Origin of the sequence: Herminiimonas contaminans (assembly GCF_015645465.1) — a bacterium.
Taxonomy (GTDB): Bacteria; Pseudomonadota; Gammaproteobacteria; order Burkholderiales; family Burkholderiaceae_D; genus Oxalicibacterium; species Oxalicibacterium contaminans.
In genome coordinates this window covers 1-56924 of sequence record NZ_JADOEL010000012.1, presented here as the reverse complement: position 1 = coordinate 56924, position 56924 = coordinate 1, and the positions used below count along the sequence as shown (strand labels likewise).

Sequence of the window (56924 nt, the reverse complement as noted above, 5' to 3'; positions counted from 1 at the left end):
GGCGGTTCGTGGAATGCCAGCATCGTCGCCGAGTATGTGACATGGGGCAAGACGACACTGATCGCTGACGGCCTCGGCAGTTACATCAAACAGATGACGGATGCCGGTGATTTTCATCGCATCGCGCTTGGCATAGGCGTGATGTGCATATTTGTAATGTTGTTGAACCGATTTTTCTGGCGCAAGCTGTACCTGCTGGCAGAAGACCGCAGTCGTTGAGGAGGCATGATGAGCCAGAATGTATTGATCAATTTGAAGGGCGTCGATAAATCCTTCCAGACCGCAGACGGCACGCCTTCGAGTGTGCTGGAGCAGGTGGATTTCACGCTGGCCGAAGGTGAGATCGTCGCCTTGCTGGGTAAGTCCGGCTCCGGTAAATCGACGCTGTTGCGCATCATGGCTGGTTTGATTCCGGCCGATAGTGGTAGCGCTACCTATCGTGGCCAGACTATTTATGGCCCGGTCGCAGGGATCGCGATGGTCTTCCAGTCGTTTGCCTTGTTTCCGTGGCTGACAGTGCAGCAAAACGTGGAGCTCGGACTGGAGGCGCAAGGTGTGCCACCGGAGGAGCGTGAAAAACGCGCCGATGCAATGCTGGACCTGATCGGACTCGCTGGTTTTGGCGGCGCGTTGCCGCGTGAATTATCGGGTGGCATGAAGCAGCGCGTCGGTATCGCGCGTGGCCTGGTGACCGGGCCGGATGTGCTGTTGATGGATGAGGCGTTCTCGGCGCTCGACGTGTTGACGGGCGAAACCTTGCGCGATGACATCCTTGAGATGTGGGAAGAAAAGCGTATCCCGACCAAGGGCATATTGATCGTTTCGCACAATATCGAAGAAGCGGTGATGATGTCGGATCGCATCCTGGTGCTGTCGAGCAGCCCAGGACGGATACGCAGCGAGATCAAAATCAGTTTGCCGCGTCCGCGTAATCCGGATTCGGCTGAAGTGCGTGCACTGATCGATGAAGTCTATGCACTGATGACCATGCGTACCCCGCAGGAAGCGACGACCGGTGTGGCCGTGCAGGCGCACCTCAGCTATCGCTTGCCGGAAACCGACGTTGCGCATATCGAAGGCGTACTCGATTTGCTGGCGGCACCGCCGTTCAACGGTCGCGCCGACTTGCCGGAGCTGACCGAAGAAGCGAAGCTGCCGGATGAAGAATTGTTCCCGACATATGAAGCGCTCGGCTTGCTGGGCCTGGCGCAGGTAGAGAAGGGTGACATTACGCTGACCGCCCTCGGTCATGGCTATGCACAGGCAGCACATATCCGGCGCAAGGAAATCTTTGGCCAGCAGTTGCTGACGCATGTGCCGCTGGCAACCCATATCCGTCAAAGCCTGGAGCGCGAACCGAATGGCTCGCTGTCGGAGAAACGTTTCCTCGATACGCTGGAAGAATTCCTCAAGGAAGAAGAAGCCAAGCGTGTGCTGGAAGTGGTGGTGGAGTGGGGACGTTATGGTGAAGTCTATGAATATGACTATCACACCGGTCAGCTCAAATTACCGGAAAACGAAGCGGAGTAATACGCCAGGCCATGTTTACCGTCCTGCGCTGACACCTGAAAACGCAGCGCCAGCAAAAAAATCGCAACGGCTGCACAATACTGTTTTAATTAGTACTAATTTGAAACAGCAGAACAGGATATAGCCATGGCCGATTCCAAGCGCGTCCCAACCTTTTTCATTCCCCACGGCGGTGGTCCATGCTTTTTCATGGACTGGCCGGGTGATCCGCATATGTGGGACAAGATGGCGGACTTCCTGCGCAATATGCATAAGGAAGTCGGCAGCAAACCCAAAGCCATCCTGATCATTTCCGGGCACTGGATGGAGGATGAGTTTACCGTGATGAGCACGGCACAGCCGTCGCTGATTTACGATTACTACGGTTTTCCTCCGCATACCTATGAGCTGAACTATCCGGCGCCGGGCGCGCCTGATGTGGCGCAGCGCGTCGTCGAATTGCTGACGGCTGCAAATATCCCGGTGCATACCGATAATCAGCGCGGCTATGATCACGGCGTGTTTATTCCGTTCAAGCTGATCTATCCGGATGCGGATATCCCGGTGCTGCAATTGTCGATGAAGAAAACACTGGACCCGGCCGAGCACCTCAAGGCAGGTGCCGCCTTGCAGCAGCTACGCGATGAAGGCGTGCTGATCGTCGGCAGTGGCATGAGTTTCCACAATATGCGCGGCTTCAGCCCGGCGTTCACCGAACCATCGAAACGCTTTGATACCTGGCTCAGCGATAGCATCGCTGCACCCAGCGCACAGGAACGTGATGCCTTGCTGACAGAGTGGGAAAAAGCGCCGGATGCAAAACTGACGCAGCCACATCCGGATCACTTGCTACCGTTGATGGTCGCAGCAGGTGCCGCCGGTGACGATACCGGACGCAAGATTTTTGAAGACAAGGTAATGAATGTAGTCGTGTCCGGCTATGTATTCGGCGGACAGACAGCCTGACGAGTGTCAGGCCTGGCTGGTTTGCTGACGGCTGGCGTCTTAAGCGTGGGCTGGGGCCGCTGCTTTGAAGTTGCCCTGGCCGAGATCGATGGACATCAGCGCCTGGATTTCAGGGCTTTTGGATTGATCTGCAGGTTCTTTGCTGTAGGTTGCTGCAAAAGCAGCTTCTGCGGCGCTACGGTCCATGCCGGTTTTTACCAATGCCTTGATCCAGCGCTCACGCCAATAGTTCGAACTCATGCTTGCTTCCCTTATTTAAATAATGTCCCAAATGTACTTCTTGCCGGGCTCCGACAACAATATCGCCCGCATTCTAGCAAAAGATGGGGAAACTGCTAACCGCGCCGGTCAATAAAATCGCGCGCGATCATCATGCCGCCTTGTAAACACTGCGCTGGCGTCATAAAACAGTGCTCGGTGGCGACATCCAGCTCACGAAAGCCGATGGAAAGCTGTTCGGTGACGACGATGCGCGGCGCGTACATGCAGACGGTGGCATCTTCATAACGGGAGGCACCGGAGATTTCAACCAGGATCTTCCAGCCTTTGTAGACTTCGCGGCGCGATTCCATGATCGTCTGGTCGGCGGGTGCCAAATACTGTGTAGTGCTCATCATGCAGCCTGAATACGGTAATGAGGTTTGATTATAGCTAGCTATGTCCAAACGTATATAGCGAATCCGGCCAAATGCGAATTATTTTCATCAGTTTTGCAAAAGTAGCGGATGCCGGGCGTCGTTAAAAACGGGTTCCTTCCCGTATTCCTACAGCAAGTAGCTGCATTGTCTGATGGCTAACTTGGGCAGATTTTTTTACGATGGCGCCGCTGTCGCAGTTTTCGTCCTGAGCTGTCACTCCATATTTTGTTGGGTGCCGGCAAGATTGAAAATTTGCTGCGACGGGCAGGGAATCTTTCCGCTGCCTTTGCTGTCAGTGACAGGTAATTAACTTTTCTATTTACCTGTCTTAACACTCTGTCTTGAGGTCTTCGATGAAAATGATGCAAAAAATTGCCAGTACTGCCGTGATTGCTGTTGTGGTGCTTACCGTTGCAGGTTGTAGTGGTATGTCGCGCCGCGACCGGAATATGGTGACCGGTGCCAGTATCGGTGCCGTCGGCGGTGCGATCCTGACAGGTGGCAGCACGCTGGGTACCGTTGGTGGTGCTGCGGTTGGCGGCGTGATCGGTAATGAAATCGGTCGCAGATAACTAGCAGACCAGATACTGAGTATCCGGCTTACAGCCGTATACATTCCAAAATGGCCCGCTGTGATGCGGGCCATTGCTATATGCGCCCGGTAAACAGCTGTTGAAATGACAAATGCAAGACAAATGTATTTCTAACAAGATAACAATTGGTTTCAACTTAAATGGCCAATGCCTGCTAAAGTTGCGACGCTAAGACTTAATAGGGGATCGCGTTGCGGTTTTTCTCGTACATTTCATCACAGTTTGTTGCCTGGTCCGAACGACCAACCAATATCAAGCTCCGTCAAGCAGCCATCGCTGCCTTCATCGCTTCCATCTTCGTTGCCATCCTGGGTGTCGCTTACACGCTGCTCTTTATCGTGCCGAACCTGCCATCCATTGATGCGCTGACTGATTACAAACCCAAGATTCCACTGCGTGTGTACACCGCAGATAACGTCCTCATCGGCGAATACGGCGAAGAGCGCCGTGACTTCGTATCGGTCGCGAATATTCCGGCCAGCATGAAGAATGCGATCATCGCGATTGAAGACAATAACTTCTATGAGCATGGCGGCGTCGATGTGCTGGGTGTGGTGCGTGCCGGTCTGGCTAATCTGGTGCGTAGCCGTTCGCAGGGTGCGTCGACCATCACCATGCAGGTGGCACGTACCTTCCTGCTGACGCGCAAGAAAACTTACAGTCGTAAACTGCAGGAAGTCATCCTCGCTTACCGGATAGAAAAGAACCTGAGCAAAGACCAGATTCTTGAGCTGTATATGAATCAGATCTACCTGGGTGAACGTGCCTACGGCTTCGGCAGTGCGGCGCGGATTTATTTCGGCAAGCCGATCAAGGATCTGACGATAGCCGAGTCGGCGATGCTGGCGGGTATCCCGAAAGCGCCCGCCAGCGCGAATCCGGTCGTCAATCCGAAGCGTGCGACCGAGCGCCAGCAGTACATCCTCAAGCGCATGCATGAGTTGAAGTTCATCACGGATGAGCAGTACAAGCAGGCCGCGGCAGAGAAACTGAACGTGCTGCCGAACGGCAATCGTTTCCGCACCCACGCAGAACACGCGGCTGAAACCGTGCGCCAGTTCATGTACGCACAATATAAAGACGAGATTTATACCAGCGGTTTCACCGTCTACACCACGCTGACCAAGGCGGATCAGGACGCAGCTTATGATGCAGTGCGCCGTGGCGTGCTGGACTATGATCGTCGTCATGGCTATCGCGGACCGGAAGGCTCTATCGATCTGCCCAAGGATGAAGAAGACAGACAGCAAGCCATCGATGACGTGCTGGCCAAATACCCGGATAGCGACGATCTGCGCGCCGCCGTGGTGACAGAGGCGAATTCCAAACTGATACGCGCCGAGTTGTTGTCGGGTGAAACGGTAGAGATCACCGGCGAAGGCTTGCGCTTTGCTGCTGCTTATCTGTCCGACAAGGCGACCGCACAGAAGAAGCTGGTGCCGGGCTCCGTCATCCGCGTGGTACAGGATGCGAAGAAAAAATGGATGATCTCGCAGTTGCCTGAAGTGGCGGCGGCCTTTGTCGCAGTCAATGGCCAGGATGGTTCCATCCGTGCGCTGGTTGGTGGTTTCGACTTCGCATTGAATCAGTTCGATCACGTCACGCAAGCCTGGCGTCAGCCGGGTTCGACCATCAAGCCTTTCATTTACTCGGCAGCGCTGGAAAAAGGCTTCTCGCCAGGCACGCTGATTAATGATGCGCCGCTGGCAGAAGACAGCGACGGCGAGCAGGGTAGCAAAGCCTGGAATCCGGGTAATGACAATGGCAAATACGACGGTCCAGTGACCATGCGTACCGGCTTGAAGCGTTCGAAGAACCTGGTTTCGATCCGCATCCTGCGCAAGATCACGCCTGCATACGCGATTGAGCATCTCGGCCATTTTGGCTTCGAAGCAGACAAGCAACCGGCCAACCTGACATTGACGCTGGGTACCGGTTCGGTCACGCCGCTGCAAATGGCAGGCGCGTATTCAGTATTTGCCAACGGTGGTTTCAAGGTTGCACCGTATCTGATCGAGAAAGTGGTCGATGCGCGCGGCAAGGTCTTGCTGGAAGCGCAGCATCCGCAGGCCGGTGATGAAACCGCACGCGCCATCGATCCGCGCAATGCCTTTATTACCGATTCCATGATGCGTGACGTCGTGCGTTCCGGTACCGGCTATCTGGCCAGCCAGCGCCTGGGTCGTAGTGACCTGGCAGGTAAAACAGGTACTACCGATAATGCGATGGATGGCTGGTTTGCCGGTTATGGTCGCGATATCGTCGCGGTCGCATGGATGGGTTACGACAAGCCACGCTCACTCGGTACGCGTGAGTTCGGCGGCACGCTGGCCTTGCCGATCTGGATCGACTATATGCGTACCGCCTTGCGCGGCAAACCGGAAATGGCCAAGATCGCGCCGCCGGGTGTCACGCAGGTGGACGGCGACTGGATGTACGATGAGTACGCGAATGGCGATTCAGTCAAATCGCTGGATGTGGATGAACAGAAGAGTTTCTGGGAGCGTATGTTCAATACCGATCCGAACACGACGCCACAGCTGCAAACACCGGCAGCACCAGCGCCAGGCTCACCTGAAGAGCGGGAGAAGAAACGCCTCGACGATTTGTATCGTGGCTAATCTGACCTGACACTCAAATCAAAACAGCCACTGCAGTTTTGCAGTGGCTGTTTTTCTTTCTGAATTTACTTTAAATAATCGGCGTAAACCAGCGCTTGCAAGTCCTTGATCTTGCAGTGCTTCAATGTGTGTTTTACGGCAGGAACGGTACGGACAACAGGCGCAAACCGATCGAGATCCAGCGTTCTTCGCTGCCGCTGCCAAAGCGATTGCCGTAAGTGGTGTCGATCTGCACATGGTCAGGCACCAGCCAGTGACGCACACCAAGCTGATAGAAAGGACGGCCTGCGCTTTGATCGAAGGTTTCTGCGATCAGCCAGGTACGTTCCGACAGCTGGGTTTCTGAACCCAGGCCCCAGGTGGCGCGATTGCGGTTGTTGGGCTTGTCATGCAGCCAGCCGACGTTGGTATGCAGCACGAAGCGATCATCGGCAAACGAGAAACTGGCTGGTACATAAGCGTAGGGCGAGCTGAGCAGATGGCGCAGGGTATCCGAGCGCGGCTGCATGGAGTTGCCGAAGGCCAGGCCTATGCCCCAGCCGTTTTTCTCCAGCGTCTTGAACAGGGTCTTGCCCTGCATGACGTAGCCGTGGTTTTGCGTATGGCCGTATTCATTGATGGCGGTAGCGCCCAGGCTGACTTCGAGGTTGCCGGTGAAGTTGCAGGCCGGGATGGCCCAGTATTCGGTGCTGTTCTTGTTGCCCTTGACCCAGCTTTCGACCTGGCAGGCTTTGGCATCTACGATGCGCGCATCGTCGGTAATCATCGGCCGTGCCGCGTGGAGGTTCAGGCTGGTCGCTGCGGCCGTGATGACCAGTGCGCTACGCAGCAGCGGGAGAGTGTGGGGGGGTAAAACGCATGCTCAGTCTTTCTTGATTCTTTTACCCTCGGGTAAATAAGGAGGTGCCCGCGCTAATGCGAGGTGGCAAGTGCAACCCGTCGTCGTCCCAGGTTCTTCGCCTTGTACATGGCACCGTCAGCGCGATGCAGCAAGCCTTCGCTGGTGGTGCCGGATTCCGGATACGTCGCGACGCCTATACTGGCAGAGATATGTGACGTGAGCGTGTCGTCCAGCACATAAGGTGCAGAAATGGCTTCCACCATCTTTTCAGCAACAAAACGGGCATTGTCCATGGTGGCGCCAACCATCACCATCGCGAATTCATCGCCACCCAGTCGCGCCACTACGTCGGAATGACGGCTGTTTGTTTTCAGCCGTGTGGCGACGGCGCGCAGCAATTTATCACCCGCTTCATGGCCGTACTTGTCATTGACTGCCTTGAAGCCGTCGAGGTCGATATAGAGTATCGACAGCACCGTCTTGTTGCGTTCGCATAGCGCCAGTTGCTGGCTGACGATTTCATGGAATAGCGCGCGATTCGCCAAACCTGTGAGGACGTCGTGATTCGCCTGGTGCTGCGCCTGATGCAGCATTTCCGAAGCACGTGCCAGCGAAGTGCCGACTTCATCCGCTTCGCGCAGATGCAGCGGCGGCACGTTGACCAGCTTGCCCGCACCCAGCGCCAGCGCCGGGCCGGTCAGGCCATGGATGGAATCGGCGATGCGGCCGCCGATCAGCCAGGCTGCGGCGACGCTGCAAGCCAGCAGGATGATGGTGGCGAGGATGAGCAGGAACAGGGTATTGCGCAGCTCATGCATGATGTCCTGGGTCGGGATGCCGATTGCCAGCGCCCAGTTCGACAATTTGGAACGGCTGAAAACGGTTTGTACCGCGGTGCCGTCATAGGTCACGCTTTCAAACATGTCTTCATCAGTGCTGCGCATGCGGCGCACGATTTCAGGCACCCCTTTTTTGCCTATCAGCTCCGGCTTGTTGCCAGTGCGGGCAACGATGGTGCCGGTGCTGTCAAAGATGGCGGCGATCCAGCCGTCCGGTACGTGCTGCTGTTGAAGCAGCTTATCCATGCGTGCGGGCAAGACCCCGGCACTCAGGCTATAGCGTATATCGCGCTTGCCAGGCACAGGCACGGTAATGGCAAACAGGTTTTGTTTGGACACGGTACCAAAAAACAGGTCGGAAATTACCGGCTGCTCATCCTTGAATAACTCTTCCAGGCGGATGATTTCAGTATGCGGTGGCAGCGCGGAACCGTAAGGCTGATGCGTGTTCAGATACTGGTTGCCCTGACTGTCTGACAGCACGATGTTGATGCCGTCCTGGTCGCGCTGGTTTTTCAGGACTTCCTGCGCCTGGTTATAGAAGGCGCGTAAATCGTTATTCGCGAGGTAGGGTGAGGTCGCCAGGGTAATCAGCGAAGATTCGATACTGGCGAAATCGCGGTCAACAACTGAAATCATTGCGCGGGCAGTGCTCAGTGAATTGAGCAGCAACTGATCGCGGGCGCGCTGGTAATCGTGGGTGATGAGGAGGACGGCCATCAGGGCCGCAGGCACCACGCATGCCATGACGAGTAAAACCAGCTTGGAGCGGATAGTTGGCGCGAGCTTGGTTTTCATTCTCTACGGCGGCTAAGTGGCGGTAAAAGAAGCGGGGAAGGCGGAATTTTATCTCAAGTCGTCTCGCGCTCCGCGAATTTATTGCCAAAAGAGAATTTGCAGCTCATTAATTTTGTTAAAGCGCAACGAAGCGCAGATAATAAGCGCTTTAAGACGCAGATAATATTTCCATGTGGAAATTAAAACAGAGTTCGTATGAAAACAAGAATAGAAATTAGCGGCTGCTTTCCGGTTTTGAATTCACTGAATGAGCAGCAATTTATCAATGCGATAGAGCCGCGTTTCATCGATATCCGCAATCCGGTAAGCGGATTGCAAATCGATTTGTTTGGCAAAGTCAGCGGGCTGGAGATACTGCGGGAGCAGGGCCTGGTGATCGCCGAGATAGAAATTCCGGATGATTATCTGACGCGACATAAGCTGCAGCAGGATCAGCTGGAGCAGGTATTGGTGGCGCGTGTCAGCAAGTTAAGGCATCCGGCGACCGGGGCTATGGCACCGGTAGAGGCGCGTCTGGCGGCAAAATGAACTGGTTAAATAAGCTAATATTTTAAATTCAAATACTTATTTAAGTATTTGAATTTAAATTAAATAAAATTATTTAACAATTTCCTGCTGGATTCATTTTTCGCGACGTTTCGGGATCGCATGTCCGACATAGCGCTGGAAGGTTTCGATCTGCATGAAGCTATCCGCCATCAGGTCCACCAGTGCCCTTAGCTTTCTTCCCATATAACGTTGCTGCTGATAAACGCAGTACACCGGCACTTTGTCCGCATGCCAGTCCGGCAGCAGCGGGATTAAAATGCCTGCGTCGATTTCCGGGCGGGTAAAAAAATCCGGCAGCAAAACAATACCGTATCCATCTATCGCAAAGGTTTTGGTGACCCAATAATCGTTGGTCGTCACTATGGTCCGGGGCTGGCTATGGAAGGATGCATCTTGCGAACGCAAATGCCAACCACCTGCGCGCGGCGAAGTCGTGAGTACGATACGCGGGTGTTGCTCCAGGTCTTCCGGGCGTGTAGGCGTGCCGTTGCGACGTAAATATTCCGGGCTGGCATACAGCCGGTAAGTGAGGTTCCCCAGTAACTTGGCGACCAGGTTTGGCTGGTTCGGCGGTTGCGAGCAAACATAGCAATCCACATTGTCCGGGATGCTGGTGATTTCCTCACCGACCAGATCCAGATGGCAGGTTACCCCCGGATAGCTATCCAGGTATAAGCCGAGGACGCGGGAAACAAAGCTGGTACTCAGGTGGTTATTGGTCAGCAGATAGAGATCGCCGCGTAATCCTTCGGACAGGTTTTGTACATCCGTCTGGGCGGTGGCCAGACCGGCGTTCAAGTCCGCAATAATCCTTTCGCAATGCGCATAAAAAGCAGTGCCTGCTTCCGTCGGTGCGATGCGACGCGTCGAGCGCAGGAATAATTGCACCCCCAGTATTTCTTCCAGTTTGGCGATCTGGCGGCTGATGGTGGTCTTGGGTATGCCGCCTTCATTTTCAGCGCGCCCCAGGCTGCCGTTGCGCATCAGGAGCACGAAAGACTCAATCAGTTTGATGTCAATCATAGTGTTCCCGGTATTGCAAAAACCACTGTGCCACAAATGAAATAGACATTCCCATGAATCCCCTTATGCAGCGCTTCGAGAAAAACTATAGTGCCCCACATCTGCAAGATTGTTCTGGCACCAAAGGCATTGAAATCATAACAGAGCCGGTGTGAAGTCCAGAGGTCCAAGCTTGCAATAAAAGGGATCAAAAGATGCGGCTTGATCTGCACTGAGCCCGCGATTGAACGATAGTTCACGGAGGAGACGATGCATATTACCAAGGACCCGGTCGTACTGAACGACTGGTTTGTGGTTGCGGCGGCGCGCACCCTGCAGCCTGACGGAATCATCTACACGCGCTTGCTCGGACAAGACCTCAAGGTGTGGCGTGATGCTGCCGGTAAGCCGCATGCGGCACCACATGGCAGTGCAGCCCCGGCCGATGCTGGTGAGTATCGGGTAAAGGAGCGCTACGACAGTATCTGGGTTTCGCTGGGCGAGCCGCAAAGCGACTTGTTCGATGTTCCGGAGTTTAGCCAGCCCGGGCGTCGCATCATCAACTGCGGTGCAATCGGGGTGCACACTTCCGGTTTGCGCATCGTCGAAAACTTCCTGGATATGGCGCATTTTCCCTTTGTCCACACCGACTGGCTGGGCAAGGAGCCGTACACCGAAGTCAAGGATTACAAGGTGGATGTACGTGCCGACACCGGGGAAATCTGGGCCACCGAGTGCAAATTCTGGCAACCCAAGGCGGCACCTACTGCCAGCGGCGGCATGGAAGTCGAATACACCTACCGCGTCATGCAGCCATTTACCACCATGCTCTACAAGAGTTGCCCGACCAGGCCGGGTGAGTTCGACATCATCTTCTTGCTAATCCAGCCACTGGACGAAGACCGCTGCCTGGCGCATGCGATCTTTGCCTATTTCGATACCGAGAGTGATGACGCCGAACTGATTTCATTCATGCATCTCATCTTCGGGCAGGACAAACCCATCCTGGAAAACCAGCTACCCAAACTGATCCCGCTCGATCCGCGTTCGGAAATCCCGACCCGGGCCGATGCCATGTCGATTGCCTATAGACGCTGGTTGCGTGAGAAAGGAATGCAGTACGGCGTGCAAAAGGCGGCCTGAAGACCGCGCACGATACACATACGTCAGAGCCATTGTCCAGGCATCGTTCCATAGAAGAAACGGGCCTGGCCAGGTATAAAACTTACAAAATTGGAGACATATCATGTTGAGAGATACCCGCCGTGATTTCCTGAAACAGCTTTCGGCCCTCGGTTTGACCACCGCAATAGGTGGGCGCGCCATGGATGCTTTTGCTGATGAGGTATTGAAGGTTGCCGTTGCCTATGTGTCACCGATAGGTGATGTCGGCTGGACCAAGCAGCATGACCTGGCAAGGCAGGCGATGGAAGCCGCATTCCCCGGCAAGATCAAGGTAGTCAAGGTGGAAGGCGTGTCGCAGGCGCAGGATGCGGAGCGGGTATTTCGTGACCTGGCTAACCAGGGTAACAAACTGGTCATCGGCACCAGCTTTTCGCATATGACGCCGATGATGAAAGTTGCGCAGTCGATGCCGAAAACGACATTCGAATTATGTTCCGGTATCAAGACACTGAAAAACATGGGGGCTTTCGAAGCACGCTATTACGAAGGCACCTACCTGGCCGGCATCGTGGCCGGCAAAATGAGCAAGAGCAATGTGTTGGGTTTCATCGGTGGTTTCCCGGTGCCAGATATATTGGGACCGGCGAATGCTTTCCTGCTCGGTGCGCGCAGCGTCAATCCGAAAGCGACTTGCAAGGTGATCTGGCTGTCATCCTGGTATGACCCGGCGAAAGAGCGGGATGCTGCAAATGCGTTGATTTCCGAAGGGGCGGACGTCGTGATGTCGATGACGGATACGCCGACCACGGTACAGGTGGGCGAAGAAAAAGGCGTATGGACAGTAGGCTATGCCAGCGATATGTCCAAATACGGCCCGAAAAAGCACCTGACTTCCTTTGTCGTCGACTGGAGCAGTGAATACATCAATGCCGCGCGCACCGTCATGGACGGCACCTGGAAATCCAGCCATCGCTGGGATGGGCTGAAAACCGGCGTGGTGAAAATGAGTCCTTACAAGCCGGCAATCCCGAAGGATGTGCTGGCTTATGTGGCGCAGCAGGAGCAAGCCATTATCGCCGGCAAGCTGCACCCGTTCGCCGGACCGCTCAGGGACCAAAGCGGCAAGGAGCGGGTGGCCGCCGGGTCCGCCTTGCCTGACGACCAGCTCAAGGGCATCAATTGGTTCGTCGAAGGCATGCAAGGCAATTTGCCGAGAAGCTAGCGACCTTTTTCATTCCCTTTTATTTAACTAGTTGCAACAGACCGCCGCCGCGAGGCCGGGTGGCGGGTCTCGCTGAAAGCGCAGAAAGCAGCATATGACTACTCTTACTGTCCGCGTTGACAAAATTACGCAAGAGGCTTGCGATATCAAGTCGTTCGAATTGCGCAGCGTATCCGGTGAAGCTTTGCCTGCCTTTACGCCGGGCTCCCACATTGATGTGCATATGGGGGAGGGGCTGATACGCCAGTATTCGCTATGCAACGGGCCGGACGACATCGACCGCTACCTGATTGCCGTGAAGAAGGAAGTGACTTCCCGTGGTGGTTCACAAACCATGCATGAAGGCATCAGCGTAGGCGACCTGATCAAGATCAGCGCACCGCGCAATAATTTCCCGCTAGAGCAATCACAGGGGCCTTATCTGCTGCTGGCGGGCGGGATAGGTGTGACGCCGGTCCTGTCGATGGCGCGACACCTGCTGGCGCAGGGAGTTGAGTTCGAGCTGCAATACTTTACGCGTTCGATTGCGCATACCGCTTTCCATAAACTCCTGTCCGGTCCGGAATTCCAGGGCCGCGTCAAATTCCATTATGCGTTGGAGCCCGAGGGATTGCGTGCCTACTTGCGCAAATTGTTATGGAATTACCCGGAAAACGGCGCGCTCTATCTATGTGGTCCACGTGTATTCATGGACCTGGTGGAAACCACGGCCGCCGCGACCTGGCCACCGCAAGCGGTACATCTCGAATACTTCAGCGCCGATCCCTTGTCGCTGGCCGGTGAGCAAGAGTCATTCGAAGTCAGGCTGGCGCGCACAGGCGGCACCTATGCGATTCCCGCGGGCATGCCGATTACCGAAGCATTGGCGGCGCATGGCATCCACATCGATACCTCATGCGAACAGGGTGTCTGCGGTACTTGCCTGACCGGCGTGCTGGAGGGGACGCCGGATCACCGTGATGTCTATCTGTCCGATGCCGAGAAAAAATCCTGCGACAAGATCATGCCTTGCGTATCAAGGGCAAAGAGTCCCTTGCTGGTACTCGATTTGTAAAGAAAACAAGGCACTACCAAGCAATTTGCATCCAACACATAAAACAACAGGAGAACTGAATATGACTCTCAACGCAAATACAGCAAACAACTGGTCAGTGGTCGCGGCTTCGGTCGAAGTAGCGGCCGGCGAAATCGTGCAGGCTTTTTTGCACGGCCAGGAATTGGCGCTCTGGCGCAATGCTGCAGGGGAGATACAGGTATGGGCCAATCGTTGTCCGCATCGCGGCACCCGCTTTACGATGGGACGCATCGTCGATGACCAGCTGTCCTGTGGCTACCATGGCTGGCGCTTTGGCAGCGGCGGTCAATGTACCTACATCCCGGCACATCCCAAATTGCCGCCACCGAAAACCGTATGTGCGAAAACTTTCCAGGCGGTGGAACGCTACGGGATGATCTGGACCAGCCTGGGTGCGCCGGAAGCGGAAGTGCCACAGCTGCAAGCGCTGGCCGATCCGGAACAGCAGTCCTTGTTTTGCCGCAGCTTTGTCGTGTACCAGCCTGCCGACAAGGTAGTGCAAGCGCTGCAGCAAACTTCCGCTCATCACTATGAGTCACCGCAGGCGAATGTATTGACCGGCAGGGATGAAGCCGGTGCCGCATTGACCCTGCTGATCCAACCTATGGCGGCAGGCAAATCCACGGTTTATCTGTGGGCCAGCGCCAAACATGCGGCTGGTGATGCCAAGGGCATACGTCAGCGCCATAACGCCTGGTTCAAGCAGCAGCGGCAGCAACTGGAAGCCGGTGCCTGACTTCCGGCCATCACATACCCATCAATCATCCTGGAGAAGCAAATGTCTGTCCAATTGGATCCCGTCGTATTGAATGACTGGTTTGTCGTATCGGCCGTGAGCAAGATCTTGCCCGGCGAACGTTTCCTGACGCAGTTGCTGAGTGTGCCTATCGCCGTCTGGCGTGCGGCTGATGGTAGCTGGCATGCGGCCCGACAAGGCGCTGACGATGTCACCGGAAATGAGTACAAAATCTGTGAGCGCTATGGTTTTGTCTGGGTCTCCCTCGGCAATCCGACCAAGGAAGTTTACGCACTGCCCGAATTCACCCAAGCCGGACGTCGCTTCATCGACTGCGGCACTTTTGGCGTCAAGACTTCGGGCCTGAGGATCATTGAAAACTTCCTCGATATGGGGCATTTCCCTTTTGTGCATACCGACATCCTGGGCAAGGAGCCGCATACGGAGGTCAAGGAATACAAGGTGGAAATGCACCCCGAAACCGAGGAACTGTGGGCGACCGATTGTCAATTCTGGCAACCCAAGGCGGCCGCATCGGCGACCGACGGCCTGGATGTCGACTACACCTATCGCGTGATGCAACCGTTCACTGCGGCCTTGTACAAGACTTGCCCGACACGCGATGGCGATATGGATGTCATCGGCGTCTATGTACAACCGGTCAATGAAGATGAATGCCGGGCCACGCTGTGGCTGCTGATATTTGACGACATCCATACCGATAGCGAGGTAATCGGTTTCCAGCAAACGATATTCGGCCAGGACCGTCCGATCCTGGAGAACCAGGTGCCCAAGCTGATCCCGCTTGATCCAAAAACGGAGATACCGACCCGCGCGGATGCTTCATCCATCGCTTATCGCCGCTGGTTGCGCCAGATCGGCTTGCAATATGGCGTGCTGAAGGCCGCATAAAACCTGTTGCCTTTGGTATTCAAGCATACCCCTGAACTGATAGAAGGAATTTGCATGATCAAGCTCTACAACTATGAACTGTCCGGTAACTGCTACAAGCTGCGACTGTTGATGAACATACTCAATGTGCCATACGAAACGGTCGCGATCGACTTTTACCCGGGACGGGAACACAAATCCAAACGCTTCCTGGAAATCAATCCATTCGGCCAACTGCCGGTACTGGAAGATGGTGAATTGCGGCTGCGCGATGCGCAGGCCATCCTGGTCTACCTCGCTGCGAAATACGACGCGGAGCGCACATGGTATCCAAACGATCCCGCCGCGATGGGCAAGATCGCGATGTGGCTATCGGTCGCCGATGACATTACGCGTACCGCTTCCGCTGCGCGTTTGCACGATGCACTGGGCTATGTGATGGATATCGACAAGACACGTGCGGATGCGCATGCCTTATTCCGGATCATTGATGAGCATCTGGCCGATATGGAAGTGATAGGCCAGCAGTGGCTGGCGCTGGACCGGCCGACCATTGCCGACATTGCCTGCTTCCCCTATATCGCGATGTCACACGAGGGCGACATCATGCGCGATGATTATCCGGCGATCCGCCGCTGGATAGAGCGGATCAGGCGCTTGCCGGGTTTTGTCGGCATGTCGGGCATCTTTGCGCCGACCATCTGAGGCTGGACGCTATAAGGGAAAAGTAATAAAACCTATACGCGCAGGCAGATACCTTGACAGCTTGTCGGCGCGAATATGTGTCATTGATATGAAAGGTGAGAACGGATTTACATCGTTGTAGGGCAGCTGAAGAATGAGTTGTTTTTATATAAGAAGAAAAGATATTTTTAATATAAAACGAGACAAATGATAAATCGCCTGGAACTTCATAGTATTAGCAAGCGCTATCCTTCGGTGGTTGCGAATGATGGCATCAACTTAAGCGTCAAACCCGGTGAGATCCACGCCGTGCTGGGAGAAAACGGCGCAGGCAAATCCACCTTGATGAAAATCATCTACGGCTCGGTCAAACCCGATGCCGGCAAGGTGCTGTGGAATGGCAAGGAAGTGCATATCGCGAATCCGGCGATGGCGCGCGAGCTGGGTATCGCAATGGTGTTTCAGCACTTTTCGCTGTTCGATACGCTGACCGTGGTGGAAAACATCGCGCTTGGTTTGCCAAGTGATACCAGGCTGGATGAGCTGGCCAGGCGTATTTCAGATACGGCCGAACAATATGGCCTTGAGCTGGAGCCACAGCGCCATGTCCATACGCTATCAGTGGGCGAGTGCCAGCGGGTTGAAATCGTACGGGCCCTGCTGGCAAAACCGCAATTGCTAATCCTTGATGAGCCAACTTCGGTATTGACGCCGCAAGCGGTCGAAAAGCTGTTTGCAACCTTGCGCAAACTGGCAGCGGAAGGCTGCAGCATCCTCTACATTAGCCACAAGCTCGATGAAATCCGTGCCTTATGCGACACCTGTACGGTCGTGCGCGCCGGTAAAAATACCGGCATCTGCGACCCACGCGAAGAGAGCGCGGCCAGCCTGTCGCGCTTGATGATAGGTTGCGAACCGCCGCCGATCAAGCATGTGCTGCGCGCGCCGGGCCAGACCTTGCTGGCGGTAAAAAACCTGTCGTTGAAGAAGAACCATCCGTTTGCGACCGAGCTGGCGGATATCAATTTTGAATTGCGGGCAGGGGAGATACTCGGCATTGCCGGCGTCTCCGGCAACGGACAGCAGGAACTGCTGGCCGCCTTGTCCGGCGAAGATCCACGTGCCGAAGCGCAGATGATCTTGCTGCAGGGCGAGCGGGTCGGGCATTTCAATCCGGCTCAGCGGCGGGAACGTGGTTTGGGCTTCGTGCCGGAAGAGCGGCTGGGACGCGGCGCGGTGCCGGACATGTCGCTGGCCGACAATATCCTGCTGTCACACCAGACCGGTGCGACCATCAGCAGCGGTTTCATCCGCAAGCATGCGATAGTCAAAATGGCGACCGATGTCATCGAGCGCTTCGTCGTGAAGGCCGGTGGGCCGCATGCGGCCGCACGCAGCCTGTCCGGCGGTAATTTGCAAAAGTACATCGTCGGTCGCGAAGTCATGCGCAATCCCAAGGTGTTGATCGTGGCGCAACCTACCTGGGGCGTCGATGTCGGTGCAGCCGCACAGATCCGTGCCGAACTGGTCGCGCTGCGTGACGCCGGTTGCGCCTTGCTGGTCATCTCCGAAGAACTGGACGAGCTGTTTGAAATTTCAGATCGTTTGATGGTCATCGCCAAAGGGCGGCTTTCACCTTCCATCGCTAGCTCCGCTGCGACCATAGACCTGATCGGTCAGTGGATGAGCGGCATGTGGGGGGATACCGTGGTCACGCCACTTAAGGAGGTGGTCTATGCTTAAGCTAGAGGCGCGTGCCCGGCCGTCCAGGCTCATATCGTGGATGTCGCCGGTATTGGCAGTGCTGCTGACCGCACTGTGTGGCGCCATCCTGTTTGCGCTGTTGGGCAAGGACCCGTTGGCTGGATTGGCAGTATTTTTCCTGGAACCGCTGAAGGATTTGCATGGCTGGTCCGAAGTCGGCGTGAAGGTTGCGCCGCTATTGATGATTTCGGCCGGACTGGCGATTTGCTTTCGCGCCAATGTCTTCAATATCGGTGCGGAAGGACAGCTGGTCTTCGGTGCGATTGCCGGTGGCGCGGTTGGCCTGTATTTCGACAAGGGCAGCGGTGGTGGTCCCCTCATGATCACAGTCGTGCTGATAGCAGGCATGCTGGGCGGCATGGCGTGGGCGGCGATCACGGCTTTCCTGCGCGACCGTTTCAACGCCAACGAGATTTTGGTGTCGCTCATGCTGGTGTATGTCGCGCAACTGTTGCTGAGTTACTTGGTGCAGGGTGTCTTCAAGGATCCGGACGGGTTCAATTTTCCGCAATCGCGGATGTTTTCCGAAGGATTCGTGCTGCCTATTGTCATGGAGGGAACGCGCCTGCATCTCGGCATCGTGCTGGCCTTGATTGCTGCTCTGGCGGCCTGGCTATTCCTGTCGAAAAGCTATGCCGGTTTTCGCCTGCAAACCGGCGGCATGGCACCACGGGCCGCGCTGTACGCTGGTTTTTCTTCGCGCAAGGCGCTGTGGACTTCATTGATGATTTGCGGTGCTCTGTCCGGCCTGGCCGGTGTGTGTGAAGTGCTGGGGCCTATCGGACAATTGACGCCTTCGGTTTCGCCCGGCTATGGCTTTGCCGCCATTATCGTGGCTTATGTCGGCCGCCTGAATCCGATCGGTGTCATCTTTTCCAGCTTCATCATGGCGCTGTTTTATATCGGTGGCGAGCTGTCGCAATCCCGTCTCGGCATCCCGAATGCCATCACCGGCGTGTTCCAGGGGATTCTGCTATTTTCCTTGCTGGCCTGCGATGTCCTGATCAATTACAAACTGCGCTGGGATAACTCCAGCCTGCATGCGCGACTCGCGGGGAGCAAATAATGGAAACCCTGGCATTACTGATAGCGGCATCGATTAATGCCGGCACCCCTTTGCTGTTGGCGGCGCTGGGTTTGCTGATCAACGAGAAATCCGGTGTCGTGAATCTCGGCACCGAGGGCATGATGCTGGTCGCCGCGATTGTCGGTTTCGCTACGACCGTGCATACCGGTAGCATGACGGTGGGCCTGATGGCGGGAGCAGGGTCAGGGATATTACTGGCAGCCTTGTTCGCCTGGTTGACGGTATGGCTGGGAGCGAACCAGGTGGCGACCGGTTTGGCGCTGTCCCTGTTTGGTACCGGTGTGTCGGCCTATATCGGCATCAATTACGTCAGCAAGACCTTGCAAAACAGCAAGTTCAGCATTCCTTTTCTGCAGGATATTCCGTTTGTCGGGACAGCCTTATTCAAGCAGCATCCCATGGTGTATTTCTCGATGTTGCTATGCGCAGCGATTGTGTGGTTCCTGTATCGCAGTCGTGCCGGGCTGATATTGCGCGCAGTGGGAGAGTCGCCATCGTCGGCGCATTCACTCGGATATAACGTGCGCCTGATACGCTCGGCCGCAGTTTTGTTCGGTGGTGCATGTTGTGGCCTGGCTGGCGCCTTTCTGTCGCTGGTGTATACCTCGCAATGGCTCGAAGGAATGGTGGCAGGGCGGGGCTGGATTGCACTGGCGCTGGTGACGTTTGCCAGTTGGCGTCCGACTCGCATATTGGCCGGGGCCTATCTGTTCAGTAGCGTGACTATCCTGACTTTCTATATGCAGAGCAAAGGTGTGCCGGTTGCTTCACAGCTACTGTCGATGCTGCCTTACATCGCAACCATCGTTGTGCTGGTGTTGATTTCCCGTAATGCGAACTGGATCAAACTCAATATGCCAGCGTCGCTTGGAAAAAATTTCAACCCGAGTAGTTAATGTCGGCAGTGGGTCCATCATCATAGCGACCTGATTGCTCGCGCCGTTAAGCAATCAGGATGCATTTTGATGTAAACAGGTCAGGTTCAAAAATACTGTTCCAAGCATTTGATTTTCTTGACATGGTTTTACTTAGCAAACGCGCGGCTGTTCCTCCGCCTGCCTTGTTTGCTTAATGACGCGAGGATGCGGCGCTGGTTGGTCGGCGACAGGTGTTCGACGAATACCATGCCCTGCAAGTGATCCATTTCATGCTGGATGCACATTGCTTTCAAGCCTTCGGCCTGCACGTCTATGGTCTTGCCATTCAAGTCCAGTGCGCGCACATGCACCCACCTTGCACGTCGCACACTTTCATACACATCCGGTACCGACAAACAGCCTTCCTCGAATTCAGCCTTGCCACCCATTTTGATGATGACGGGGTTGATCAGCACCTGCGGGCGGTTTCCTTTTTCTGATACATCCAGCACGATGATTTGCAGATGCACATCGACCTGGGTTGCGGCCAAGCCTATGCCGTCGAGTGCATACATGGTTTGCGTCATGTCTGCGACCAGGCGACGGATATCCGGCGTGATCTGCTGCACCGGTTCTGCAACCGTATGCAGGCGAGGATCTGGGTATTGCAGTACGGATAATCTGGTCATAATTTACTTCAGCTAATCGAGATTCAGATATTGTTGCAAGTATCTGAATTTATTCAACTTTTGTTTCCTGCTTCGTTTTGGCAGCATCCGGATTATCAGGTTCCCAACGTCCGGCAATGTTCTTCAGCAGAATGTTCACGGCTGCCAATTGACGGTTCTGTGTACTGAGCAAACTGTTTTCGCTGGTCAACGCAGTGTTCTGCGCGATCACTACATTCAGGTAGCTGACGGTACCAGCACGATATTGATCCAGCGTAATTTCCAGCGTTCTTTGCGCGGCTTCCAGGCTTTCGCGCTGCAGCTGCGCTTCTTGCTGCAGTTGTGCGGCGAGGATGAGATTGTCTTCTACTTCCTGCAGGGCTGTCAGCACTGTTTGGCGGTAAGTCGAAGTAGCCTGGTCCGCGGCGCTTTGTGCCTGCGCGCTGGCCAGTTGTCTTTGGCCGCCGTCGAAGATAGCTTGCGCTACTGATGCACCCAGCGACCAGAACAGATTCGGCGCACTGATCAGGTTATTCAGCGAACTGTTTTGATAACCGCCACCCGCTGATAGCACCAGAGATGGAAAGTAGGCGGCGTGGGCCACGCCGATTTGCGCGTAGGCTGCGGCGACCCGTCTTTGCGCCGCGGCAATGTCAGGCCGACGTTCGAGCAGGGTGGCTGGCAGCAGTTGCGGTACCAGCGGTGCCTGCGGCAAGGCGGTATTGCGCTCCAGCGCCAGTGCGGAGGGCGGCACGCCCAGCAATACGGCGATTGCATGCTCCAGTATCTGCCGTTGCGCGACAGCTTCAGCCAATTGCGCCTGTGCCGCTTTGAGCTGGGTTTGCGCCTGCAATACATCTACGCGTGCTGCCACACCACCGCCATAACGGAACTGTGTCAGGTCGAGCGAGCGTTGGTAAGCGGCGACGCTGCGTTCGAGTACCACCATTTGCGCATCGGCGGTGCGCAGCGAGAAATAGGTTTGCGCCAACGTGGCCTGGGCTGATAAGCGCGCTGCAGCGAGGTCGTCTACGCTGGCTTGCAGGCTGGCTTGTGCGCCAGTCGTTGCTTGTGCCAGGCGACCCCACAGGTCTATCTCCCAGCTTGCATTGCCGGATAGCGAAACGTTGTTGTTGGGATCCCGCACTGCAGTCGAGCGATTGGTGCTGGTCGCACTGCTGCTGCGCGTGCCGTCCAGCCCGACCGACAAGGTGGGCAGGCGGGCGCTATAGCTGGCGGCAACGGCGGCGCGCGCTGCAGCGACCTGGGCTACCAGCGACTTCAGGTTTTCATTGCCGACGACGAGGCGGCCCTCCAGATCGTTCAGGATCGGATCATTGAACAGCGTCCACCAGTCGTCCGGGACGGTCGCGGCGTTAGCCGCTGTGCCTTCCTGCCACAAGCCAGCTTCCTTGAACTGGGTCGGCGCGGCGGCCGGTGGCGGTGGGGTCGGCGTACTGGCGCAAGCTGCCAGCAGCAGGGTAGGCGCAAGGATCAATAAATAAGGGCGCATAAAATTCCTCTAAAACTCAGGCCGTAGCCAATTGTGGAGCCGGGCTGGGCTTATGTTTGTCACGGCGCAGCTTGTCCATCAAGACAAAGACCACAGGTGTGGTGTACAGCGTCAGCAATTGGCTCAGGATCAGGCCGCCGACAATGGCGATACCCAGCGGCTGGCGCAACTCTGCGCCGTCGCCGCTGCCCAGCGCCAATGGCAAGGCACCAAAGATGGCGGCAAAGGTCGTCATCAGGATAGGGCGCACGCGTAACAGCGCTGCACGATAAATCGCCGGGCCGGCACTGATGCTGCCGTGGCGCTGCCGGGTAATCGCAAAGTCGATCATCATGATGGCGTTCTTCTTGACGATACCTATCAGCAGGATCACACCGATCAGCGCGATGATGGAGAACTCGGTATTGAACATTTTCAAAGCCAGCAGCGCACCGACACCAGCCGATGGCAAGGTAGACAGGATGGTGATCGGGTGGATCAGGCTTTCATACAATATACCCAGCACCAGATAAATCACGATAATCGCCGCGCCTATCAGCAAGGGTTGTGAAGACAACGATTGCTGGAACGCATTCGCGGTGCCCTGGAAGCCGCCGCGTACCGACACCGGCACACCCAGCTTGCTGATCGCAGTATTGATGGCGACCGTTGCATCCGACAAGGACACACCCAGCGGCAAGTTGAAGCTGATGGTCGAAGCGGGGGTGCCGCTTTGGTGGCTGACCGCCAGCGGCGTGTTGGTGGTTTCGACCCGCGTGAAAGCAGACAGCGGCACTTGCGCGCCGCTACTGCTGGTAACGTACAGGCGCTTCAGGGTTTCCGGCCCTTGCAGGAATTCAGGGGCCAGTTCCATCACGACCCGGTATTGATTCAGCGGGTTGTAGATGACGCCGACCTGCCGTTGGCCGAAGGCGTTATTGAGCGTGCTGTCTATGGTAGCAACACTGATGCCTAGGCGTGCCGCTGCCTCGCGGTCTATTATCAGCGAGGTTTGCATGCCTTTGTCCTGCTGATCGGAATTGACGTCTGTCAGCTCAGGGATTTGCGCCAGCGCATTGCGGATCAATGGATCCCAGGTGCGCAAGTCTTCTATTGTGTCGGCTTGCAGTGTGTACTGGTACTGCGCGTTCGACTGGCGGCCACCGATACGGATATCCTGCACCGGCACCATAAAGAGGTTGGCACCCGGTTCATGCGCCAGTTGCTTGCGCAGGCGGGCAATCACGACATCGGCCGGAACTTTGCGTTCGGCCAGTGGTTTGAGCGTGATGTAAAACATCGCCGAGTTGCTTTGACCACCGCCGGTATTGCCGCTGACGTTGGCAACTGCAGGATCGGAGCGGATGATGTCGGAGAAGGTATCCAGCCGCTTTTGCATCATCTGGAAGGAGCTGCCCTGGTCGGCTTGCACACCACCTATCAACACGCCGGTGTCCTGTTGCGGGAAGAAGGTCTTGGGAATGGCCACGTAGAGATGGACATTCAGCGCGACCACTGCGAGCAAGGCAATGATGGCCAGCGGTTGGTGGCGCAAAGTCCAGATCAGGGTATGACGATAGCCGCGCATGACGGCGCGATTGAAGCGAGCAAACAGGATGGCGATGCGTCCCGGCTTGCCGGTTTCACGCTTAGGCTGCAGCAGGGTAGCGGCCATCATAGGCGTAGTCGTCAACGACACCACCATGGATACCAGGATGGCCGCCGTCAGCACCACGGCAAATTCGCGAAACAGACGACCGACCACGCCACCCATCATCAGCAGGGGGATGAAGACGGCGATCAGCGACAGGCTGATCGAGACCACGGTAAAGCCGATCTCACGTGCGCCTTTGAGTGCCGCTTCACGCGGACTCAGGCCTTGTTCCAGATAGCGCGTGATGTTTTCCAGTACGACAATCGCATCATCGACCACGAAGCCGGTCGCCACCGTGAGTGCCATAGCCGATAGATTATCCAGGCTATAACCACACAGATACATGACGCCGAAGGTGCCCGCCAGTGAAACCGGTACTGCGACCGCAGGGATCAGCGTAGCGCGCCAGTTACGCAGGAACAGCAATACGACCAGGATCACCAGTCCCACCGCGATGCCCATAGAACGTTCAACTTCACGCAATGAGGCCTTGATGGTCGGCGTGCGGTCGGTGATGACGTTCATCTGTATTGCCTGCGGGATGGATGCCTGCAGGTGCGGCAGGATCTCGCGCACGTTTTCTACGGTTTTGATGATGTTGGCGCCCGGTTCCTTGAGCAGGAACAGCACGATCGCAGGCTTGCCGTTGGCCAGGCCATAGTTGCGCACATCCTGTACCGAATCGACGACTTCGGCTACATCACGCAGGCGTACTGCTGCGCCGTTGCGATAGTTGATGACGACCGGTGCGTATTCGGCAGCGGTGCGGGCCTGGTCATTCGCACCTATCTGCCAGTACAGATCATCCAGCTCGACTGAACCCTTGGGACGGTTGGCATTGGTATTGGTGATAGCGGTGCGTACGTTGTCGAGCGAGATGCCGATGTTGGCAAGCTTGTCCGGGTTCAACTGCACGCGCACCGCGGGCAAGGCGCCACCACCGACGTTGACCTGGCCGACGCCATCGACCTGCGACAAACGTTGCGCCAGCACGGTGGAGGCAGCGTCATACATTTGGCCGCGTGTCAGCGTATCCGAGGTCAGCGCAATGATCATGATAGGCGCGGCGGCCGGATTGACCTTGCGGTAGGTCGGGTTGCTCGGCATTCCGGTCGGCAATAGCGTACGGGCCGCATTGATTGCCGCCTGCACGTCGCGTGCCGCACCGTCGATATCGCGATCGAGGTCGAATTGCAGCACGACGTTGGTCGAACCTAATGAAGAGCGCGAGGTGATTTCATTGACGCCGGCGATGCTGCCGAGTGCACGTTCCAGTGGCGTGGCGACGGTGGCCGCCATGGTATCCGGGCTGGCGCCAGGCAGCGATGCACTGACCGAGATGGTCGGAAAGTCCACCTGCGGCAGCGGCGCGATAGGCAGCAGGTTGAAACCCAGCACACCAGCCAGCGCGATACCTATCGTGATCAGCGTGGTCGCAACTGGCCGCGCAATAAATGGCGCAGAGATGTTCACGTTGCGCTTCCACCCTGGGCGCGGGCAGCGGCACGGCGTTCCTGCCACTCTTTCAGGCGTTGTGCCTGTTTGGCAAAGCCGAGGTAAATCACCGGAGTGGTGAACAAGGTCAGCAACTGACTGACGATCAGGCCACCGACCATGGTGACGCCGAGCGGATGACGCAGCTCATGTCCGGCACCGGTACCCAGCATCAACGGCAAGGCACCCAGCAAAGCGGCCATGGTGGTCATCAGGATAGGACGGAAGCGCAGCAGGCAGGCTTTGTAAATCGCTTCGCGTGGTGCCAGGTGTTCTTCCCGTTCCGCATACAGCGCAAAGTCGATCATCATGATCGCGTTCTTCTTCACGATACCGATCAGCAGCACGATACCGATGATGCCGACGATGCCCAGATCGAGTCCGGCGACCAGCAGTGCCAACAAGGCACCGAGACCAGCCGAAGGCAGGGTGGAGAGGATGGTGACTGGATGGATGTAGCTTTCATACAGCACGCCAAGCACGATATACATGGTGACGACCGCCGCCAGGATCAGCAGCAAAGTACTGCTGAGCGAAGCGCGGAAGGCTTCGGCCGCGCCCTGGAAACTGGTTTCCACGCTAGGCGGCAGGTTCAGCTTGGCTTCTTCGGCCTTGATCGCATCGACCGCCTTGCCGAGTGAGGCACCCGGTGCGAGGTTGAATGAGATTGTCGCCGACGGGAATTGCGCCACATGGTTGATCGCCAGCGCAGTAGGACGCTCGATGATTTGTGCGACCGAAGTTAGCGGTACCTGTCCGGTGGCCGGGAAGACCAGTGTCGAGCTGGTGCCACCAGTACCGTTGGTGGTGTTGGTATTGTTGTTGGTCACCGGCACATACAAACCTTCCAGTGACACCGGGCCGCGTCTGCGTCCGGCTTCTGCTTCCAGCACCACGCGGTACTGGCTGGATTGCGTATAGATGGTAGAGATCAGTCGCTGGCCAAAGGCGTTATACAGCGCATTATCAATGGCGGCGACGGTGACGCCGAGACGACCGGCAGTTTCGCGGTCTATCTGGACATAGGTTTGCAAGCCCTGGTTTTGCAGATCGCTGGCGACGTCTACCAGTTCCGGTATCTCTTTCAGGCGTGCCAGCAGCAATTCATTCGACTTCGCGAGGTCAGTCGAATCCGGCGAGCTGAGCAGGAATTGATACTGGGTTTTGGAGACGCGGTCTTCGATGGTCAAATCCTGCACCGGTTGCATATATGCAGTGATGCCGGGCAGGCGCGAGGTAGCTTCGTTCAGGCGACGGATGATCTCGCTGGCGGAAGCGTCACGTTCGGCAAACGGCTTCAGCGTGATTTGCATGCGCCCGGTACTGAGGGTCGGGTTCGCACCGTCGACGCCGATGAAGGATGCAAGATGATCGACATCCTTATCCTTGAGGATGATGTCGGCCAGTGCCTGTTGACGCCGTGACATCGCTTCAAAGGAGCTGGTTTGCGTCGCTTCGGTAATGACCTGGATCAGCCCGGTATCCTGTACCGGGAAAAAGCCTTTAGGCACGATGACGTAGAGCAGTGCGGTCAGCGCCAGCGTCAGGCCGAATACGCCCAGCGTCGCACGTGGCCGGTCCAGCACCCACACCAGTGCACGACCGTAAGCGGCAACCATGCGGTTGAACTGCTCTTCGCTCCATTTGCCGAGGCGGGTTGGTTTGTTTTCGTGCTCAGGACGCAGCAGACGGGCGCTCATCATAGGCGTCAGCGTCAGCGATACGAAGGCTGAGATCAGGATGGCGACTGCCATGGTGATCGCGAATTCATGGAACAAACGACCGACTACATCACCCATGAACAGCAGCGGGATCAAGACCGCGATCAGCGATACGGTCAGCGAAATAATGGTGAAGCCGATCTGCTTGGAGCCCTTGAGCGCGGCTTCCATTGGTGAGTCACCTTCTTCGACGAAGCGCGCAATGTTCTCGATCATGACAATCGCATCATCGACCACGAAGCCGGTTGAGATGGTCAGCGCCATCAGCGTCAGGTTATTGATGGAGAATCCGGCCAGGTATATCACACCAAAGGTGCCGACCAGCGACAAAGGTACGGCGACGCTAGGAATGATGGTGGCGGAGGCGCTGCGCAGGAACAGGAAGATCACCATCACCACCAGCGCAATCGCCAGCAGCAATTCAAATTGCGTGTCATCGACCGAGGCACGGATGGTGGTCGTACGATCAGCGATCACCTGTACATCGACCGAACCCGGTAATGAGGCTTGCAGCTTGGGCAGCAAGGCTTTGACCCGGTCCACGGTCTGGATCACGTTCGCACCTGGTTGACGCTGCACGTTCAGGATCACGCCTGGCGTGCGATCGACCCAGGCCGCGAGGCGTAGGTTTTCGGCATCATCAACGATTTGCGCGACATCGCTCAGGCGTAAGGGATTACCGTTTTTCCACGCGATGATGAGGTTTTGATATTCGGCGGCGGATTTCAGCTGGTCGTTGGCATCAATGGTGGATGCGCGTTGCGCACCGTCGAAGCTGCCTTTGGCCTGATTGACGTTGGCTGCCACGATGGCAGTACGGATGTCATCCAGTGACAGGCCGAGCGAAGCCAAAGCTTGCGGATTGCCTTGGATGCGTACTGCAGGGCGCTGGCCGCCCGCAATGCTGACCAGGCCGACCCCGTCAACTTGCGATAATTTCGGCGCAAGGCGGTTTTCCACCAGGTCATGCACTTTGATAATCGGTAATGTCGGCGAGGTAATCGCGATCGTCAGCACCGGTGCATCGGCCGGATTCACCTTGCTATAGATAGGCGGCATAGGTAGATCGCCCGGCAGCAGATTGCTACCGGCATTGATCGCGGCCTGTACTTCCTGTTCGGCGACGTCCAGCGACAGCCCCAGCGAGAAGCGCAGGGTGATGACCGAAGCGCCACCCGAGCTGGTCGAGGTCATTTGATTCAGGCCCGGCATTTGGCCGAACTGGCGTTCCAGCGGCGCAGTCACCGTGGTTGAGATGACGTCCGGGCTGGCGCCCGGGTACAGCGTGGTGACCTGGATGGTCGGGTAATCAACTTCCGGCAAGGCAGACAGCGGTAGCAGGCGATACGCCAGCAAGCCTGCCAGCAGGATGGCGAGCATCAAGAGCGAAGTGGCAACCGGACGCTCAATAAAGATGCGTGATGGATTCATGGTGCAGGCTTTTTAAAACAACTTCAGTTGGACGGAGCGGCTGGTTTGTCCTGCTTATCTTTCTTGCCGCCACCGTTTTGCTGGAACCATGCGCGACGTTCTTCCGGGCTCATATTCTTCAGTTTCTCTGCCATTTCCGGCGGGATATTGCGCCGCTTGCTGTCCGCTGGTGGTGGGCTCGCACCGGCACGTTGTTTCGGATCGGCGGCGATGACCTCGACTTTGCCGCCTTCGCGCAGGCGGTCGGTACCGTCGATTACGACTTTTTCACCAGCTTCCAGCTTGGCTTCGACGGCCATCCAGCCACTGTCGATCGCGCCGGGTTTGACGACACGGGTGCTGACGGTGCTGTCAGCATTGACGACGTATACATAGAAGCCTTGCGCACCGCGCAGGACGGCTGCTTGCGGCACGGCCAGCACATCTTTCAAGGTATTGAGCTGCATCACGACGCTGACCGCCTGGTTAGGGAAGAGCGCATCGTCCAGGTTGGGGAACATCGCTTTCACCTTGATTGTGTCGGTGGTCACATCTATCGTGTTGTCGACTGTAGACAGCTGGCCGGTCGCCAGCTTGGTTTTGCCAGTGCGATCCCAGGCTTCCACGGCCATGCTTTCATTCGCACGCAGGCGAGTGGTGATGGCAGGGACGTTGGCCGATGGCACCGAGAACACCAGTGCGATAGGGCGGGTTTGCGTAATGATGACGACACCGTTGGTGTCTGAAGGCTGTACCACATTGCCGAGATCAGCCTGCTTGAGACCGACGCGACCAGCGATAGGTGCGGTGACGCGGGTGTAGGACAGCTGCAGTTTGGCGCTGTCTACCGTGCCCTGGTCGGATTTGACGGTGCCTTCAAGCTGGCGTACCAGTGCTTCCTGGGTATCGAGTTGCTGTTTAGGGATGGCGTCTTTGGACAGCAAATCCTTGTAACGGGCGAGGTCGATGCGGGCATTGTCGAGTTGCGCCTTGTCGCGCGCCAATACGCCTTCAGCCTGGCCCAGCGTGGCCTGGAACGCACGCGGATCGATTTGTGCGAGCAATTGACCGGCCTGGACTTGCTGGCCTTCCTTGAAATTGATTTGCTGCAGTACGCCGCTGACTTGCACCCGCACGATGGCGGTATTGGCGGCATTGATGCTGCCGATGGCGTTCACGGTGACGCGTATATCCTGCCGCCGCGCTTCCGCCACTGATACCGGTTGCACCATATTCGGTCCGCCGAAACGGCCGCCACCACCGCCTTGCGCCGCCTTGTTTTCGCTGGACGGGCTTTTCCACCACCAGAAGCCGAGTCCGGCGGCTATCAGTATGACGAGTATCCAGATCAGGGTGCGGCGGGTTTTGCCAGGGCGCGTACGGTTAGGGCGGGGTGCTGCTGGGGGAGTGTTGCTGTCGGTATGGTCGGTCATTTGCGGCGAGTGATATCTGCGCGATTTGGGAGATTGATTATATGGCGCATTTGCATAAAAAGCCTGAGCGTTTCATTACTTTACAAAAGCGCGTAAAAGCCAGGGAATAACTTTACATTTGCATGCTTAAAATATGCTGAAACCATAGGAATCTCCGGACAGCCAGGCTGTCTGATAGCCGAACGGTAGTGATGAGGGCTGGAAATGAATAATTCCGTGTTTGTAGAGATTCAGTTTTTCATGCTGATAGCCTGCACCTTCGTGCTCCCGATCGGCATATACAGTTACATGATGTGGAAGCGCTCGATCTCGCGCAAAGTCGTGCTGCTGTTTGGCGTGCTCCTGATTGCGGTGTCAGGCGGGAATATTTTCCTCCTGCACTTGCTGCGGATACTGGCGCGGGATACGCCATCCTTGCTGGATGACAGCATCTTTGCTTCGGAAATGTCGGTGGCTTTGTACTTGATCCCGGCGATCTTTGCCGGTATAGGCGTGAATATCATTTCACATATATTGATCAGCCATCTGGCGGAGGCCGAGAAAAAATTCGATAAGGAACATAAAGAACGCCGGTAAAAAACTGCGAGTACCGGCGTCCGAGTTGTTAGTTAATCAGATCAGGCCTTGTGCGCCTGACGTGAATCATCCGGCGCTTCGGCTCTCTCATTCAAGCCGTAATCGCGCAGCACATGCGCCACCCGCAAACGGTAATCAGCAAAGATATGGTCGCGGCCAGCGGCTTGCGCCTTGCGGTGCACCTCCAGGTTGCGCCAGTTTTGTACCGCCGCTTCATCGCGCCAGTAGGACAGCGACAGGACTTTATCGGGATTGGTCAGGCTCTGGAAGCGTTCGACAGATATAAACCCATCCATTTTTTCCAGGTGCGGACGCAGTGCCGCTGCGGTATCCAGGTAGTTCTGCTTCAACTCCGGATGTGGAATGACTTCAAATATGATGGCTATCATTGTGATGCCTTTGGGGTAGACAAGACGCCCATACAATTCTCCTCTTATGTTTGTCAGTTGAACTGACATATGGGTGCTATCTTAGCTGAAAATCCGCATCTCTTGTGGTGCAGGAATAAATATATGTCGATCTGAACAAACGCATGGAGATGGAGTCAGAAGTTGACACCTGTAGTAGGTGTTCAAGGAGACTACCATGCAAAAGATTTGTCCTTGCCTGTGGTTCAACGGACAGGCAGAAGCAGCAGTCGCTTTCTATACATCAACATTCAAAAACACCGAGGTACTGGAAACCACCTATTACCTGGATCACATGCCGATGCCGAAAGGCAAGGTGATGACGATACGCTTTGTACTGGATGGACAGGAATTCCTCGCCCTGAACGGCGGCGCCGATTTCAGTTTTACACCTGCAACTTCTTTCATCGTCTACTGCGAAGACCAGCAGGAAGTCGATGATATGTGGGAGAAACTGCTGGTCGGTGGACAGGAGAGTCAATGCGGCTGGCTCAGCGATCGTTACGGTTTGTCGTGGCAAATCGTGCCCAGGCCATTGATCGAGATGCTGCAAGGTGGTGATTCCGCCGGCGCGCAACGTGCGGTGGCGGCGATGCTGCAAATGAAAAAGCTAGATATCGCGACGCTGGAACGCGCATACAAAAATGCCTGAGCGGGAAAACCGGCTCAGGCATTTTTTTCAGATCAGCGTATTCAGGCTTCGCCGCCATACAACTGTGCTGCGGTGACGCCAACATCGAGTCGCGTCAACGGCAATGGTTGCGGCTGTAAAGTTACGCCCAGTTTTTGATACACGGCTTCGCTGGACAGGCCATACGGTGCAGCGTCGTTGTTATCGAACGCGTAGTAGACCTCGTCGACACCAGTCAACAACATCGCTGCCAGACACATAGGGCAGGGATGGCCGCTGGCGTAAATCACACTGCCTTTCAAGTTCGGGCGTCCCAGCTTCTGGCTGGCGACACGGATCGCTTCCATTTCTGCATGCGTGGTCGGGTCGTTGCTATGGACAATGTTGTTGACGCCTATCGCTATCGATTCACCGCCGACGGCCAGCACCGCGCCGAAAGGACGGCCGCCGCGTGTCTTGTTGTCTTTCGCCAGATTGACCGCCTGACGTAGGAATTTCTCGTGATTGGATGACATAAGCAAGCTCCTTTTGTGATTGTTTTGTGATTTTTGAATTTCAATAATCAGCGTGCTCCGGCAGCGCGTAACTGCGCCACCATCGCTGTGTAGTTGCGTCGCTGTGCATGCTGTAGTGGTGTGACGCCGTCTTTGTCCGCAAGATTCACATTCGCGCCGGCGGCGATCAGCAGATGCACGATTTCCTGGTGCCGTGTACCACCATCAGAAAGAATGATCGCTTCCAGTAAAGCGGTCCAGCCGAGGCGATTAATGTGGTCTACCTTCACGCCCGCATCGATCAGGGTGCGCACGACCGCAACATGGCCGCGCTCGGCAGCTGGAATCAAGGCGGTGCCGCCATAACGATTGGTGCTGCCGAGGTCGGCACCATGTGCCAGTGTCATCTTCAGTATTTCCAGCCGACCCTGGGCACCGGCCAGCAGGTAAGGGCTGTCTTGCCGTGCATCCTTGGCATTCACGTCAGCTCCAGCCGCGATCAGTTCACGCGCGATGGCAATCCGGTTGTGGTCAGTCGCCATTAACAAAGGCGTACGGCCCAATTCATCACGTGTTTCCAGCTGATTACGGTTGGTGCTTTGCTGCAGGATGGACTGAACGGCAGTTAAATCATTGTTGGCAACGGCATTGAGCAAAGGCGTTGCATGGACAGGAAGCAAGAGCATGAGGCAGGAAAAAACGATGAGCGAGCAGAGGCGTTTCAACATGGAACGTTTCAACTTGGCAAGTGGGGCAATCTGTATGTGCTTCATTCTAGGCAGACGCTTGTGGATTTAAAAATTAAATGTTTGAATAATGCTCAGTGTATTTACCCATACCTAAGGTATTACATTAAGTATTCAGCCACGCAGACGAACAGCATGGCTGAAAGCATACCTAATACTAGCCTTGAATATGTCAGCCTCGAAAATACTGGACCCGATACTTTTACGCAGTTTCGTCGCGGTTGCCGACACCGGCAGTTTCACACGCGCGGCAGATAGCGTACATCTGACGCAATCGACAGTGAGTCAGCAAATCCGGCGTCTCGAAATCCAGTTCGGTTGTGATTTGCTTAATCGTAACGGGCGCTACGTCGCCACTACGCCCGAAGGCGAACGCCTGCTCGGTTACGCACGACGCATCATGCAATTGATGGATGAGGCGGTCGAGCAGGTCACGCAAAGCGTGGAGCAAGGCGAAATCCAGCTTGGTGTGCCGGAGGATTTCGCTGCACATGCGCTGACGCCGATACTTGCCACATTCGCAGAAAACTATCCGGGCATACGCCTCGAAATTACCAGCGGTTTGAGTCATGAGTTGTGGCGCTTATTCCAGCAAGGCAAGCTGGACATGGCGCTGGTGAAACAGCGCAAGGATAGCGCGCCCGGTATTGCGAGCTGGCCCGAGCCACTGTGCTGGGTCGATAGTCGTGAGCATCCTGCCGCCGGACGCAATCCGGTACCACTGGTGGCTTTTCCTATTGGTGGCTTGTATCGTAATGAAATGACGCACGCGCTGGATGCGACCGGGCAGCGCTGGCGCATCGGTTTCGTGAGTACCAGCCTGGCCAGTGTCAGTGCAGCAGTCCAGGATGGACTAGGAATCAGCCTGTTGCCACGGCGCATGGCGGCGCAGCACAAGGTGCTGGAGGAGGTCGACGGTTTTGCTGCCGTGCCAGATCTGGAGGTAACCTTACATATGCAAAGTGATGCCTCTACGCATACTAAAACGCTGGCAGCGGAACTAGTCGCCGCCTGTGACGTCATTATGAAGGTGTAGAAGTATTGCTAATAAAAATTGGCATTTGCTGCGGCTGCGTGTACAACGGAGTTAGCCAGCAGTGATCCAGCAGCAGGAATGTGTAATCCAGGTATTTTTGTTGATCGCAATATCCACATTAAAAGAGGAGCTCACGCATGAAAACCCTTCCAGTCCTTACACTATTGACAGCTGCCATCGTTGCTACCGGTTGTGCCAGCTATGGTTCTGGCCCGACTGCAGAAGCCGTGATGCAGCCAACTGCAGGCAATACCACCAACGGCGTCGTCTCATTCAAGCAAAGCGGTGACAAGGTTCTGGTCAGCGCACGCATCACCGGTTTGTCGCCTGGCCTGCATGGTTTCCACATCCATGAAAAAGGTGATTGCAGTGCGCCGGATGGCATGAGCACCGGCGGCCACTTCAATCCTGATGGCAAGAAGCACGGCGCACCCGGCCATTCTGAACACCACGGTGGCGACTTCGGCAACCTGTCGGCCGACTCCAACGGCAATGCTACACTCAACCTCACCACCAGCCAGATCACACTTGATCCGAATGCGGCGAATAGCATCATAGGCAAAGGCCTGATCGTGCATGCCGACCCGGATGATTTCGTGACACAGCCAACTGGCAACTCGGGCAAGCGCCTGTCATGCGGCGTGATCAGATTAAAATAACAGACCTGCAGTAAACAACAAACACAACAAAAACAGAGTCCTTGCGTCATTCGTTTGACGCAAGGCTATTCTCTTGGGACGGGTATATGTTGCGCAAATACACAAAGATAATTTTGATAGGCTGTGCCTTACTTGGTGCAGCAGGCGTGGCCACGGCAGAAGACAGCATACCGGTCTATGCGATCGCGCTGCGCGGCGCCGAGCCTGTGATCCTGAAAGGACGCTTGCAGGGGCCGGAAAAATCGACCAAGGATTTTATCGTGGGCGTCAAGCAAGGAGAAACACTCACGGTCAGCATGAAGGCCAGCAAAGCCAACTCGACGTATTTCAATATCCTGCCGCCGCATGACGCGACCGCCTTATTTGTCGGAGAAATGCAGGGTGCGAATGAATGGCGCCAGCGGCTGGATGTGTCGGGCAATTACACGATACGGATTTACATCAATCGTGCTGCTGCGCGCAAGGGTGTCAAATCCGACTACACCCTGAAGATCTCAGCTTCGTAAAGTGCCGCTCAGGCACCGGAAGCGAGCCGCTCCTTGTCATGAGCGGCTCGTGGCTTAACTTCACCCAAATTCTGTTTCAACGTGATTACACCTTATCAGGCATGATGGGTCTCTGATTATTACTCTCGTCGTTGCTCTTGCTGCACGGATGAATTTATATGGATAAACATATCGCGCCAGTCGCGCTGGAAAAGGCCTACAGATTGATCAACCACGGGCCGACCGTGCTGGTGTCGGCCAGTCATGCAGGTGTAAACAATGTGATGGCGGCAGCATGGTGTTGCGCGCTGGACTTTGCGCCGCCTAAGTTGACTGTCGTGATCGACAAGGCGACACGGACACGCGCGCTGGTGGAAAACAGCGGTCACTTTGTGATCCAGGTGCCGACCGTGGCACAGCTGCAGTTGACACACGATGTAGGCAGCAAGAGCCTGCTGCAGGAACCGAACAAACTGGAGCGTGCTGGCGTGGAGTTGTTTCAGATCGATGGCTATGAGACGCCATTTGTCGCAGGGTGCTCGGCCTGGCTGGCATGCCGCCTGATCCCGGAAGCACACAATCAAAATACCTATGATCTGTTCATCGGCGAAGTCGTCGGTGCCTGGTCAGATACCCGCGTGTTCAGGGATGGGCATTGGCATTTTGAAGATGCGAGCCCGGAACTGGGTAGCCTGCACTACATAGCGGGCGGTAATTTCTACGCGATAGGTAAAGCACTGCAAGCTGATACCGACAAGTAAACCGGAGATGGCAGGGATGCTGAGGCATTCCTTGCGGATCAGTTAGTGCTGCTGATCGCGTCGCGCCTTTTCATTCCTGCGCCATTCCCACGGTGCTACCGGATGCGCATCAGCCCATAAACCAGCGTGTTTGGCGCGTGCCTCAAATTCAGCGAATTCATATTGTCCACGCTCCTGCGGGCTTTGTTCATGCGCGTAAGCCTTGTACCACCAGCCGAGGCCGACGGTAATTAGTGCGAGACCACTATCCAGCGTCTTGGCGCCATTTGGCGCAGAGCCGGGCGCTACCATCACTTTGCATATGTGACGCTTGTACTGGTCGCGCGCATTGCACACCAGATTCGCTTGCTTGCCAAAGGTCAGGTCGCTCAAAGCCTTGCGTGCACGATTGCCATACGCTTGCTTGCGTTCCGGCGCATCTATGCCGCCCAGTCGCACGATCATTTTCTGGTATGAGCCCGGCTTGCCGCAGCGTGCTTTCAATGTGTCGCCATCGGTCACGCCGACTACCAGACAGTTTTTATAGGTGCGTTCATGCAGTGGCTTGGCGCGCGGTGCGGCTGATGCCGAAGCAGTGATCAGGAGCAGGCAAGACAGCACAAGGGTGGAGCGGAATAGGGTCTTCAAATTCATTTATTGCGAGCGGTTGAACTTTTAAGCAGTAACGATGATCTGCAATTCTGCATGATCTGCGATGCAGCCGGAGAGGCAGGACTATAGCAGCCAAATCGTGGTGCAAAGCCTGAAAAGCCAAGGAAGAGTAAAATTCCATCGGTCTGTTACAGAAAGCTTACTCGCCGGAAAGACAGTCTCAGGAGGGCCTCGTACCTCCGTATTGAATCTTCACCATATCAGCACTGCCGGGGACACACACTGTCCTTAGGTTTGTACATGTAGCAAGTACCGTTGCCTTACATGAAAGCGGATGTTAATCAATGAATCAAGGGATTCGATAATGTTTAAAAAAAACCACCTCGCCATATTTGGCTTTCTTTTTACCCTCGTAGTCACGCCTCTGCACGCTGCAGAAATTAAAAAAGTAGATGTCATGTTGATCGGTGGCGGCATCATGAGCGCCACACTCGGGATCTGGCTCAATGAACTGGAACCCGGCTGGAGCATGGAAATGGTCGAGCGTCTTGATGGCGTCGCCAAGGAAAGCTCAAATGGCTGGAACAACGCCGGTACTGGTCACTCGGCACTCGCCGAACTGAACTACACACCGGAAACCAAGGATGGCAAGATTGAGATTGTGAAAGCGATCGAAATCAATGAAGCCTTCCAGATCTCCCGTCAATTCTGGGCCTGGCAAGTCAAGAACGGCGTCCTGAAGAATCCGCGCTCCTTCATTAACTCGACCCCACATATGAGCTTCGTCTGGGGCGACGAGAATATCAAATACCTGAAGAAACGCTACGACGCATTGCAGGCCAGCCCTTTGTTCCGCGGCATGCAGTATTCGGAAGATCCAGAGCAAATCAAGAAATGGGTACCGCTGATGATGGAAGGCCGTCCTGCCAACCAGAAGATCGCAGCTACCTGGACGCCTATCGGTACCGACGTCAACTTTGGTGAGATCACCCGCCAGTTCGTCGCCAACCTGCAAAGCAAGCCTAACTTCTCCCTCAAGCTGTCCAGCGAAGTACAAGACATCAAGCGTAATGCGGATGGCACCTGGCGCATAGGCTACAAGAACGTCAAGGATGGCACTAAAACTGAAACCGATGCCAAGTTCGTCTTCATCGGTGCCGGTGGCGGCGCCTTGCACTTGCTGCAAAAGTCCGGCATACCAGAAGCCAATGAATATGCAGGCTTCCCGGTGGGCGGCTCCTTCCTGGTAACGGAGAATCCGGCAATTGCCGAACGTCATCTGGCAAAAGCGTATGGCAAGGCTTCGGTCGGTGCGCCACCGATGTCGGTGCCGCATCTGGATACCCGCGTGCTGGATGGCAAGCGCGTGATCCTGTTTGGACCATTTGCCACTTTCTCCACCAAGTTCCTGAAGGAAGGTTCTTACTTTGATTTGCTGACCAGCACGACCACACACAATGTCTGGCCTATGGTCAAAGTCGGCGTTGCCGAGTATCCGCTGGTGGAATACCTGGCCGGTCAGTTGATGCTGTCAGATGATGATCGCCTGAAAGCATTGCAGGAATACTTCCCGAATGCGAAGAAAGAAGACTGGCGCTTGTGGCAGGCTGGTCAACGCGTGCAAATCATCAAGCGTGATGCAGACAAGGGCGGCGTATTGAAGCTCGGCACCGAAGTGGTGGCATCGAAAGATGGCAGCATAGCGGGCTTGCTCGGCGCATCGCCAGGTGCATCGACTGCGGCACCTATCATGCTGGATGTGCTGAAGAAAGTGTTCAAGGACAAAGTTGCATCACCAGCGTGGCAAGGCAAAATCCGCCAGATCGTGCCGAGTTACGGCACCAAGCTGAACGACTCGCCGGATAAGGTTTATCAGGAATGGGTAAGCACTGGCCAGGTGTTGCAACTGACACCGCCGCCAGCAATCGATCGTACGGTCGTGCCGCAGGCAGCTCCTGCGCCTGCACCTAAACGTGAAACGGCAGACCTGGCACTTTGATGCATAGGTAAAAAACGGTACTGGGGCGAAATGTGTGCAAGCATGTTTCGCCCTTATTGTTTGCGGATTGGATTTACATTATTGGTTGGTATGGAAGGAGCCAGGAAATGAATTGGGCCACGCAGTACGCGAAGCAGTACACCACCTTTGAAGATGAGCGCACACGTCCGGTACGGGACTTGCTGAATGCAATCCCGCTGGCGCAGGTGCGCACGGCAGTCGATATAGGCTGCGGTCCGGGCAACTCGACCGAAGCGCTGATCGCGCGTTTCCCTGAGGCGCAAGTGTCGGCGCTGGATAGTTCGGAAGATATGCTGGACACGGCACGCAAGCGTCTGCCTGGCGTCCGGTTTGAACTTATGGGCGCGCAAGACTGGCACCCGACAGCAAAGGTTGATCTGATCTTCGCTAACGCGTCATTGCAATGGGTACCGGATCACGCGACGCTGTATCCGCGACTGGTCAGCAATCTGGAAGCGGGTGGTGTCCTGGCGGTGCAAACACCGGATAACCTGGGTGAGCCCGCACATCAACTCATGCGTAAGGTCGCAGATAACGGCCCGTGGGCCGAACGGCTGGTCGATGTCAGGCGTACCCCACGCAATAATGCGAACTGGTACCTCGAATTGTTGCGGCCACTATGCAAAAGCGTGGATGTCTGGCGCACCACCTACTATCACGCCTTGCCGGGCGGCGCGGCCGATGTGGTCGCATGGTTCAAGGGCAGTGGGCTCCGGCCTTACCTGGCACCGCTGACGGAAGAGGAGCAACAAGACTATCTGGCGCGTTATGAAGACGCGGTGCGCGTAGCGTATCCTGCCTTGTCAGATGGCACAGTATTACTGCCTTTCCCACGGCTATTCATCGTTGCAACCCGCTAAAAATAATAAGGGAGATTCCGACATGCACACCATCGCAAGTATTGCCACCGCATTGGTGGGTATTCTGCACATCTATATCCTGTATCTCGAAATGTTTTTATGGGATACGCCCAAGGGCAGGAAGGCGTTTGGTCTGACCGTTGAATTCTCCGCGGCATCGAAAGTGCTGGCTGCGAATCAGGGCTTGTATAACGGTTTTCTCGCCGCAGGCTTGTTGTGGAGTGTATGGCTGGGTGCTGCAGGCGACCACATCAAGATATTCTTCCTGCTCTGCGTACTGGTGGCAGGTGTCTACGGCGGACTGACTGCGGCGCGCAAGATACTGTATGCGCAAGCCTTGCCTGGCCTGATAGGGCTGCTACTGGTTTTGCTGGCGATGGGTAAAGGCTGACCTGGATCAGGCAGGTGCTAATGCGCGTGTGAAGTACAAGGCGGCTTCCCCGGCCTGTACCTGATGTGGATCGTAAAGATCGACATTGATGCCGCTCAGGCGGAAGCCTGCTTTCAGATAAAAATTGATGGCGGGGACGTTGGTATTCTGCGTCTCCAGCTGCAAACACCGTGCCGAAGTAGTGCGGGCAAACTTGTCTATCAATTCGAGCAGGCTGCGGCCTATGCCTTGCTGCTTGTATGCAGGAGCGACAAAGATTCCGGTAATCAGCACGCTGCGATTCCACTCCTGATATGCGGCGGTCGCAAAGCCGGCCACTTTGCCGGAGCTGTCTTCAGCAATCCAGGCGACGTCGGCATCCCGCGCGTCATCTGCGATGTCCTCCATCGGATAGCTTTTATGGAAAGGCTCTGCGCGCTCGACCTGGTGCAAAGAAAAGCCCAGCCCGTTCTGCCTGGTTTCATATGTGTACAAGCTGCTGTAGGACGCGTCCAGCGATGCGATCTTTTCTGCATCCTGTGGCCACTGGATAGGCCTTAAGGAGATGCCATCAGCTTGATGTGAAGACGAAGTGCCGTGCATGTAAGTGCTTCGCTCTCACTTAGCTTGGTGCAGGCGTTTGACGAAGACCGTCATTTCCTTGACCGCCTGCAGGTCGCCTTGTTCCTGTGCGACTTTTAAGCCGCTATTCCAGGCCTGTTCAGCCTCGTCCAGGCGTTCCAGCTTCCGCAAGGCAACACCCAGTAGTTTCCATGCCGCAGAGTAGGCAGGATTTTGCAGTGTCGCTTGCTGTAAATGAAGAACAGCGCTGGCAGCATCATCTTCCTGCAGGCAGGCGTTGCCGAGACCGAAACGGAGCAGGGCGTTGTCGCGCCCTTCAGCCAGCAGTTTCTCCAGACGTTCACGCATGGTTGACTATATCCAGGTGATATTAAAAAGGAAAAAGGCTAACAGTGCCCACAGCAGCAAACTGATGTGCGTCAGTTGCAGCTCGCCCTGGCGTATCCAGTACGCGAACCATATTCCGCCTAAATGCATGGCAAAGATGAAGGCGGCAAAGCTGCACAAGGCGAGGTTGAGTAATGGTCGTGCAGCATGCAGGTTGCCCGCGAGCGCTAATTGATAACAACCCATCCAGCAAGCTACCGCAGCAATGATTTGCAGAATGATCACGACGACAAGGGCAAGGCGATGCAGGGCCGGAGATGTGATTGCACGTGTTTGCAAGGGAATATCTATGCGCGGTTCTTCGCTTAATGGTGTCATGGCCATGGTATTGCCGACGGCCCAAACCGATGCGCGGAATGCGCGCAGATTATTGATCGCCGCGATTGAGAGCCAGTTGGCCAGGCCGATAGCGATGACGACCTGAAATAGCCAGATGGAAGTGGTGACAGACATGGAGATTCCTGAAGTAAGGCTTTAAATACCAAAGAAACGCCTTGGATAATAAGCGTTGCACTCTTTTTAAACAAGATGGAATTGCTATTCCCTGTCAGCCATTGCGGTTATTCTGGCTCTTCAATATACTGTTTTTATATCCAGTACTAAACCTGACCCGGCCATACGCTAACAGCTGTAACTCATCGAATATTCTGTCGCTGCACCCATGCCCATTACGCTTCCTGACCCGTTCTACTACCTGCAGAACTTCCAGCGCGTCCTTGACTGGATCGCGCAGCGTTACAGCGATTTGTTGGCCGATGACGAGCGTAACTTCATCGAACAATTCCCGACGCTGCCGCAGGCATCGCGTGCCTTGCTGGTACGCATGGTGATGCGTAAGGGTGAGGTCTTCCGCTCGGGTAAATTGCGTTATGCAGAAATAGGCTGCCCGGATGCTGCGGCCGCACCTTTGCTTGCGCTGGGATGGATAGTGCAAAACCCGTCCCTGGATGTAACGCAGCTATTTGCCTTGTTGCGCAAGGCCGAGCTGGCGCAAGCGTTTCGCTACTCTGCAGCCGCCAGCACGGCCAGGAAGCATGAAATGCTGGAAGAACTGGCGCAGGCTTTCCCCGACAGCCAGCCGATGACGCGCTGGGCACCGGAGTTGGCCGAATCCATTTATGCGGTGCAGGTCACAGCGCTGTGTGAACGTTTGCGCCTGATGTTCTTTGGCAATCTGTACCAGGACTGGTCAGAGTTCGTGCTGTCGGATCTGGGCATTTATCGCTATGAAGTGGTCGAATTCTCAGAAACCTCGCGCGGATTTCGTTCACGGCAGGATATAGACGATTATCTGCATCTGCATCATTGCCGTCAGCGCTTTGATGAAGGCGAGTATCTGGATGAGATATTGCCGGATATACCGACAGTGCCTTATGCAAATAGCTGGCTGGAAGGGCGGCGCAACAAACTGTTGTTTCGCTTTGCGCAAGAGTATGAACGCTGTAATGAACTGGACAGTGCACTCGCGCTTTATCGCAACTGCGACTACGCTGGAGCGCGTGTGCGTACCATACGCGTGCTGGAAAAGAGCGGTGCCGAGGCGGATGCATATGCACTGGCCATGACTGCATGGCAGCAAGCGGAAAGCGAAACCGAGCAGCAGGCTTTATTGCGCATGTTGCCGCGTTTGCGACGCAAGGCAGGGCATGCAAAGGTGCTGGCCGACAAAGCGCCTGCGATCGACGAACTAAGCCTGAGTTTGCCTTATCCGGCCTTGCCGGCATCTGTGGAGCAGGTGGTGCAAGCACATTATTCCAGCGCAGAGGCGCCAGTGTTCTATGTCGAGAATGCGCTGATCAATACCTTGTTTGGCTTGTTATGCTGGCCTGCGGTATTTGCTGCCTTGCCGGGTGCATTCTTCCATCCTTTCCATCAGGGGCCTGTCGATTTGCATCATCCTGACTTCGTGCAAAAACGGCAGGATTTGTTTGATGTGTGCCTGGCGCAGCTTGATGACGGGCGTTACCAGCAAGCCATCATGAACACCTTTCATGCGAAAACCAACATCCAGTCGCCGTTCGTATTCTGGAGCACGGTAGATGAAGAGTTGCTGAAGCTGGCCTTGCACTGCATCCCGGCGGCACATTTGAAAAAGTATTTCGAACGTATCTTGCGCGATATCCCGGCCAATCGATCCGGCTTGCCTGACCTGATTCAGTTCTGGCCGCAAGAGCAACGTTACCGCATGCTGGAAGTGAAAGGGCCAGGCGACCGCCTGCAGGATAACCAGATACGCTGGATCAATTACTGCATAGCGCACCAGATGCCGGTGGCGGTCACCTATGTGCAATGGTCGGAGCAGGCCGCGTGAGCTATGTCGTCGCCGTGCGCACCCTGTGCGAATTCGCGGCCAAGGTCGGGGACCTGGACTTGCGCTTCACGCCCGCACCGACCGCACAGCAAGGCATAGCCGGTCACGGCACGGTGGTGTCCCGACGTGGCAAACATTACGAAGCAGAGGTCAGCCTGAGCGGACTCTATAAGCAGTTGCGCGTACGTGGTCGCGCAGACGGCTATGATCCTGGCTACAACCGGGTTGAAGAAATCAAAACCTTCCGCGGCGATCTGCATGCGATGCCCGACAACCACCGCCAGCTGCATTGGGCGCAGGTCAAGGTATATGCATGGCTGCTGTGCCAGACGCGCGGCTTGAAAGAAATCAATGTCGCGCTGGTCTACTTTGATATCGGCACGCAAAAAGAAACCATGCTGGTCGAGAAGCACTCGGCCGATGCGCTGGAGCTGCATTTCGATCACTTGTGCGAGCGCTTCGTGGCATGGGCGGAACAAGAGACCCAGCACAGGCTGGCGCGCGATACGGCACTGACCGGACTGGCGTTCCCGCATGCGGAATTCCGTCCCGGGCAACGTCATCTGGCTGAATCAGTTTACAAGGCAGCACTGTCCGGTCGTCATCTGATGGCGCAGGCACCGACCGGCATAGGCAAGACAGTTGCGACCATCTTCCCCTTGCTGAAAGCCAGCCCGGGGCAAAAACTGGACAAGATATTCTTCCTGGCAGCGAAGACACCGGGCCGTGCTCTGGCGCTGGATGCGATGGAGTTGATCGGCAAGGGCAAGGACTCTGCCGTCTTGCCATTGCGCGTGTTGGAGTTGGTCGCACGTGACAAGGCATGTGAGCATCCGGATAAGGCCTGCCACGGTGAGTCCTGTCCATTGGCGCAGGGATTCTATGATCGCGTCGTGGCTGCACGCCAGGCTGCAGTCCGGGCAGCGGTACTGGATCAGCAAGCCTTGCGCGCCATCGCGCTCGCGCATCAGGTCTGCCCGTATTACCTGAGCCAGGAGTTGGTGCGGTGGAGTGATGTGGTGGTCGGGGATTACAACTACTACTTCGACATCAGCGCGATGCTGTATGGCCTGACCGTAGAGAATGACTGGCGTGTCGCCGTGCTGGTGGATGAAGCACACAATATGGTGGAGCGTGCGCGCAAGATGTATAGCGCCGAGCTGACGCAAAGCAGCTTCCGCTACGCGCGCAAGTCAGCGCCCAAATCATTGAAGACGGTACTGGATCGCGTCAATCGACAGTGGAATGACTTGTATCGCAATCAGGAAGCCGAGTACGCGGTGTATCACGCGATCGCGGAAAAATTCCTGTTTGCCTTGCAGCAGGCCGGTACCGATATCACCGATCTGATGACGGATGAGCCGGATAGCGTGAGTCCGGAGCTGCAACGCTTTTACTTCGATGCGATGCAGTTTTCCAAACTGGCTGAGGTGTTTGGCGAGCATTCGATGTTTGATATCACCACGGACATGTCCGGCAACAAGCCGCAAGCGACGCTGTGCATACGCAATATCGTGCCGGCACCTTTCCTCAAGCAACGCTTCGCCACTGCACATACTGTCACCTTATTCTCCGCCACGCTGGGGCCGCATCATTTCTATTCCGACATGCTGGGACTGCCGGACGACACGGCATGGATAGATGTGGAGTCACCATTCATGGCGCAGCAATTATCCGTACGCATAGCGCGCACCATCTCGACCCGCTACCAGCACCGGTCGCACTCGCTGGCACCTATCGCCAAGCTGATCGCTGCGCAGTACAGCCATACGCCGGGCAACTACCTGGCATTCTTCAGCAGCTTTGATTACCTGCAGCAGGTCCTTGATTTATTTGCTGAACTGTATCCGGATGTCACGATCTGGCAGCAGTCACGTGGCATGGGTGAAAGTGAAAAGCAGGACTTTCTCGCGCGTTTCACTGATGGCGGGCAGGGCATAGGCTTTGCCGTACTCGGTGGCGCGTTTGCTGAAGGCGTGGATTTGCCGGGTGAGCGCCTGATCGGTGCGTTCGTCGCTACCTTAGGCTTGCCGCAAATGAATCCGATCAATGAAGAAATGCGTGTGCGTATGGATCAGATTTTCGGCAAAGGCTATGACTACACCTATCTCTATCCGGGCATGCAGAAAGTGGTGCAGGCTGCCGGTCGCGTCATCCGCACGCAGGATGACCGTGGCTATATCCACCTGATTGATGATCGCTTTGCGCGGCCGGATGTGATGGACTTGCTGCCAGCGTGGTGGCAGGTGCAGTAGCCTTATCTTCCCTGGGCTTTTTCCCCACGCAAGGTCATGACAGAACTGATCACTGTCGCAGCCGCCTTGCCATCTTCACGCACTATCTCGCAGGTGTAGTGAGTGATGGTGCGCCCGCTTTGTATCGGCTTGGCGGTAGCGCGCAATCTGGTGGCCCAGACCGGACGGAAGAAATTAATCTTTAAATCAATGCTGGCGAATGATTCACCTTCTGCCATTAGCGTTGAATGCGCGGTTCCGATTGCCGCATCTGCCAGCTCACACATTAAGCCCCCGTGAACAGTTGCCTGCTGATTGCCGTGCAAATCCGGCGATGCATCTATCTCTACTGTGGCCGTACCGAGGCCAACTTCAACGATGCGTATCCCCAGTGTTTGCGAAATCGGAGTGGGGTACTGCATATGCGTGGTGTCGCCATCCTGCAGCGTGCCAGCCAGGGATTTTTGCAGGTATTCCAGTACGGGGAGTTTGTTAGCCATGGTCGTAGTATTTATCCAGGGAAATGCAATGCTGCCATATTACCCGGGTATGATTATTCCCATATTTTCATCCCGGAATGACTGTATGAGCGAGGAGATGAAGACAAAATGTCCAAGACTAAAGCCCAGACTTTAACTACTACCGAGCGCGACAAGCTGCTGGCAACACTCAAGCATCGTTTCGAAGAAAACATGCGCCGACACAAGGACATGAGTTGGCCTGCTGTCGTAGCCAGGCTGGATGTCGATCCGGGCAAGCTATGGTCGCTCAGCGAGATGGAAAGAACCGGCGGTGAACCGGATGTCATCAGCGATGGCAAAAAGAAGGATGAGTACGTCTTTTATGATTGCGCCGCTGAAACGCCTAAAGGACGCCGCAGCATATGCTATGACCGCGCAGCACTCGAAACCAGGAAGGAACATGTGCCGGCAGGCAGCGCAATGGATATGGCGGCGGATATGGGCATAGAGATGCTGTCCGAAGAGCAGTATCGCGAACTGCAAAAGTTCGTTACGATCGATGCCAAAACATCGAGCTGGATACAAACACCTGCCGACATACGCAAGCTTGGTGGTGCCTTATTCGCCGATTTTCGCTACGGGCACATCTTCATCTATCACAACGGTGCATCGTCCTACTATGCAGTGCGGGGATTTCGTGGGGCTCTGAAGGTCTGAACATCACGATTGATTACAGGTCCTGACCGTTTCAACACCAGCAGATTCTCCAGACTATCGTTAAGGCTCAATCGCCCCTATCAACAAGGTGAGTCCAGCACTGCCGCGCCGCACGGTCTGCACGATGCTGACAGGCTGGCCGGGTTGTCTCTGCGCGGTGCCGGAACGACTGATACGTGCTTCTATCATCAGTTCGTCGAAACGCGACAGCGGCATATCAGGCGTCATCGCATTCGTATCATCGAGTTTGAATTGCGCAGGCAATTGTGCTGCAGTCAGACGTAGTACCGCCACTGGCATGCGACCGGTTTCCGCTGCACGCGCCACGATGAATACGGTATCGCCTGGTTCAACCCTGTCCTGTAAAGCAGGATCCAAACGCACGGTTCCAGTCAGCCCAGCCAGGGATTTGATTTCGGCTGGTGCCTGGTCTTGCTTGCCAGGTTCCAGACGCGCGAGATCGTTTTGCACACGCAAGGCCATGTCGGAATCAGGCTCCAGTAATTTCAACAAGCGCTGCCAATATTGCCGCGCCCCGGCGAGGTCATCTTCACGCAAGGCTGCGGTACCGGCGAGTGCCAGTGCCTTGGGTTGCTCGGCATCCAGTTGCAACGCAGAGTTGAGTGCGGCTTGCACCGGCTTATCCAATGCACCGCCGCGCGCGGACGCCATCGCATCGGCCATGTCGGCATATAGACGCGCTTGCAATGCTGGTGGCGTTTTCTGCTGCACCGCCAGTTCCAGCGCGCGCTGATAGGCAGCGGTAGCTGCCGGAAAATCTTCCAGTACCTCACGTGAACGGGCGAGCACGATCCAGCCTTCGAGATTATCCGGCGTCTCGCGCAAGCGTTCTTCCAGTCGTCGCACCATGTCTTCTACATCGGCACCAGTATTGGCGTGGATATCCGGCGTCCCCATGGCTACCGTGGCCGCAGCACGCGGATCACCGACCTGAAGATACAGTACAAACGCAACAGCAGGTAGCAGCACACTCAGGAATGCCGCTGGCATGCGTTTACGCCATACACCTTCCTTTGCCAGCTGGACAGGGGCAGGAATGCCGTCCAGATCTTCCAGCAGGCGTCGCTCCAGTTCAACGACAGCTTGCGCATAGTCATCATCTGTCAATGACTTGCGCTGGTGTTCGCGTTCCAGTTCTGCGAGCTGGGTGCGATAGATCTGACGCAGGCGTACATCTGCCCCCGGATTGCCAGTAACCGTCTCACTGGACTCGCGCAATAGCGGCCACAGCAAGCCACCCAGAGTCAGCAGCAATAGTGCAAGCGCGCTTACCCATAAGGGCCACAATGCGTTCATGCCATGCTCCTCATGGTTGTGCATCCTCATGCAACAAACGACGAGCCTGTGCGCGTTGCTCTTCAGTCAGTGGCGTAGCATGCGGCTCACGGCTGCGGCGGCGCAGTACGCGGAACAACAGGAACAGTCCACACAGGCCAAACAGGAAAGGTGCTCCCCAGAGCAGCCAAGTGGCAGGACGGAATGGCGGGAGATAGTGCACGAAGCTGCCATAACGCTGCTCAAAAAAATCGATGACCTGCTGATCGCTACTGCCATTTTCCAATTGCTTGCGTATTTCGGTACGCATGTCGGCCGCCAGCGGTGCATTCGATTCCGCAACGGTCTGATTCTGGCACACTACGCAACGCAACTGCGCCGCCAAGCGTGCTTCGCGCGCATCGAGTTCAGCCTGGTCGACCGCATACAATGGCGTCACCAGCAGCAGGCTCAGGAGCAAAGTCAGCTTTCTCATTGCAAGGACCTCACCAGTGGCAGCAATTTTTCGCGCCATACTTCAGCCGTGACCGGACCCACATGGCGATAACGTATGCGTCCGCCAGCATCGATCACAAAGGTTTCGGGCACGCCTTGCACACCATAGTCCATACCAACGCGGCCTTTGCTGTCGACCGCCGATGCCAGATAAGGATTGCCAACCTGTTGCAGGAGCAAACGGGCTTCCTCGGTATCGTCCTTGTAATTCAAACCGTACAGCGGAACCTGGTCGCGACTTGCCAGCACTTTCAGTGCGGGTAATTCTTCACGGCAGGGACCGCACCATGAAGCCCATACATTGAGCAGCCAGACCTGCCCTTGCAATTTGCTGGAGTCAAACTGACGCTGTGCTTCATTCAATAACGGCAGCTCTATCATTGGAGCCGGTCTATCCAGCAAGGCCGAGGGCAGCGCGCGCGGATCACGTTGGAGACCGAGGCCGAGTACTACTGCCAGGATGAGGAATGCGACGAGGGGGAGGATGTAGCGCATCAGGCGATTCCTCCGGCTTTGAGCGGCGCGGTGGCGGTAGCCTGGTTTGCGCGACGCGCTGCGTAGATACGATAGCGACGATCAGCCAGCGCCAGGAAACCACCGAGCGCCATCAGCAGGCAGCCGCCCCAGATCCAGTTCATGAAAGGCTTGACCTGGATGCGCAGGGTCCAGGTTTTTTCATTCACTGCATCACCCAACGCGACGAACAGATCGCGCGTCAGCCCGCTATCGATGGCAGACTGGCTGAGTGGCATATTCTGCGCACGATACAGCCGTTTCTCCGGCTGCAACACGCCGACCAGTTTGCCATCGCGCTGTACGCTGATGGACGCACGTTGCGCATCATAGTTGGGACCTGCAACCAATTCCAGTTTGTCGAAGCGGAAGTCGTAGCCACCAACGCTGACATCCTGATGCATGGACAGGCTCAACTCGCGCTTTACTTCAAAGCTGGTCGCCAGCGTCGCGCCAAAGACGAATATGCCTATACCCAAATGCGCGGCCAACATGCCCCACCAGCTAAGCGGTTGCCGCGAGACGCGCGGTGCATTACCGCCATTGCCCCTCAGGCGCTGCCACGCATGTGCCAGCGTGCTGCAGACACACCAGGTTGCCAGCAATAATCCGAAAGCCGACATCGGTGTCCAGCCACTCGCACTGACCGGTAACAGCAAGCCCAGCAATAAGGCGCTGATGCCACTGGCGACCAATGCCCAGCGTAGCTGTCGTTTCAGGTCGGGCAGGGTGCTGCGTTTCCAGCGCGCGAGCGGGCCTACGCCCATCAGCATCAGCGCCGGTACCATCAACGGAACAAAAATAGCGTCAAAGTAGGGTGGGCCGACTGAGATCTTGTCACCGCCGAGCACATCCAGCAGCAATGGATAAAGTGTGCCAGTCAGTACCGCCAATGCTGCAGCAGTGAACAACACGTTATTGACCAGCAGCAGTGATTCACGTGAGAGGACAGAGAACCAGCCGCCTAATCCGATACGGGGCGCACGCCAGGCGAACAGCAGCAGTGAAGTACCAACCACAAACACCATGAAGCAGAGGATGTAAAGCCCGCGACCCGGATCGACGGCGAAGGCGTGCACCGAAGTCAGCACGCCGGAACGAACCAGGAAAGTGCCCAGCAGACTCAGCGAAAAAGCAGCAATCGCAAGCATCACAGTCCAGCTGCGGAAAGCACCGCGCTGGTCGGTAACAATCAGCGAATGGATGAGGGCAGTACCGACTAGCCAGGGCATGAAGGACGCATTTTCCACCGGATCCCAAAACCACCAGCCGCCCCAGCCCAGAACGTAATAAGCCCAGCCGCTACCCAGCAGGATGCCGAGCGTGAGAAAGCTCCATGCCGCCAGCGTCCAGGGACGCGACCAGCGTGCCCATGCAGCATTAAGTTCGCCCGATAGCAGCGCCGCAATCGCGAAGGCAAATGCGACCGAGAAGCCGACATAGCCCATGTAAAGCAGCGGCGGATGCACCACCATGCCGGGATCTTGTAGCAGCGGATTGAGATCGCGACCCTGGATCGCGACCGGAATCAGGCGTTCGAATGGATTGGACAATAGCAGCAGGAAAAGCAGCAAACCGACACTGAGCACACCCATGACACCAAGCACACGCGCGGCATATGCCTGCGGTAATTGCCGGCTGCGTAAAGCAACCGCCAGCGTCCAGGCTGAAAGCAATCCCTGCCACAGCAACATCGAACCTTCATGGCCACCCCATACCGCAGTAAAGCGGTAGATGGCTGGGAGGTCGGTATGCGAATTGGATGCGACATACAGGACAGAAAAATCATTCGTCAGAAAAGCATATGCCAGGATGGCCAGTGCCAGCCAGACCAGCAGACACTGTAGAGCAGCTGCAGGACGCGCAACGCGCATCCATGAAGCGATGCCCCAGTGCGCACCAGCCAGCGGCAGGATGGCCTGCACCACGGCGACCAGCAGTGCCAGTATCAGTGCGAATAGACCGGTTTCCGGCATCATTTCAGGTTCACTCCCTTGGCATCGTGTGCTTGCTTCAAGGCCGCGGCGGCTTCTGGCGGCATATAGTTTTCGTCGTGCTTGGCCAGCACTTCGGTGGCGGTGAATGCAGTGCCATCATGCATGTGGCCTGCGACCACCACGCCTTTGCCTTCACGGAACAGATCCGGCAGCAAACCACGATAGCTAACTGGAATACTGTAAGCACCATCGGTCACAACGAAATGCACATCCAGCCCATCCGCACCACGGCGCAAGGAACCGGTTTCGACCAGGCCACCCAATCTGAAACTGGTCTGGCGCGGCGCTTCACCAGCCTGTATCTGGCTTGGGCTATAAAAAAACATCACATTGCTATTCAAGGCATTGAGTACCAGTGCAATCGTGATCGATACCGCAGCGAGCCCGAGTGCAATGAAAGCAAGGCGTCGTTTGCGTGGTGTCATACTTGCTCGCCTTGCTGCAACTTGCGGGCACGACGGTAACGGCGACGCAATAAAATGATTTCAAGCAGCAGTAACACTGCGCCGACACCGTAGGCTAGGGACAGGTAGAAAGTATGGTTCATCACGTTCTCTCCAGTGCAGCGCGCTCAGTGATCAGGCAGCGTACCCGCGCCAGTGCAACGGCGACGCTATAGGCCCAGCAGGCTACGGCCATCAGCAGCATGGCAGCCAGCATCGCTTGAGTCATGCTGGGTGCTGCATCAAACCGTATGGTTGCTCCCTGATGCAGCGTACTCCACCACTGTACCGAGAAATAGATAATGGGGACGTTGACCACACCTGCTAACAGCACAATCGCACCGGCATTATCGGCTCTGCGTGGATCCTCGATCGCGGATACCAATCCGAGGTAACCCAAGTAAAGGAATAGCAAAATCAATTCTGAGGTGAGGCGTGCATCCCACACCCACCATGCACCCCAGGTCGGCTTGCCCCAGGCTGCACCGGTCCATAGTGCAATCACGGTGAACAGCGCACCGGTCGGTGCCAATGCACGCGCCATTAACGGTGACAGGCGTGTACCGAATACCAGGCCTATGCCTGCATGCGTGGCAGCCAGCAAGTACAGAAACATCGACATCCACGCTGCAGGCACGTGCAGGAAAATGATGCGGTAGACCTCACCTTGTTGATGATCCGTTGGCGCAACAAAGAAGCCTATCCATAAACCAGCTACGGAGGTGATCACGGCGATGGCGATAAACCATGGGATGAGCTTGCCAGCAAATGGATAAAAGATGCGGGGCGAAGCGAGGCTACGCCAGTTACGCGCGATATGTGGTGCAGTGGTAGGGGAGGCAGGTGAAATATTCATTTCATCATTCCAATGCCAGGCGCAAGGCCGCAGCGGTGGCCCATGGACAAAGAAAAGTCGCCAGCGACAGGCAGGCACCGAGCAAATTCAACGCAGGCCCGGCCGGTAAACCTTGCTGACTGGCGGACACTGCAGAGCAGGCAAACACCAGCGGCGGAATACTCATAGGCAGTACGATCAAGGCCTGCAAGACCTGGCCGCGCATGCCCAGTGTGAGCGCCGCACCGAGTGCGCCAAGCAAGGCCAGGGTCGGCGTGCCGAGCAGCAGGGTGATGAGCAAACAAAGTGTCGCGTCGTTGGAAAGCCCGTATTGCAAAGCCAGCAACGGTGCCACCAGGATCAGCGGCAAACAGGCAATCAGCCAATGTGCGGCTATCTTGGTTGCGACCAGACCGATCAGCGTACGCGGAACCAGTAGCCATTGCTCGAGGCTGCCGTCTGCCAGATCGTGTTCGAACAAGCGATGGAGAGAAATCAGCACGGCCACCCTCTCATTGGCCGAAGGCCGTAACGTATTTGGAGAAGCACCATGAAGCAACAACAACGTTTGCAGTTGGGCTGGCCGGTTGTCGTTAGTCTGACAGCAGTTACCGCAGCTCTGGGATTTGGCACTGCTAATTGGCTGGCCAAGCATGATGCGCCGACTGTTGCGCAAAGTAATGTAGAGACCGTGTCTGCACCTGTTGCCCCACCAGCTACCAGTGACAGTGGCGATGAGGTCAAAATTCCTGCCGAATATCTGTCCGTTTCCAAAATTACCGTTGAGGCGATCGGAAGTGGAGGTTTGGAAGCAGAAATCCTTACTGCTGGCACTGTAGTAGCAGCACCAAATAGTGAGGCCGTGATCATGGCGCGCGCTTCTGGCAATGTGACGCAGGTTAGTCGCCAGTTAGGCGACACCGTGCGTGCTGGCGAAACTTTGGCTCAGGTCAGTTCTCTCGAAGCGGCGGCCATGAACGCTGATCGTAATGTGGCGATTGCCAGAGTTGATCTAGCTCGCAAGAACTATGCACGCGAATATAGTTTGTTCGAGCAAGGTGTGACGCCGCGCCAAGAGATGGAGGCGGCACAATCGGCTCTGACTGTTGCAGAGAGCGAGGCGCTTCGCGCGACTTCCGTGGCTAAAGCTGCGCAAGTTACCGCTGACGGCAAGTCGGTCGCTGTAGTCAGTCCCATCAGCGGCAAAATTACAGCGCAGACAGTGACGCTAGGCATCTTCGTTCAGCCCCAGATGGAATTATTCCGCGTTGCTGGAAATGGAAAAGTACTGATAGAAGCTTCACTACCTGTTGCTGATGTCACACGTGTCGCATCTGGTGACAATGCCACAATTCTCGCTGCCAACGGTTCTTCTGTTGAAGCTACCGTGCGCTCGGTCACGCCGACAGTCAGTAGTAGCACGCGCACCGCGATTGTCGTTCTGACGCCTTCATCGTCTACACGGGAACTAATCGTTGGCGAAGGCGTGCAAGCGCGCCTTCATGTCAAGAATGGTGCTTCTGGCCTGGTGGTGTCGGAGGATGCCGTGCAAAACGTTAACGGACATGACGTACTGTTCGTGCGCACGAAGGAGGGCTTTCGCGTGCAGCCAGTTCTTGTTGGCACAAGGAGTGGCGGTGTGGCACAGATTATTTCTGGTGTTAGCGCCGGCGAAATGGTCGCCACTCGCAATGCTTTCCTAGTGAAGGCTGACATGATCAAGAGTGCTAAGGAAGAATGATGATGGAATCTCTCATTACCAGTTCGGTTCGGTCTCGTTGGCTAGTTCTATTCATCACTCTGGTTGTCGCAATGGCTGGCGCTTGGCAACTCAATTTGTTGCCGATTGATGTTACGCCGGATATCACGAATAAGCAGGTACAAATCAACACGCTGGTCCCAAGTTTGACTCCGGTCGAAATCGAAAAGCGTGTAACTTTCCCTATTGAGACGGCACTAGCAGGGCTAGACGGAGTGGAAAACGTGCGCTCCATCTCACGCAACGGCTTCAGCCAAGTCACCGCGATCTTTAAGGAGAGCGCGAACTTATACTTTATGCGTCAGCAGGTGACAGAGCGATTGGTAAGAGCACGACAAGATCTGCCTGAAGGTGTCACACCACAAATGGGGCCTGTTTCCACCGGCTTAGGCGAAGTGTTTCATTACAGTGTTGAGTACACCCATCCAGAAGGAAAAGGAGCGCCGGTCAAGGATGGTAAGCCTGGCTGGCAGTCCGACGGCAGTTTTCTTACCGAACAGGGAGAGCGTCTGCGAGATAACGTGGCCAAACAAGCGTATCTGCGTACGGTACAGGACTGGATTGTGCGACCGCAATTGCGCACTACGCCAGGAGTGGCAGATGTCGATTCGTTGGGTGGCTATGTCAAGCAATACGTCGTCGAAGCCGATCCTGCCAAGATGGCTGCTTACGGTATTTCATTTGCAGAGCTGGGTACTGCGCTTGAAGAAGCCAACGTTTCAGTAGGTGCCAATTATATTCGCCGGTCGGGCGAATCATATCTGGTGCGCGCTGATGGCCGTGTACGTACTCAAGACGAGTTGACTCGCGCTGTGGTCACATCCCGCAACGGCGTGCCAATCACGGTCGGACAAATTACTAAAGTCAACATCGGGGGCGAATTGCGTACAGGCGTGGCCAGCCGAGATGGTTATGAAACAGTGGTTGGTAGCGCATTGATGCTGGTAGGCGCAAACAGTCGTACTGTGGCCGCTGCAGTCGGTGACAAGCTCAAGGAGATTGGTCGAATCCTTCCGGCAGGAATCGCCGTGGTGCCGACCTTGGACCGCTCACAACTAGTGGGAGCGACCATAAACACCGTAGCAAAAAATCTTACTGAAGGCGCGCTATTGGTCGTCGTCGTCCTGTTCGCTTTGCTAGGTAATTGGCGAGCTGCGATGATTGCGGCGCTTGTGATCCCGCTATCGTTGTTGATGAGTGCTATCGGTATGAACTCGTTGCATATTTCCGGCAACCTGATGAGTTTGGGAGCGTTGGATTTTGGCCTGATCATCGATGGTGCGGTCATCATCGTCGAAAATTCGCTACGGCGGCTAGCAGAGCGACAGCATCGGGAAGGGCGCACCTTAGTACTGAAGGAGCGGCTTGAAGAAGTGGTCGCGTCGTCGCGTGAAATGCTGCGCCCCACCATATACGGTCAGTTAGTGATATTTCTCGTGTTCTTGCCATGCCTAACGTTCCAAGGTGTGGAAGGTAAGATGTTTTCGCCGATGGTCATAACGTTGATGTTAGCTTTAGTTTCTGCCTTCGTTTTGTCGCTTACGTTCGTGCCAGCTTTGATCGCGGTATTGATGAGTGGACCGGTCTCAGAGAAGGAAGTCAAAATCATCACCGTAACTAAGTCACGCTACGAGCCTTGGTTGCGACGAGCAGTTGCTCGTCCATGGCCATTTATCAATGCCGGGCTAGGCGTGCTGGTGCTCGCAGGTACCGGTGCTGAGGTACAAAAACCGCTAGCTACTGTGGTTATTGGTGGGCTGATTACTTCCACTATTTTGACATTGTTCGTTTTGCCTGCCATTACAGGGTTGGTACTGCGTCGGCGTCGTTTCAATGATAGCGCGAAATTAGAAACACGAATCGAATCACTATAGTGTTTTTTATTAAACTGGTGCTAGCTGATCGCTAGCGCCGGTTATCTCAAATTTTGAAGTATCGGCCTGATATTGCTATCAGTCACCATCCGTGATGAAATAAGGTAGCGGAATAGGTAGTAAGGTGGAGAACAGAATGCACAGAGGAGTTGTTTACGCGCTGTTGGCAGCCACATTGTTTGGTGCTAGTACACCTTTTTCCAAAATACTTGTCGGACAGATGGCGCCAGTCATGCTTGCGGGATTGCTTTATCTCGGAAGTGGACTTGGTTTGCTCACTTGGTACGCCTTGCGCTCCCTATTCTCAAGAGGGGAAAAGACTTCAGGGGATCGTCTTACTAAGTCTGATTTACCTTGGCTGGGCGGAGCAATTTTGACTGGTGGTATTGCTGGTCCAGTGCTTTTGATGATTGGTCTAACGCTCACTCCTGCATCGTCTGCATCGTTATTACTGAATATTGAAGGTGTGCTGACAGCCTTACTGGCATGGTTTGTCTTCAAAGAGAACTTCGATCGTCGTATTTTCGCCGGCATGGTATTAATCGTGATCGCTGGCATTTTGTTGTCGTGGGATGAGCGTCCAGAATTGGAAATTCCCTGGGGTGCTCTTGCTATCGTTGCAGCCTGCTTATGCTGGGCTATTGACAATAATCTAACCAGAAAAGTCTCGGCAAGCGATGCAGTACAAATCGCCGGAATTAAAGGTTTAGTTGCTGGGTCGGTAAATCTATCGATTGCATTGGCTTTGGGTTACTCCGTGCCAGCAATCACATCCATAGCAAGCGCAGGCCTTGTCGGATTTTGTGGCTACGGCTTGAGCTTGGTCATGTTTGTACTTTCGCTTAGACATCTCGGCACGGCTCGGACGGGGGCTTATTTTTCCGCTGCGCCGTTTGTAGGTGCAGTTGTTTCGTTATTAATTTTGGGTGAAACACCTAGTACGGTATTTTGGATTGCCTCAGCATTGATGGGAATGGGCATTTGGTTGCACTTAACTGAAACGCATGGCCATCAACACACCCATTTACCTTTGTCTCATGCACATTCGCATCGCCACGACGCGCATCATCAACATGAGCATAATTTTCCGTGGGATGATAATGAGCCACATGTTCATCCGCATGAGCACGAAGAATTAACTCACAGCCACGAACATTTCCCTGATATTCATCACAGGCATAAGCACTAGACTAGATGTGCTTAGGTGAGACGCACTATCGGACTGGTGGCAGCGATATCTGAGTCGTGAGCTCCTTGAGTCGCTGATCTTTCTCCTCTAGCTTACTCACAAGAGCATAGTGCTGCTGCTGGATAACTGGTAGTGCTTCCAGTTTTTGCTCTAGTTGCCGTCCATAAGTCTGTTGTTCATAGGCTGATTTTCGAGCATGTGACAAGTCTGCTACTAGGCGAACTCCGTCTTGATTTAAGCGAGTTACCTCGTCCTGCTTGACTACCAAACTTTGTTGCAGTTTGCGCATCTCTGCCTGCAACTGCTGGATCTGTTGCTCATGTCGACGTTGATCCTGGTCGCGTTGTTCTTTCACTGATTGCCGGTAATGTTCTAGTGCCTCACGCGCATGCTGATGTTTGGTCTGTCCCGGTCTAGGTGGACACTAACTTAAGGTGGATAATGCCACCCAGGAGTTATGTTTATGACCAAGACCAGACGTACTTATCCCGAATCATTCAAACGAGATGCTGTTGACCAAGTGCTT

At 55.5% G+C, this 56924-nt stretch carries 57 protein-coding genes and 1 pseudogene (1 of these 58 running past the window's edge); 31 read left to right on the top strand and 27 right to left on the bottom strand.

Annotated elements, in window-relative coordinates:
• The 3 genes from IXC47_RS14100 to IXC47_RS14090 form a co-directional block, all read left to right on the top strand.
• On the top strand, window positions 1–219 hold the end of the coding sequence (locus IXC47_RS14100; protein ID WP_195876024.1) for an ABC transporter permease. Its footprint begins 1515 nt before the window's first position; 219 of the gene's 1734 nt are visible here — the last part of the coding sequence; its start codon lies off the left edge, out of view; the stop codon is at window positions 217–219.
• Window positions 220–228: 9 nt separating this feature from the next.
• Complete coding sequence (locus IXC47_RS14095; RefSeq protein ID WP_175626112.1) at window positions 229–1530, top strand: ABC transporter ATP-binding protein; 1302 nt, start codon at window positions 229–231, stop codon at window positions 1528–1530.
• Window positions 1531–1656: 126 nt separating this feature from the next.
• Window positions 1657–2475: a DODA-type extradiol aromatic ring-opening family dioxygenase gene (locus tag IXC47_RS14090; RefSeq protein ID WP_195876023.1), complete on the top strand. Its 819-nt coding sequence runs from the start codon at window positions 1657–1659 to the stop codon at window positions 2473–2475.
• Window positions 2476–2514: 39 nt separating this feature from the next.
• Here IXC47_RS14090 and IXC47_RS14085 read toward each other — a convergent pair whose 3' ends face one another.
• Entirely contained in the window at window positions 2515–2715 is a 201-nt protein-coding gene (locus IXC47_RS14085; protein WP_175625973.1) for a hypothetical protein, read from the bottom strand.
• 95 nt (window positions 2716–2810) lie between these two features.
• Window positions 2811–3092, bottom strand: coding sequence for a hypothetical protein (locus IXC47_RS14080; protein ID WP_175625972.1), 282 nt, complete (start codon window positions 3090–3092; stop codon window positions 2811–2813).
• Window positions 3093–3466: 374 nt separating this feature from the next.
• Between IXC47_RS14080 and IXC47_RS14075 the strand changes: the two genes are divergently transcribed.
• Together IXC47_RS14075 and IXC47_RS14070 are read left to right on the top strand one after the other, a co-directional pair.
• Window positions 3467–3685: a glycine zipper 2TM domain-containing protein gene (locus IXC47_RS14075; RefSeq protein WP_124574050.1), complete on the top strand. Its 219-nt coding sequence runs from the start codon at window positions 3467–3469 to the stop codon at window positions 3683–3685.
• 212 nt (window positions 3686–3897) lie between these two features.
• The gene (locus tag IXC47_RS14070) at window positions 3898–6327 is read left to right on the top strand and encodes a penicillin-binding protein 1A (RefSeq protein WP_195876022.1); all 2430 of its coding nucleotides are present in this window, start codon (window positions 3898–3900) and stop codon (window positions 6325–6327) included.
• 133 nt (window positions 6328–6460) lie between these two features.
• On the opposite strand, the gene IXC47_RS14065 is transcribed toward IXC47_RS14070, so the two are convergent.
• Window positions 6461–7156, bottom strand: coding sequence for a hypothetical protein (locus tag IXC47_RS14065; protein WP_195876066.1), 696 nt, complete (start codon window positions 7154–7156; stop codon window positions 6461–6463).
• Between the two features lie 83 nt (window positions 7157–7239).
• Complete coding sequence (locus IXC47_RS14060) at window positions 7240–8805, bottom strand: sensor domain-containing diguanylate cyclase (RefSeq protein WP_195876021.1); 1566 nt, start codon at window positions 8803–8805, stop codon at window positions 7240–7242.
• A 195-nt stretch (window positions 8806–9000) separates the two neighbouring features.
• On the opposite strand from IXC47_RS14060, the gene IXC47_RS14055 reads away from it, so the two are divergent.
• On the top strand, window positions 9001–9333 hold the full coding sequence (locus tag IXC47_RS14055) for a hypothetical protein (RefSeq protein ID WP_195876020.1): 333 nt from the start codon (window positions 9001–9003) through the stop codon (window positions 9331–9333).
• Window positions 9334–9426: 93 nt separating this feature from the next.
• Here IXC47_RS14055 and IXC47_RS14050 read toward each other — a convergent pair whose 3' ends face one another.
• Window positions 9427–10377 carry a LysR family transcriptional regulator gene (locus IXC47_RS14050; protein ID WP_012079525.1) on the bottom strand — a complete coding sequence of 317 codons (951 nt, stop codon included), beginning with the start codon at window positions 10375–10377 and terminating at the stop codon, window positions 9427–9429.
• A 249-nt stretch (window positions 10378–10626) separates the two neighbouring features.
• On the opposite strand from IXC47_RS14050, the gene IXC47_RS14045 reads away from it, so the two are divergent.
• From IXC47_RS14045 to IXC47_RS14005, 9 genes are all read left to right on the top strand, one after another.
• Entirely contained in the window at window positions 10627–11499 is an 873-nt protein-coding gene (locus tag IXC47_RS14045) for an aromatic ring-hydroxylating dioxygenase subunit alpha (protein ID WP_195876019.1), read from the top strand.
• 103 nt (window positions 11500–11602) lie between these two features.
• Entirely contained in the window at window positions 11603–12703 is a 1101-nt protein-coding gene (locus tag IXC47_RS14040; protein WP_195876018.1) for a BMP family ABC transporter substrate-binding protein, read from the top strand.
• A 94-nt stretch (window positions 12704–12797) separates the two neighbouring features.
• Window positions 12798–13757, top strand: a complete 960-nt coding sequence (locus IXC47_RS14035; RefSeq protein ID WP_195876017.1) for a PDR/VanB family oxidoreductase — start codon at window positions 12798–12800, stop codon at window positions 13755–13757.
• A gap of 61 nt (window positions 13758–13818) precedes the next feature.
• A complete protein-coding gene (locus IXC47_RS14030) occupies window positions 13819–14514 on the top strand; it encodes a Rieske (2Fe-2S) protein (protein WP_195876016.1) in 696 nt (231 codons plus the stop codon).
• Between the two features lie 42 nt (window positions 14515–14556).
• Window positions 14557–15426: an aromatic ring-hydroxylating oxygenase subunit alpha gene (locus IXC47_RS14025; RefSeq protein WP_195876015.1), complete on the top strand. Its 870-nt coding sequence runs from the start codon at window positions 14557–14559 to the stop codon at window positions 15424–15426.
• A 54-nt stretch (window positions 15427–15480) separates the two neighbouring features.
• Window positions 15481–16110, top strand: coding sequence for a glutathione S-transferase family protein (locus IXC47_RS14020; RefSeq protein ID WP_195876014.1), 630 nt, complete (start codon window positions 15481–15483; stop codon window positions 16108–16110).
• Window positions 16111–16296: 186 nt separating this feature from the next.
• Window positions 16297–17832, top strand: coding sequence for an ABC transporter ATP-binding protein (locus IXC47_RS14015; protein ID WP_195876013.1), 1536 nt, complete (start codon window positions 16297–16299; stop codon window positions 17830–17832).
• On the top strand, window positions 17825–18919 hold the full coding sequence (locus tag IXC47_RS14010) for an ABC transporter permease (protein WP_195876012.1): 1095 nt from the start codon (window positions 17825–17827) through the stop codon (window positions 18917–18919). The genes IXC47_RS14015 and IXC47_RS14010 overlap by 8 nt, the downstream gene beginning before the upstream one ends.
• Complete coding sequence (locus IXC47_RS14005) at window positions 18919–19836, top strand: ABC transporter permease (protein ID WP_195876011.1); 918 nt, start codon at window positions 18919–18921, stop codon at window positions 19834–19836. The genes IXC47_RS14010 and IXC47_RS14005 overlap by 1 nt, the downstream gene beginning before the upstream one ends.
• A gap of 128 nt (window positions 19837–19964) precedes the next feature.
• Here IXC47_RS14005 and def read toward each other — a convergent pair whose 3' ends face one another.
• From def to IXC47_RS13980, 5 genes are read right to left on the bottom strand one after another with little or no spacing between them, the layout of a single operon-like run.
• On the bottom strand, window positions 19965–20486 hold the full coding sequence (gene def / locus IXC47_RS14000) for a peptide deformylase (protein ID WP_195876010.1): 522 nt from the start codon (window positions 20484–20486) through the stop codon (window positions 19965–19967).
• A 49-nt stretch (window positions 20487–20535) separates the two neighbouring features.
• A complete protein-coding gene (locus IXC47_RS13995) occupies window positions 20536–21978 on the bottom strand; it encodes an efflux transporter outer membrane subunit (protein ID WP_195876009.1) in 1443 nt (480 codons plus the stop codon).
• 16 nt (window positions 21979–21994) lie between these two features.
• Window positions 21995–25084, bottom strand: coding sequence for a multidrug efflux RND transporter permease subunit (locus IXC47_RS13990; protein ID WP_195876008.1), 3090 nt, complete (start codon window positions 25082–25084; stop codon window positions 21995–21997).
• Window positions 25081–28257, bottom strand: coding sequence for an MdtB/MuxB family multidrug efflux RND transporter permease subunit (locus IXC47_RS13985; RefSeq protein WP_175625965.1), 3177 nt, complete (start codon window positions 28255–28257; stop codon window positions 25081–25083). The genes IXC47_RS13990 and IXC47_RS13985 overlap by 4 nt, the downstream gene beginning before the upstream one ends.
• A 23-nt stretch (window positions 28258–28280) precedes the next feature.
• Window positions 28281–29669 (bottom strand): MdtA/MuxA family multidrug efflux RND transporter periplasmic adaptor subunit, encoded by a 1389-nt coding sequence (locus IXC47_RS13980; protein ID WP_195876007.1) that lies wholly within the window; start codon window positions 29667–29669, stop codon window positions 28281–28283.
• A 204-nt stretch (window positions 29670–29873) separates the two neighbouring features.
• On the opposite strand from IXC47_RS13980, the gene IXC47_RS13975 reads away from it, so the two are divergent.
• Window positions 29874–30245 carry a hypothetical protein gene (locus IXC47_RS13975; protein ID WP_175625963.1) on the top strand — a complete coding sequence of 124 codons (372 nt, stop codon included), beginning with the start codon at window positions 29874–29876 and terminating at the stop codon, window positions 30243–30245.
• A gap of 41 nt (window positions 30246–30286) precedes the next feature.
• Here IXC47_RS13975 and IXC47_RS13970 read toward each other — a convergent pair whose 3' ends face one another.
• Window positions 30287–30634 (bottom strand): antibiotic biosynthesis monooxygenase family protein, encoded by a 348-nt coding sequence (locus IXC47_RS13970; RefSeq protein WP_175625962.1) that lies wholly within the window; start codon window positions 30632–30634, stop codon window positions 30287–30289.
• Window positions 30635–30830: 196 nt separating this feature from the next.
• On the opposite strand from IXC47_RS13970, the gene IXC47_RS13965 reads away from it, so the two are divergent.
• Complete coding sequence (locus IXC47_RS13965) at window positions 30831–31304, top strand: VOC family protein (protein WP_195876006.1); 474 nt, start codon at window positions 30831–30833, stop codon at window positions 31302–31304.
• A gap of 41 nt (window positions 31305–31345) precedes the next feature.
• Here the strand turns inward: IXC47_RS13965 and IXC47_RS13960 are convergent, their stop codons facing one another.
• Together IXC47_RS13960 and IXC47_RS13955 are read right to left on the bottom strand one after the other, a co-directional pair.
• Complete coding sequence (locus IXC47_RS13960) at window positions 31346–31798, bottom strand: nucleoside deaminase (protein WP_175625960.1); 453 nt, start codon at window positions 31796–31798, stop codon at window positions 31346–31348.
• 47 nt (window positions 31799–31845) lie between these two features.
• Window positions 31846–32505, bottom strand: a complete 660-nt coding sequence (locus IXC47_RS13955) for an ankyrin repeat domain-containing protein (protein ID WP_195876005.1) — start codon at window positions 32503–32505, stop codon at window positions 31846–31848.
• Window positions 32506–32692: 187 nt separating this feature from the next.
• Here IXC47_RS13955 and IXC47_RS13950 point away from each other — a divergent pair, with 187 nt between their 5' ends.
• The 4 genes from IXC47_RS13950 (at window position 32693) to IXC47_RS13935 (ending at window position 35464) form a co-directional block, all read left to right on the top strand.
• Window positions 32693–33559 carry a LysR family transcriptional regulator gene (locus tag IXC47_RS13950; RefSeq protein ID WP_195876004.1) on the top strand — a complete coding sequence of 289 codons (867 nt, stop codon included), beginning with the start codon at window positions 32693–32695 and terminating at the stop codon, window positions 33557–33559.
• Between the two features lie 137 nt (window positions 33560–33696).
• Window positions 33697–34218, top strand: coding sequence for a superoxide dismutase family protein (locus IXC47_RS13945; RefSeq protein WP_195876003.1), 522 nt, complete (start codon window positions 33697–33699; stop codon window positions 34216–34218).
• 146 nt (window positions 34219–34364) lie between these two features.
• Complete coding sequence (locus IXC47_RS13940; protein ID WP_195876002.1) at window positions 34365–34724, top strand: hypothetical protein; 360 nt, start codon at window positions 34365–34367, stop codon at window positions 34722–34724.
• Window positions 34725–34882: 158 nt separating this feature from the next.
• Complete coding sequence (locus tag IXC47_RS13935; RefSeq protein ID WP_195876001.1) at window positions 34883–35464, top strand: flavin reductase family protein; 582 nt, start codon at window positions 34883–34885, stop codon at window positions 35462–35464.
• A gap of 42 nt (window positions 35465–35506) precedes the next feature.
• Here the strand turns inward: IXC47_RS13935 and IXC47_RS13930 are convergent, their stop codons facing one another.
• Entirely contained in the window at window positions 35507–36097 is a 591-nt protein-coding gene (locus tag IXC47_RS13930) for a thermonuclease family protein (RefSeq protein WP_195876000.1), read from the bottom strand.
• Window positions 36098–36419: 322 nt separating this feature from the next.
• Here IXC47_RS13930 and mqo point away from each other — a divergent pair, with 322 nt between their 5' ends.
• The 3 genes from mqo (at window position 36420) to IXC47_RS13915 (ending at window position 39326) form a co-directional block, all read left to right on the top strand.
• Entirely contained in the window at window positions 36420–38054 is a 1635-nt protein-coding gene (mqo, locus tag IXC47_RS13925) for a malate dehydrogenase (quinone) (RefSeq protein WP_175625953.1), read from the top strand.
• Between the two features lie 107 nt (window positions 38055–38161).
• On the top strand, window positions 38162–38935 hold the full coding sequence (gene tam / locus IXC47_RS13920) for a trans-aconitate 2-methyltransferase (RefSeq protein ID WP_195875999.1): 774 nt from the start codon (window positions 38162–38164) through the stop codon (window positions 38933–38935).
• A gap of 22 nt (window positions 38936–38957) precedes the next feature.
• Window positions 38958–39326 (top strand): DUF1304 domain-containing protein, encoded by a 369-nt coding sequence (locus IXC47_RS13915; protein WP_195875998.1) that lies wholly within the window; start codon window positions 38958–38960, stop codon window positions 39324–39326.
• A 6-nt stretch (window positions 39327–39332) separates the two neighbouring features.
• On the opposite strand, the gene IXC47_RS13910 is transcribed toward IXC47_RS13915, so the two are convergent.
• The 3 genes from IXC47_RS13910 to IXC47_RS13900 are packed head-to-tail and all read right to left on the bottom strand — an operon-like array spanning window position 39333 to window position 40727.
• Window positions 39333–39908 (bottom strand): GNAT family N-acetyltransferase, encoded by a 576-nt coding sequence (locus tag IXC47_RS13910; protein WP_195875997.1) that lies wholly within the window; start codon window positions 39906–39908, stop codon window positions 39333–39335.
• 15 nt (window positions 39909–39923) lie between these two features.
• Entirely contained in the window at window positions 39924–40235 is a 312-nt protein-coding gene (locus tag IXC47_RS13905; protein WP_175625949.1) for a tetratricopeptide repeat protein, read from the bottom strand.
• Between the two features lie 6 nt (window positions 40236–40241).
• Window positions 40242–40727, bottom strand: a complete 486-nt coding sequence (locus tag IXC47_RS13900) for a DUF2165 family protein (protein ID WP_175625948.1) — start codon at window positions 40725–40727, stop codon at window positions 40242–40244.
• A gap of 208 nt (window positions 40728–40935) precedes the next feature.
• On the opposite strand from IXC47_RS13900, the gene IXC47_RS13895 reads away from it, so the two are divergent.
• Window positions 40936–42585, top strand: a complete 1650-nt coding sequence (locus IXC47_RS13895) for a VRR-NUC domain-containing protein (RefSeq protein ID WP_195875996.1) — start codon at window positions 40936–40938, stop codon at window positions 42583–42585.
• A complete protein-coding gene (locus IXC47_RS13890) occupies window positions 42582–44840 on the top strand; it encodes an ATP-dependent DNA helicase (RefSeq protein WP_195875995.1) in 2259 nt (752 codons plus the stop codon). The genes IXC47_RS13895 and IXC47_RS13890 overlap by 4 nt, the downstream gene beginning before the upstream one ends.
• Before the next feature lie 2 nt (window positions 44841–44842).
• On the opposite strand, the gene IXC47_RS13885 is transcribed toward IXC47_RS13890, so the two are convergent.
• The gene (locus IXC47_RS13885) at window positions 44843–45319 is read right to left on the bottom strand and encodes a PaaI family thioesterase (protein WP_195875994.1); all 477 of its coding nucleotides are present in this window, start codon (window positions 45317–45319) and stop codon (window positions 44843–44845) included.
• A 108-nt stretch (window positions 45320–45427) separates the two neighbouring features.
• Between IXC47_RS13885 and IXC47_RS13880 the strand changes: the two genes are divergently transcribed.
• Window positions 45428–45997, top strand: coding sequence for a DUF4256 domain-containing protein (locus tag IXC47_RS13880; protein WP_195875993.1), 570 nt, complete (start codon window positions 45428–45430; stop codon window positions 45995–45997).
• 60 nt (window positions 45998–46057) lie between these two features.
• Here the strand turns inward: IXC47_RS13880 and ccmI are convergent, their stop codons facing one another.
• Genes ccmI through IXC47_RS13840 form a run of 8 tightly spaced genes read right to left on the bottom strand, consistent with a single transcriptional unit; the run spans window position 46058 to window position 52078 of the window.
• The gene (gene ccmI, locus IXC47_RS13875) at window positions 46058–47314 is read right to left on the bottom strand and encodes a c-type cytochrome biogenesis protein CcmI (RefSeq protein ID WP_195875992.1); all 1257 of its coding nucleotides are present in this window, start codon (window positions 47312–47314) and stop codon (window positions 46058–46060) included.
• A gap of 10 nt (window positions 47315–47324) precedes the next feature.
• A complete protein-coding gene (locus IXC47_RS13870; RefSeq protein ID WP_195875991.1) occupies window positions 47325–47768 on the bottom strand; it encodes a cytochrome c-type biogenesis protein in 444 nt (147 codons plus the stop codon).
• Window positions 47765–48283 (bottom strand): DsbE family thiol:disulfide interchange protein, encoded by a 519-nt coding sequence (locus tag IXC47_RS13865; RefSeq protein ID WP_195875990.1) that lies wholly within the window; start codon window positions 48281–48283, stop codon window positions 47765–47767. Before IXC47_RS13865 ends, IXC47_RS13870 begins: the two co-directional genes overlap by 4 nt.
• Window positions 48283–50280: a heme lyase CcmF/NrfE family subunit gene (locus IXC47_RS13860; RefSeq protein WP_195875989.1), complete on the bottom strand. Its 1998-nt coding sequence runs from the start codon at window positions 50278–50280 to the stop codon at window positions 48283–48285. The genes IXC47_RS13865 and IXC47_RS13860 overlap by 1 nt, the downstream gene beginning before the upstream one ends.
• On the bottom strand, window positions 50277–50723 hold the full coding sequence (gene ccmE / locus IXC47_RS13855) for a cytochrome c maturation protein CcmE (RefSeq protein WP_195875988.1): 447 nt from the start codon (window positions 50721–50723) through the stop codon (window positions 50277–50279). The genes IXC47_RS13860 and ccmE overlap by 4 nt, the downstream gene beginning before the upstream one ends.
• Complete coding sequence (gene ccmD, locus IXC47_RS13850; RefSeq protein WP_230089573.1) at window positions 50720–50845, bottom strand: heme exporter protein CcmD; 126 nt, start codon at window positions 50843–50845, stop codon at window positions 50720–50722. Before ccmD ends, ccmE begins: the two co-directional genes overlap by 4 nt.
• Window positions 50845–51597, bottom strand: coding sequence for a heme ABC transporter permease CcmC (ccmC, locus tag IXC47_RS13845; protein WP_195875986.1), 753 nt, complete (start codon window positions 51595–51597; stop codon window positions 50845–50847). The genes ccmD and ccmC overlap by 1 nt, the downstream gene beginning before the upstream one ends.
• Before the next feature lie 4 nt (window positions 51598–51601).
• Window positions 51602–52078 (bottom strand): heme exporter protein CcmB, encoded by a 477-nt coding sequence (locus IXC47_RS13840; protein WP_326838407.1) that lies wholly within the window; start codon window positions 52076–52078, stop codon window positions 51602–51604.
• A gap of 48 nt (window positions 52079–52126) precedes the next feature.
• On the opposite strand from IXC47_RS13840, the gene IXC47_RS13835 reads away from it, so the two are divergent.
• From IXC47_RS13835 to IXC47_RS13825, 4 genes and pseudogenes are all read left to right on the top strand, one after another.
• Window positions 52127–53317 (top strand): efflux RND transporter periplasmic adaptor subunit, encoded by a 1191-nt coding sequence (locus IXC47_RS13835; RefSeq protein ID WP_012079586.1) that lies wholly within the window; start codon window positions 52127–52129, stop codon window positions 53315–53317.
• Window positions 53318–53319: 2 nt separating this feature from the next.
• A pseudogene (locus tag IXC47_RS13830) lies at window positions 53320–55041 on the top strand (CusA/CzcA family heavy metal efflux RND transporter); the annotation flags it as partial.
• Window positions 55027–55209 carry an efflux RND transporter permease subunit gene (locus IXC47_RS19480; protein WP_326838408.1) on the top strand — a complete coding sequence of 61 codons (183 nt, stop codon included), beginning with the start codon at window positions 55027–55029 and terminating at the stop codon, window positions 55207–55209. The pseudogene IXC47_RS13830 and the gene IXC47_RS19480, both read left to right, overlap by 15 nt.
• A gap of 136 nt (window positions 55210–55345) precedes the next feature.
• Complete coding sequence (locus IXC47_RS13825; protein WP_012079588.1) at window positions 55346–56398, top strand: DMT family transporter; 1053 nt, start codon at window positions 55346–55348, stop codon at window positions 56396–56398.
• Between the two features lie 25 nt (window positions 56399–56423).
• Here the strand turns inward: IXC47_RS13825 and IXC47_RS13820 are convergent, their stop codons facing one another.
• Window positions 56424–56753 (bottom strand): hypothetical protein, encoded by a 330-nt coding sequence (locus IXC47_RS13820; RefSeq protein WP_326838406.1) that lies wholly within the window; start codon window positions 56751–56753, stop codon window positions 56424–56426.
• Window positions 56754–56924 lie beyond the last annotated feature (171 nt).

Coding starts and splice junctions, on each gene's coding strand:
- IXC47_RS14010 (WP_195876012.1), top strand. CDS start 17,825: ATGCTTAAGCTAGAGGCGCGTGCCCGGCCGTCCAGGCTCATATCGTGG.
- IXC47_RS14035 (WP_195876017.1), top strand. CDS start 12,798: ATGACTACTCTTACTGTCCGCGTTGACAAAATTACGCAAGAGGCTTGC.
- IXC47_RS14005 (WP_195876011.1), top strand. CDS start 18,919: ATGGAAACCCTGGCATTACTGATAGCGGCATCGATTAATGCCGGCACC.
- IXC47_RS14045 (WP_195876019.1), top strand. CDS start 10,627: ATGCATATTACCAAGGACCCGGTCGTACTGAACGACTGGTTTGTGGTT.
- IXC47_RS13910 (WP_195875997.1), bottom strand. CDS start 39,908: ATGCACGGCACTTCGTCTTCACATCAAGCTGATGGCATCTCCTTAAGG.
- IXC47_RS13870 (WP_195875991.1), bottom strand. CDS start 47,768: ATGAGAAAGCTGACTTTGCTCCTGAGCCTGCTGCTGGTGACGCCATTG.
- IXC47_RS13895 (WP_195875996.1), top strand. CDS start 40,936: ATGCCCATTACGCTTCCTGACCCGTTCTACTACCTGCAGAACTTCCAG.
- IXC47_RS13985 (WP_175625965.1), bottom strand. CDS start 28,257: ATGAATCCATCACGCATCTTTATTGAGCGTCCGGTTGCCACTTCGCTC.
- ccmD (WP_230089573.1), bottom strand. CDS start 50,845: ATGAACCATACTTTCTACCTGTCCCTAGCCTACGGTGTCGGCGCAGTG.
- IXC47_RS13885 (WP_195875994.1), bottom strand. CDS start 45,319: ATGGCTAACAAACTCCCCGTACTGGAATACCTGCAAAAATCCCTGGCT.
- IXC47_RS13880 (WP_195875993.1), top strand. CDS start 45,428: ATGTCCAAGACTAAAGCCCAGACTTTAACTACTACCGAGCGCGACAAG.
- IXC47_RS13930 (WP_195876000.1), bottom strand. CDS start 36,097: ATGAATTTGAAGACCCTATTCCGCTCCACCCTTGTGCTGTCTTGCCTG.
- IXC47_RS14020 (WP_195876014.1), top strand. CDS start 15,481: ATGATCAAGCTCTACAACTATGAACTGTCCGGTAACTGCTACAAGCTG.
- IXC47_RS13915 (WP_195875998.1), top strand. CDS start 38,958: ATGCACACCATCGCAAGTATTGCCACCGCATTGGTGGGTATTCTGCAC.
- IXC47_RS13975 (WP_175625963.1), top strand. CDS start 29,874: ATGAATAATTCCGTGTTTGTAGAGATTCAGTTTTTCATGCTGATAGCC.
- IXC47_RS13860 (WP_195875989.1), bottom strand. CDS start 50,280: ATGATGCCGGAAACCGGTCTATTCGCACTGATACTGGCACTGCTGGTC.
- IXC47_RS14040 (WP_195876018.1), top strand. CDS start 11,603: ATGTTGAGAGATACCCGCCGTGATTTCCTGAAACAGCTTTCGGCCCTC.
- def (WP_195876010.1), bottom strand. CDS start 20,486: ATGACCAGATTATCCGTACTGCAATACCCAGATCCTCGCCTGCATACG.
- IXC47_RS13825 (WP_012079588.1), top strand. CDS start 55,346: ATGCACAGAGGAGTTGTTTACGCGCTGTTGGCAGCCACATTGTTTGGT.
- IXC47_RS13835 (WP_012079586.1), top strand. CDS start 52,127: ATGAAGCAACAACAACGTTTGCAGTTGGGCTGGCCGGTTGTCGTTAGT.
- IXC47_RS13970 (WP_175625962.1), bottom strand. CDS start 30,634: ATGATAGCCATCATATTTGAAGTCATTCCACATCCGGAGTTGAAGCAG.
- IXC47_RS13980 (WP_195876007.1), bottom strand. CDS start 29,669: ATGACCGACCATACCGACAGCAACACTCCCCCAGCAGCACCCCGCCCT.
- ccmI (WP_195875992.1), bottom strand. CDS start 47,314: ATGAACGCATTGTGGCCCTTATGGGTAAGCGCGCTTGCACTATTGCTG.
- IXC47_RS14050 (WP_012079525.1), bottom strand. CDS start 10,377: ATGATTGACATCAAACTGATTGAGTCTTTCGTGCTCCTGATGCGCAAC.
- IXC47_RS13955 (WP_195876005.1), bottom strand. CDS start 32,505: ATGTTGAAACGCCTCTGCTCGCTCATCGTTTTTTCCTGCCTCATGCTC.
- IXC47_RS14030 (WP_195876016.1), top strand. CDS start 13,819: ATGACTCTCAACGCAAATACAGCAAACAACTGGTCAGTGGTCGCGGCT.
- IXC47_RS13945 (WP_195876003.1), top strand. CDS start 33,697: ATGAAAACCCTTCCAGTCCTTACACTATTGACAGCTGCCATCGTTGCT.
- IXC47_RS14095 (WP_175626112.1), top strand. CDS start 229: ATGAGCCAGAATGTATTGATCAATTTGAAGGGCGTCGATAAATCCTTC.
- IXC47_RS14060 (WP_195876021.1), bottom strand. CDS start 8,805: ATGAAAACCAAGCTCGCGCCAACTATCCGCTCCAAGCTGGTTTTACTC.
- IXC47_RS13935 (WP_195876001.1), top strand. CDS start 34,883: ATGGATAAACATATCGCGCCAGTCGCGCTGGAAAAGGCCTACAGATTG.
- IXC47_RS13960 (WP_175625960.1), bottom strand. CDS start 31,798: ATGTCATCCAATCACGAGAAATTCCTACGTCAGGCGGTCAATCTGGCG.
- ccmC (WP_195875986.1), bottom strand. CDS start 51,597: ATGAATATTTCACCTGCCTCCCCTACCACTGCACCACATATCGCGCGT.
- IXC47_RS14085 (WP_175625973.1), bottom strand. CDS start 2,715: ATGAGTTCGAACTATTGGCGTGAGCGCTGGATCAAGGCATTGGTAAAA.
- IXC47_RS14075 (WP_124574050.1), top strand. CDS start 3,467: ATGAAAATGATGCAAAAAATTGCCAGTACTGCCGTGATTGCTGTTGTG.
- IXC47_RS13965 (WP_195876006.1), top strand. CDS start 30,831: ATGCAAAAGATTTGTCCTTGCCTGTGGTTCAACGGACAGGCAGAAGCA.
- IXC47_RS13900 (WP_175625948.1), bottom strand. CDS start 40,727: ATGTCTGTCACCACTTCCATCTGGCTATTTCAGGTCGTCATCGCTATC.
- IXC47_RS14055 (WP_195876020.1), top strand. CDS start 9,001: ATGAAAACAAGAATAGAAATTAGCGGCTGCTTTCCGGTTTTGAATTCA.
- IXC47_RS13950 (WP_195876004.1), top strand. CDS start 32,693: ATGTCAGCCTCGAAAATACTGGACCCGATACTTTTACGCAGTTTCGTC.
- IXC47_RS13865 (WP_195875990.1), bottom strand. CDS start 48,283: ATGCGCTACATCCTCCCCCTCGTCGCATTCCTCATCCTGGCAGTAGTA.
- IXC47_RS14025 (WP_195876015.1), top strand. CDS start 14,557: ATGTCTGTCCAATTGGATCCCGTCGTATTGAATGACTGGTTTGTCGTA.
- IXC47_RS14015 (WP_195876013.1), top strand. CDS start 16,297: ATGATAAATCGCCTGGAACTTCATAGTATTAGCAAGCGCTATCCTTCG.
- ccmE (WP_195875988.1), bottom strand. CDS start 50,723: ATGACACCACGCAAACGACGCCTTGCTTTCATTGCACTCGGGCTCGCT.
- IXC47_RS14080 (WP_175625972.1), bottom strand. CDS start 3,092: ATGATGAGCACTACACAGTATTTGGCACCCGCCGACCAGACGATCATG.
- tam (WP_195875999.1), top strand. CDS start 38,162: ATGAATTGGGCCACGCAGTACGCGAAGCAGTACACCACCTTTGAAGAT.
- IXC47_RS14090 (WP_195876023.1), top strand. CDS start 1,657: ATGGCCGATTCCAAGCGCGTCCCAACCTTTTTCATTCCCCACGGCGGT.
- mqo (WP_175625953.1), top strand. CDS start 36,420: ATGTTTAAAAAAAACCACCTCGCCATATTTGGCTTTCTTTTTACCCTC.
- IXC47_RS13995 (WP_195876009.1), bottom strand. CDS start 21,978: ATGCGCCCTTATTTATTGATCCTTGCGCCTACCCTGCTGCTGGCAGCT.
- IXC47_RS13905 (WP_175625949.1), bottom strand. CDS start 40,235: ATGCGTGAACGTCTGGAGAAACTGCTGGCTGAAGGGCGCGACAACGCC.